57 protein-coding genes (1 of these 57 cut by a window edge) are annotated in these 57,671 nt (G+C 29.0%); 36 read left to right on the forward strand and 21 right to left on the reverse strand.

What is annotated here, in order from left to right; genetic code table 11:
* Window positions 1–565, reverse strand: the 5' portion of a protein-coding gene (locus KFW21_01205; protein MDK2818051.1) for a peptidoglycan DD-metalloendopeptidase family protein. 506 nt of this gene lie to the left of the window's left edge; the window shows 565 of its 1,071 coding nt (coding positions 1–565); its start codon is at window positions 563–565; its stop codon lies off the left edge, out of view.
* A 200-nt stretch (window positions 566–765) separates the two neighbouring features.
* On the opposite strand from KFW21_01205, the gene rpsF reads away from it, so the two are divergent.
* The 13 genes from rpsF to KFW21_01270 all read left to right on the forward strand — a co-directional run bounded on the left by rpsF (window position 766) and on the right by KFW21_01270 (window position 12,186).
* Complete coding sequence (rpsF, locus tag KFW21_01210; GenBank protein ID MDK2818052.1) at window positions 766–1,083, forward strand: 30S ribosomal protein S6; 318 nt, start codon at window positions 766–768, stop codon at window positions 1,081–1,083.
* Between the two features lies 1 nt (window position 1,084).
* On the forward strand, window positions 1,085–1,630 hold the full coding sequence (locus KFW21_01215; GenBank protein ID MDK2818053.1) for a single-stranded DNA-binding protein: 546 nt from the start codon (window positions 1,085–1,087) through the stop codon (window positions 1,628–1,630).
* Between the two features lie 198 nt (window positions 1,631–1,828).
* A complete protein-coding gene (gene rpsR, locus KFW21_01220; GenBank protein MDK2818054.1) occupies window positions 1,829–2,095 on the forward strand; it encodes a 30S ribosomal protein S18 in 267 nt (88 codons plus the stop codon).
* 210 nt (window positions 2,096–2,305) lie between these two features.
* Window positions 2,306–2,854 (forward strand): hypothetical protein, encoded by a 549-nt coding sequence (locus tag KFW21_01225; protein ID MDK2818055.1) that lies wholly within the window; start codon window positions 2,306–2,308, stop codon window positions 2,852–2,854.
* A gap of 22 nt (window positions 2,855–2,876) precedes the next feature.
* Window positions 2,877–3,323: a 50S ribosomal protein L9 gene (gene rplI / locus KFW21_01230; protein ID MDK2818056.1), complete on the forward strand. Its 447-nt coding sequence runs from the start codon at window positions 2,877–2,879 to the stop codon at window positions 3,321–3,323.
* A gap of 18 nt (window positions 3,324–3,341) precedes the next feature.
* The gene (gene dnaB, locus KFW21_01235; protein ID MDK2818057.1) at window positions 3,342–4,823 is read left to right on the forward strand and encodes a replicative DNA helicase; all 1,482 of its coding nucleotides are present in this window, start codon (window positions 3,342–3,344) and stop codon (window positions 4,821–4,823) included.
* A 37-nt stretch (window positions 4,824–4,860) separates the two neighbouring features.
* Window positions 4,861–5,640, forward strand: coding sequence for an ABC transporter permease (locus KFW21_01240; protein ID MDK2818058.1), 780 nt, complete (start codon window positions 4,861–4,863; stop codon window positions 5,638–5,640).
* Window positions 5,641–5,649: 9 nt separating this feature from the next.
* Window positions 5,650–6,408, forward strand: a complete 759-nt coding sequence (locus KFW21_01245; protein ID MDK2818059.1) for an ATP-binding cassette domain-containing protein — start codon at window positions 5,650–5,652, stop codon at window positions 6,406–6,408.
* A gap of 18 nt (window positions 6,409–6,426) precedes the next feature.
* Window positions 6,427–7,281, forward strand: coding sequence for an MCE family protein (locus tag KFW21_01250; protein MDK2818060.1), 855 nt, complete (start codon window positions 6,427–6,429; stop codon window positions 7,279–7,281).
* Between the two features lie 23 nt (window positions 7,282–7,304).
* Window positions 7,305–8,408 carry a DegT/DnrJ/EryC1/StrS family aminotransferase gene (locus tag KFW21_01255; GenBank protein MDK2818061.1) on the forward strand — a complete coding sequence of 368 codons (1,104 nt, stop codon included), beginning with the start codon at window positions 7,305–7,307 and terminating at the stop codon, window positions 8,406–8,408.
* A gap of 11 nt (window positions 8,409–8,419) precedes the next feature.
* Window positions 8,420–9,655 carry an HlyC/CorC family transporter gene (locus KFW21_01260; protein ID MDK2818062.1) on the forward strand — a complete coding sequence of 412 codons (1,236 nt, stop codon included), beginning with the start codon at window positions 8,420–8,422 and terminating at the stop codon, window positions 9,653–9,655.
* A complete protein-coding gene (locus KFW21_01265; GenBank protein MDK2818063.1) occupies window positions 9,655–10,947 on the forward strand; it encodes an HlyC/CorC family transporter in 1,293 nt (430 codons plus the stop codon). The genes KFW21_01260 and KFW21_01265 overlap by 1 nt, the downstream gene beginning before the upstream one ends.
* The gene (locus KFW21_01270) at window positions 10,948–12,186 is read left to right on the forward strand and encodes a class I SAM-dependent RNA methyltransferase (protein MDK2818064.1); all 1,239 of its coding nucleotides are present in this window, start codon (window positions 10,948–10,950) and stop codon (window positions 12,184–12,186) included.
* 109 nt (window positions 12,187–12,295) lie between these two features.
* On the opposite strand, the gene KFW21_01275 is transcribed toward KFW21_01270, so the two are convergent.
* The 6 genes from KFW21_01275 to KFW21_01300 all read right to left on the reverse strand — a co-directional run bounded on the left by KFW21_01275 (window position 12,296) and on the right by KFW21_01300 (window position 19,663).
* Complete coding sequence (locus tag KFW21_01275; GenBank protein ID MDK2818065.1) at window positions 12,296–13,465, reverse strand: aminotransferase class I/II-fold pyridoxal phosphate-dependent enzyme; 1,170 nt, start codon at window positions 13,463–13,465, stop codon at window positions 12,296–12,298.
* Window positions 13,466–13,483: 18 nt separating this feature from the next.
* Entirely contained in the window at window positions 13,484–14,794 is a 1,311-nt protein-coding gene (locus KFW21_01280; GenBank protein MDK2818066.1) for a PTS sugar transporter subunit IIC, read from the reverse strand.
* A 124-nt stretch (window positions 14,795–14,918) separates the two neighbouring features.
* Window positions 14,919–15,062: a hypothetical protein gene (locus KFW21_01285; GenBank protein ID MDK2818067.1), complete on the reverse strand. Its 144-nt coding sequence runs from the start codon at window positions 15,060–15,062 to the stop codon at window positions 14,919–14,921.
* 214 nt (window positions 15,063–15,276) lie between these two features.
* The gene (rho, locus tag KFW21_01290) at window positions 15,277–16,743 is read right to left on the reverse strand and encodes a transcription termination factor Rho (GenBank protein ID MDK2818068.1); all 1,467 of its coding nucleotides are present in this window, start codon (window positions 16,741–16,743) and stop codon (window positions 15,277–15,279) included.
* A gap of 274 nt (window positions 16,744–17,017) precedes the next feature.
* Window positions 17,018–18,232 (reverse strand): mechanosensitive ion channel, encoded by a 1,215-nt coding sequence (locus KFW21_01295; protein MDK2818069.1) that lies wholly within the window; start codon window positions 18,230–18,232, stop codon window positions 17,018–17,020.
* Window positions 18,233–18,271: 39 nt separating this feature from the next.
* Window positions 18,272–19,663 carry an HD domain-containing protein gene (locus KFW21_01300; protein ID MDK2818070.1) on the reverse strand — a complete coding sequence of 464 codons (1,392 nt, stop codon included), beginning with the start codon at window positions 19,661–19,663 and terminating at the stop codon, window positions 18,272–18,274.
* A 161-nt stretch (window positions 19,664–19,824) separates the two neighbouring features.
* On the opposite strand from KFW21_01300, the gene KFW21_01305 reads away from it, so the two are divergent.
* The 6 genes from KFW21_01305 (at window position 19,825) to KFW21_01330 (ending at window position 26,237) form a co-directional block, all read left to right on the forward strand.
* Complete coding sequence (locus tag KFW21_01305; protein ID MDK2818071.1) at window positions 19,825–22,185, forward strand: DUF3536 domain-containing protein; 2,361 nt, start codon at window positions 19,825–19,827, stop codon at window positions 22,183–22,185.
* A 104-nt stretch (window positions 22,186–22,289) separates the two neighbouring features.
* A complete protein-coding gene (locus KFW21_01310) occupies window positions 22,290–23,366 on the forward strand; it encodes a tetratricopeptide repeat protein (protein ID MDK2818072.1) in 1,077 nt (358 codons plus the stop codon).
* A gap of 181 nt (window positions 23,367–23,547) precedes the next feature.
* Window positions 23,548–24,243: a tetratricopeptide repeat protein gene (locus KFW21_01315; protein MDK2818073.1), complete on the forward strand. Its 696-nt coding sequence runs from the start codon at window positions 23,548–23,550 to the stop codon at window positions 24,241–24,243.
* Complete coding sequence (locus tag KFW21_01320) at window positions 24,240–24,914, forward strand: tetratricopeptide repeat protein (GenBank protein MDK2818074.1); 675 nt, start codon at window positions 24,240–24,242, stop codon at window positions 24,912–24,914. The genes KFW21_01315 and KFW21_01320 overlap by 4 nt, the downstream gene beginning before the upstream one ends.
* Window positions 24,915–24,937: 23 nt before the next feature.
* Window positions 24,938–25,903: a lysophospholipid acyltransferase family protein gene (locus tag KFW21_01325; protein ID MDK2818075.1), complete on the forward strand. Its 966-nt coding sequence runs from the start codon at window positions 24,938–24,940 to the stop codon at window positions 25,901–25,903.
* A gap of 73 nt (window positions 25,904–25,976) precedes the next feature.
* Window positions 25,977–26,237: a co-chaperone GroES gene (locus KFW21_01330; protein MDK2818076.1), complete on the forward strand. Its 261-nt coding sequence runs from the start codon at window positions 25,977–25,979 to the stop codon at window positions 26,235–26,237.
* A 57-nt stretch (window positions 26,238–26,294) separates the two neighbouring features.
* On the opposite strand, the gene ybeY is transcribed toward KFW21_01330, so the two are convergent.
* The 3 genes from ybeY to KFW21_01345 form a co-directional block, all read right to left on the reverse strand.
* The gene (gene ybeY / locus KFW21_01335) at window positions 26,295–26,777 is read right to left on the reverse strand and encodes an rRNA maturation RNase YbeY (protein ID MDK2818077.1); all 483 of its coding nucleotides are present in this window, start codon (window positions 26,775–26,777) and stop codon (window positions 26,295–26,297) included.
* An 8-nt stretch (window positions 26,778–26,785) separates the two neighbouring features.
* A complete protein-coding gene (locus tag KFW21_01340; GenBank protein MDK2818078.1) occupies window positions 26,786–27,283 on the reverse strand; it encodes a hypothetical protein in 498 nt (165 codons plus the stop codon).
* A gap of 156 nt (window positions 27,284–27,439) precedes the next feature.
* Window positions 27,440–27,940 (reverse strand): CarD family transcriptional regulator, encoded by a 501-nt coding sequence (locus KFW21_01345; protein ID MDK2818079.1) that lies wholly within the window; start codon window positions 27,938–27,940, stop codon window positions 27,440–27,442.
* A 336-nt stretch (window positions 27,941–28,276) separates the two neighbouring features.
* Here KFW21_01345 and KFW21_01350 point away from each other — a divergent pair, with 336 nt between their 5' ends.
* The 6 genes from KFW21_01350 to KFW21_01375 all read left to right on the forward strand — a co-directional run bounded on the left by KFW21_01350 (window position 28,277) and on the right by KFW21_01375 (window position 34,497).
* Window positions 28,277–29,620, forward strand: coding sequence for a hypothetical protein (locus tag KFW21_01350; GenBank protein MDK2818080.1), 1,344 nt, complete (start codon window positions 28,277–28,279; stop codon window positions 29,618–29,620).
* Between the two features lie 87 nt (window positions 29,621–29,707).
* The gene (locus tag KFW21_01355) at window positions 29,708–30,349 is read left to right on the forward strand and encodes a YdcF family protein (protein MDK2818081.1); all 642 of its coding nucleotides are present in this window, start codon (window positions 29,708–29,710) and stop codon (window positions 30,347–30,349) included.
* A gap of 119 nt (window positions 30,350–30,468) precedes the next feature.
* Window positions 30,469–31,410: an ABC transporter permease gene (locus tag KFW21_01360; GenBank protein ID MDK2818082.1), complete on the forward strand. Its 942-nt coding sequence runs from the start codon at window positions 30,469–30,471 to the stop codon at window positions 31,408–31,410.
* A gap of 265 nt (window positions 31,411–31,675) precedes the next feature.
* Window positions 31,676–32,524, forward strand: a complete 849-nt coding sequence (locus tag KFW21_01365; GenBank protein MDK2818083.1) for an ABC transporter permease — start codon at window positions 31,676–31,678, stop codon at window positions 32,522–32,524.
* Between the two features lie 10 nt (window positions 32,525–32,534).
* Window positions 32,535–33,533, forward strand: a complete 999-nt coding sequence (locus KFW21_01370; protein MDK2818084.1) for an ABC transporter ATP-binding protein — start codon at window positions 32,535–32,537, stop codon at window positions 33,531–33,533.
* Window positions 33,526–34,497: an ATP-binding cassette domain-containing protein gene (locus tag KFW21_01375; GenBank protein MDK2818085.1), complete on the forward strand. Its 972-nt coding sequence runs from the start codon at window positions 33,526–33,528 to the stop codon at window positions 34,495–34,497. Before KFW21_01370 ends, KFW21_01375 begins: the two co-directional genes overlap by 8 nt.
* Window positions 34,498–34,549: 52 nt before the next feature.
* On the opposite strand, the gene KFW21_01380 is transcribed toward KFW21_01375, so the two are convergent.
* The 8 genes from KFW21_01380 to fliP all read right to left on the reverse strand — a co-directional run bounded on the left by KFW21_01380 (window position 34,550) and on the right by fliP (window position 42,651).
* Window positions 34,550–35,107 (reverse strand): hypothetical protein, encoded by a 558-nt coding sequence (locus KFW21_01380; protein ID MDK2818086.1) that lies wholly within the window; start codon window positions 35,105–35,107, stop codon window positions 34,550–34,552.
* Entirely contained in the window at window positions 35,100–35,990 is an 891-nt protein-coding gene (locus tag KFW21_01385) for a MinD/ParA family protein (GenBank protein ID MDK2818087.1), read from the reverse strand. The genes KFW21_01380 and KFW21_01385 overlap by 8 nt, the downstream gene beginning before the upstream one ends.
* A gap of 9 nt (window positions 35,991–35,999) precedes the next feature.
* Window positions 36,000–37,385 carry a hypothetical protein gene (locus KFW21_01390; protein MDK2818088.1) on the reverse strand — a complete coding sequence of 462 codons (1,386 nt, stop codon included), beginning with the start codon at window positions 37,383–37,385 and terminating at the stop codon, window positions 36,000–36,002.
* A 61-nt stretch (window positions 37,386–37,446) separates the two neighbouring features.
* The gene (flhA, locus tag KFW21_01395; GenBank protein MDK2818089.1) at window positions 37,447–39,540 is read right to left on the reverse strand and encodes a flagellar biosynthesis protein FlhA; all 2,094 of its coding nucleotides are present in this window, start codon (window positions 39,538–39,540) and stop codon (window positions 37,447–37,449) included.
* 83 nt (window positions 39,541–39,623) lie between these two features.
* Window positions 39,624–40,811: a flagellar biosynthesis protein FlhB gene (gene flhB / locus KFW21_01400; protein ID MDK2818090.1), complete on the reverse strand. Its 1,188-nt coding sequence runs from the start codon at window positions 40,809–40,811 to the stop codon at window positions 39,624–39,626.
* A complete protein-coding gene (locus KFW21_01405) occupies window positions 40,812–41,597 on the reverse strand; it encodes a flagellar biosynthetic protein FliR (protein MDK2818091.1) in 786 nt (261 codons plus the stop codon).
* 8 nt (window positions 41,598–41,605) lie between these two features.
* On the reverse strand, window positions 41,606–41,875 hold the full coding sequence (locus tag KFW21_01410; GenBank protein ID MDK2818092.1) for a flagellar biosynthetic protein FliQ: 270 nt from the start codon (window positions 41,873–41,875) through the stop codon (window positions 41,606–41,608).
* A 20-nt stretch (window positions 41,876–41,895) separates the two neighbouring features.
* Entirely contained in the window at window positions 41,896–42,651 is a 756-nt protein-coding gene (fliP, locus tag KFW21_01415; protein ID MDK2818093.1) for a flagellar type III secretion system pore protein FliP, read from the reverse strand.
* Between the two features lie 178 nt (window positions 42,652–42,829).
* Between fliP and KFW21_01420 the strand changes: the two genes are divergently transcribed.
* Together KFW21_01420 and KFW21_01425 are read left to right on the forward strand one after the other, a co-directional pair.
* Window positions 42,830–43,780: a LacI family DNA-binding transcriptional regulator gene (locus KFW21_01420; GenBank protein ID MDK2818094.1), complete on the forward strand. Its 951-nt coding sequence runs from the start codon at window positions 42,830–42,832 to the stop codon at window positions 43,778–43,780.
* Between the two features lie 19 nt (window positions 43,781–43,799).
* On the forward strand, window positions 43,800–44,222 hold the full coding sequence (locus tag KFW21_01425) for a DUF302 domain-containing protein (protein MDK2818095.1): 423 nt from the start codon (window positions 43,800–43,802) through the stop codon (window positions 44,220–44,222).
* Between the two features lie 70 nt (window positions 44,223–44,292).
* On the opposite strand, the gene KFW21_01430 is transcribed toward KFW21_01425, so the two are convergent.
* Complete coding sequence (locus KFW21_01430) at window positions 44,293–46,113, reverse strand: ATP-binding cassette domain-containing protein (GenBank protein ID MDK2818096.1); 1,821 nt, start codon at window positions 46,111–46,113, stop codon at window positions 44,293–44,295.
* Window positions 46,114–46,360: 247 nt separating this feature from the next.
* Between KFW21_01430 and KFW21_01435 the strand changes: the two genes are divergently transcribed.
* Window positions 46,361–46,741 carry a RidA family protein gene (locus KFW21_01435; protein ID MDK2818097.1) on the forward strand — a complete coding sequence of 127 codons (381 nt, stop codon included), beginning with the start codon at window positions 46,361–46,363 and terminating at the stop codon, window positions 46,739–46,741.
* A gap of 72 nt (window positions 46,742–46,813) precedes the next feature.
* On the opposite strand, the gene pepT is transcribed toward KFW21_01435, so the two are convergent.
* Entirely contained in the window at window positions 46,814–48,055 is a 1,242-nt protein-coding gene (gene pepT / locus KFW21_01440) for a peptidase T (GenBank protein ID MDK2818098.1), read from the reverse strand.
* 110 nt (window positions 48,056–48,165) lie between these two features.
* Here pepT and KFW21_01445 point away from each other — a divergent pair, with 110 nt between their 5' ends.
* Together KFW21_01445 and KFW21_01450 are read left to right on the forward strand one after the other, a co-directional pair.
* Window positions 48,166–48,768, forward strand: a complete 603-nt coding sequence (locus tag KFW21_01445; GenBank protein ID MDK2818099.1) for a superoxide dismutase — start codon at window positions 48,166–48,168, stop codon at window positions 48,766–48,768.
* Window positions 48,769–48,895: 127 nt separating this feature from the next.
* Entirely contained in the window at window positions 48,896–52,039 is a 3,144-nt protein-coding gene (locus KFW21_01450) for an efflux RND transporter permease subunit (GenBank protein MDK2818100.1), read from the forward strand.
* An 81-nt stretch (window positions 52,040–52,120) separates the two neighbouring features.
* On the opposite strand, the gene KFW21_01455 is transcribed toward KFW21_01450, so the two are convergent.
* Window positions 52,121–52,690: a biotin transporter BioY gene (locus tag KFW21_01455; GenBank protein ID MDK2818101.1), complete on the reverse strand. Its 570-nt coding sequence runs from the start codon at window positions 52,688–52,690 to the stop codon at window positions 52,121–52,123.
* A 157-nt stretch (window positions 52,691–52,847) separates the two neighbouring features.
* Between KFW21_01455 and KFW21_01460 the strand changes: the two genes are divergently transcribed.
* From KFW21_01460 to KFW21_01485, 6 genes are all read left to right on the forward strand, one after another.
* Window positions 52,848–53,063 (forward strand): hypothetical protein, encoded by a 216-nt coding sequence (locus tag KFW21_01460; GenBank protein MDK2818102.1) that lies wholly within the window; start codon window positions 52,848–52,850, stop codon window positions 53,061–53,063.
* A gap of 123 nt (window positions 53,064–53,186) precedes the next feature.
* Entirely contained in the window at window positions 53,187–54,215 is a 1,029-nt protein-coding gene (locus KFW21_01465; protein MDK2818103.1) for an FAD:protein FMN transferase, read from the forward strand.
* A gap of 27 nt (window positions 54,216–54,242) precedes the next feature.
* Window positions 54,243–55,499: an RnfABCDGE type electron transport complex subunit D gene (locus KFW21_01470; GenBank protein MDK2818104.1), complete on the forward strand. Its 1,257-nt coding sequence runs from the start codon at window positions 54,243–54,245 to the stop codon at window positions 55,497–55,499.
* A 109-nt stretch (window positions 55,500–55,608) separates the two neighbouring features.
* Window positions 55,609–56,235 (forward strand): FMN-binding protein, encoded by a 627-nt coding sequence (locus KFW21_01475; GenBank protein ID MDK2818105.1) that lies wholly within the window; start codon window positions 55,609–55,611, stop codon window positions 56,233–56,235.
* The gene (rsxE, locus tag KFW21_01480) at window positions 56,235–57,059 is read left to right on the forward strand and encodes an electron transport complex subunit RsxE (GenBank protein ID MDK2818106.1); all 825 of its coding nucleotides are present in this window, start codon (window positions 56,235–56,237) and stop codon (window positions 57,057–57,059) included. The genes KFW21_01475 and rsxE overlap by 1 nt, the downstream gene beginning before the upstream one ends.
* Window positions 57,060–57,061: 2 nt before the next feature.
* Window positions 57,062–57,649: a hypothetical protein gene (locus tag KFW21_01485; protein ID MDK2818107.1), complete on the forward strand. Its 588-nt coding sequence runs from the start codon at window positions 57,062–57,064 to the stop codon at window positions 57,647–57,649.
* The last annotated feature ends 22 nt before the right edge of the window (window positions 57,650–57,671 follow it).

The following is a 57,671-nucleotide window of genomic DNA, read 5'->3' on the forward strand; positions in this document are numbered from 1 at the left end:
CTGCTGAAATACCATAACGCTCAGCAATTTCTGAGACAGATTCTTTGTTGGTAGTATTGAAAATAATTCCAGATCGAGTAGGTAATAGTATTTTTTGTCCAACACGCAAAGAATGTGCATTATCTAAACTATTCAAAGAGAGTACAGTTGCCATAGATAATCCAAATTTGATAGCAACAGAAGAAAGATTCTCCCCTGGTAAAATACGATAAAAAGCAAAAGAAAGCGGTGATTTATTGGATATTTTTTGCAGATCTTCTTGTGTTTCGATAGTTTTAGATGTAATATTTTGGACACTTTCTTTTTCAACAATTAAATCTGTTAATATAGAATCACCTAGAGATATTTTGTTTGAACCAAGTGTTACAGCAGTATTAAAGAAGATAATTCCAAATAAAATAATAAAAGGTACTAAAACATGTATAAAATAAGTATTTATTTTTTTTGTTTTTAATTTAAAAATTGGAAATTGCGGGGTGCTATTGGGAATAGATAAAGAATCAAATGGCAGTAGGGTTATAATTTTATTATATAGTATAATGAATATGTTTTTTTGATTATTCATAAAACAGTCCTTCTGATTATTTTAAATATTAAGTAAGAAGATTGTGAGTCAATATTATAGCATAATATCTTATATTTTTCAATAAATAACTATTCATAATAATTAATTTGAATTGAAAATAATATTGACAAAATTATATATCTTAGTTATAATGATTGGTCTTTAATTATTTTCGACCTTCTTCCCATATATTTTGATATATGGGCTACGGTCCGAAAGGAGGAAATATGTCTAGAAAATATGAAATAGCTTTTCTTTTGAGAGAAAGCGAATATGTTGTTGCTATCGAGCGTATCAAGACGGCGCTGGGTAAAGCAAACACTGAACTTGTGTCAGAAAATAATACAATGGGAGTCCGAGAGTTAGCGTATGTCATTGTACAAAATCGTGAAAAATTCACTCGTGGATATTATTATTTTGTTGATATTAATGCAATTCCCGAACAACTGGTGGTTTTTGAAGAGGCTATCAAATATGATCAAGGTATTATCAGGCACATGGTAGTCTTGGATTCATAAGATGGCTTGGGATATTAATAGAGTAGTCCTTGTTGGGCGTTTATCTAATGATGTAGAGTTACGCTATACACCAAGTGGTGCAGCAGTAGCTCGTTTTGGAATTGCAGTGGGTGGTCGTCCGTCTAAAGATGGGCAAGATTCAGTGTCATTCTTTACTATAGTTGTTTGGAATAAAGCTGCTGAAACAGCAAATCAATACCTTAGTAAAGGTAAACAAGTTGCTATTGATGGTAGATTAGAACAGCGTACATGGACAGCACAAGATGGAACTAGACGGTCTATTATTGAAATTATTGCGGATAGAGTAGAGTTTTTATCATCATCTAGTGGTGGACAAACTTCATCGTCTCAAGGTACTTATAATAATAAAGCACCTTCAGGTACACCAGCTACATCTTCTTCTCAACAGTATTCACAGGCTGTAGCTGCTCCTATAAGACAAGAGCAAGCTACACCAAAAAAAGAAGAAGATTACTATGATAATACAGATTTCAATGATGCCCCTCTTGATAAGTACGATCCCTTTGATGAAGATGTACCTTTCTAAAAATCTTGATAAATAATGGAGAAAAAAATGTCTGAAGAACAAAAAGTAAATACAAATTCTGATTTTGAAGATGCTGGAAAAGCATTAGATAATTTGAATAAAAATATAAATGATGGCTCAAAAGAATTTAAACCTAGAAAAGAAGGTGGATACCAACCTAGAGAAGGGTATCAACCTAGAGAAGGGGCTCGACCTCCTATGAACAGAGGTTTTCGTCCTGGTGGTGGAGCTGGTGGGAAGAAAAAATCATTCTTTGCTAAAAAAGTATGTAAATTTACAACTAACCAAATTGATCCTGCTACAATAGATTATAAAAATATTGAATTATTAAAAAGATTTATTATGCCTAGTGGTAAAATCGTACCTCGTCGTATTACAGGAACTAGTTCCAAGTATCAGCGTGTATTAGCTAGAGAAATTAAAAAAGCTCGTATTATGGCTTTCTTACCATTCTCAGCTCGTTAATTGTAAATAATTCAATATTAAGGGTGAAAGAGTAATATGGATTTTTCAATTTTTGTGTGGGGAGTTGCATGTATATGCTTTCTGTTTTCAGGAAGTTTGGTATGTATACTTCAGAATATAAAATTTTCAAATTCTATAAGGTATAATTATTTATATCTTATAGGTTTGTGTATTTTAGGAATAGTTATATGGTTTTATATTCCTAATTCCATGCAAAATTGGGTAGAAATTAATAATGTTATAATACCATATATTCAACAATATAAAGGTAATAACAGTAGCTTGTTTATAGAAGTTTGGTATACTATTGTCTTTTTTAGAAATATGTGGCCAGGATTTTTTGTAGCATTAATTATGATAGCTATAGAATCTTCTTTTCATCCTATTAGTGCTCGTTATAGAATGATGCATAAATTTAGTCATAATAAACTTCTTATAATAGTAGGATTTTTATTTGCTTATTTTAGTGTAAAACATATAAATCATGAGAGTAATTTTAGTAGTTTTTTCTTGAGTCTTACTGTATATACAGCTGTATATTACTGGCGATTTGGTTTTGCTACTATTCTTTATATCTTGAAAAAAAATAAAATCCCTTATGAAATCGGAATAATATTAGTAGTAGGTTCTGTTATTAGTGCAGGAGAATATTTCTTTCTTCCTTTAGTACTATGTATAGGAATAGGTATTTCTGATATATGGATGGATTACCACCACAGAAATGCTTCTGCTATGGTATTTAATCTCGATTTTCATTAAATTAAAAAAAAAGGAGATCCCTGTGAAAGTTATTCTTTTAGAAAACATTCCTGGACTTGGACGTGCTGGAGATATGAAAACAGTGCGTGATGGTTATGGTAGAAATTATTTAATTCCTCAAAAACTTGCGGAAATGGCAACATTAAGTCGTGAAAAATATCTTGAAAGAAAGAAAGCTTCGTTGGTTAAAAAAGCTCAACTTATGTTTGAATCTGCTCAAGAATTAAAACAAAAATTAGAAGAAATTACTTTAATTATTCAAAAAACTTCAAGTGTTGAAGGTAAAATTTTTGGATCTGTTACTAGTAATGATATTGTAAATCTAGTTGCAGAACATGGATTCAAAATTGACAAAAAAAGAGTTGTGATTCAACATGTGAAAACAATTGGTGAACATATTTTTCATGTTCGTCTTGACGAAAATGTAACAGCAGATATGAAAATTACTGTTGAAAAAATGGTTCAATAATCGTTTTCGAGAATTGATATGAATGAAAAAAATATACTTGTTTCGCCTCATTCTGCTGAGGCAGAACAAGCTATTTTAGGAGCAGCACTCTCTAATCAACGAGCATTATACACAATCACAGAATCTCTTAATGAAGCGGATTTTTATGATCCTAGTCATCAAGCTATTTTTCGGGCAATTATTGTTTTGGAAAGTAATAATAGACCTGTAGATATAATCTCTGTTACTGATAACTTAAATAAATCAAATACTATTCAAACAATAGGCGGACAGCATACACTAATCGATCTTGTAGATCGATTTGCTTCTGTTGCTAATATTGAATACCATATTAAGCTTATCAAAGATTATTCACTGCTTAGAGCTCTCATAAATGCTTCTCGTCAAATTATAGATCTTGCTATGAAAAGAGAAGAGGATGTAGAAACAATTCTCAACACTGCCGATAGTTTGATGTTTAATATTATTAATAAAAGAGAGACATCGGAGTATCATAGACTTTCAGAATACATTAATCGGGCTCTTGAATTGATACGACAACGAGAAGCTTCTGGTGATGCTTTGATGGGTATTCCTACAGGATATCCAGATATTGACAATCTCACTAATGGATTATCAAAAGGTGCTCTTATTATTTTAGCAGCTCGTGCTGGTATGGGAAAAACAGCTTTTGCTTTAAATATTGCTCGTAAATTTTTAAAGGAAGTTCCTCAAGATCAAGATAATAGGTTAGGAGTATTAATTTTCTCTCTTGAAATGACAGGAGAAGAAATAGCAATGCGTCTTCTTTCTGCAGAATCAAAAGTGCCATTAGAAAAAATTAATAAAGCTCAAATGAATGAAAATGAGGCAACTTATTTACTTAATGCTGCAAGAGATTTAGACCCACTGAATATTATTATTGATGATACAGGTAATATTCCTTTAAATACTCTGAGAGCAAGAGCTCGTAGTATTATGAGAAAATATCCTTATCAATTAATGGTCATTGATCATATACAAATTGTCTCAGCTTCTAGCGGAAACTCTTATAATACGAATAGAACGCACGAACTTTCTAAAATTACTGGCACTTTAAAAGCATTAGCAAAAGAATTGGGTATTCCTATTATTGCTTTATCACAGCTTTCTAGAGGAGTTGAATCTCGTGCTGATAAAACACCACAACTTTCAGATTTAAGAGAATCTGGATCAATTGAACAAGATGCTGATATCGTAGTAATGCTTTATCGTGAAGATTACTATGAAAAAGATAAAACAAATATTGCAGCACAAGGTATCGTAGAATTAAATTTTGCTAAACATAGAAATGGACGGACGGATATGATTCCTTTAAAATTTTTTGGAGAAACAATGCGTTTTGAACCTTTAGAATTACAAGCACAGCAAGCATATAAAGAGTATAAAGATAATAAAAAATCAGGAATGAATTCGGGATTTTCTTCAGGACAAAGAACTGATTATTATAATAGGAATGATAGAAATGATCCACCTTTCTAAATAATTTGAAATTTATAAAAAGGTCAAAGGTTTAATAATGGTAAAGAACAAAAAAAAATTTGGAGTATTAATTGGAGTATTAATTGAACTGGGTGAATTTGGTGCCTATTCTTTAAGAATCCTCAAAGGTTTTTCTACTATACTTAAATATAGAAAAGAATTTTTACTCCAAGTAGTCCATATTGGTATCTCAGCAATGCCTATTATTTGTATAGCTTCATTTTTTATGGGTGCAATAACAGGAATTCAAATGGGTGCTGCTATTAATTATGTTATTAGTGGTTCTGCTTCTCTAGTAAGTGGAGGAGTGGTGATAGCTCTTGTTCGTGAAATGATACCTGTACTTACAGCTTTAGTTGTTGTAAGTCGTATTTGCTCTTCTGTTACTGCTGAAATAGGGTCCATGGTTGTTACAGAGCAAGTTGACGCTTTACGGGTTATGTCTATAAATCCTGAAGAATATATAGGAGTGCCTCGTGTTCTTACAGGAATGATTACAGTACCTATAATAGGTACTATTGCTATTCTTATAGGTATTATAGGAGCTTGGATTTCAATGCTTCTTATTCATGATGTACCTACTTATTCATTTTTTCAAAGTGGATTATCTATTTTGATTTTACGATTTTATATTGAATCTTTTTTTAAATTAACAATATTTGGTTTGATCTTACTTTTAATAGCAACTTTTTACGGATTTCGTACTGTTGGTGGATCAGCAGGTGTTGGTAATGCTACAGTTAAAGCTGTTGTTGTTGGTACAGGCACTACTATTTTAGTAGATTATGTTGTTGGTACTTTTTTCTTAATGTTGTAGGAGAAAGTAATGAAAAATAATATTATTGAAATAAAAGATCTCAAAAAAAAATTAAGAGACAAACATATTCTTAACGGATTAAGTCTTAATGTTGAAGAAGGTGAAACTTTTGTTATTGTAGGAAAAAGTGGAACAGGAAAAAGTGTTTTATTAAAACATCTTACTGGATTAATGTATGCTGATTCTGGTTCTATTATTATCAAAGATAAAAATATGACTTATGCTACCGAAGAAGAGTGGTATAAAACTAGACTTCATATAGGAATGTTATTTCAAAATGGCGCTATTTTTGATTCACTAACAGTAGGACAAAATTTAATTTTTGCTTTAGATCATTTAACTCCTCATATGGCAGATAGAGAAAAAGATGAAAGAGTTGAGTATTGTTTAGATGTAGTTGGTTTAGAGGGTTTACAGAATATAATGCCTTCAGAATTGTCTGGTGGTATGCGTAAAAGAGCAGCTTTAGCAAGAGCAATAGTTGCAAAACCTGATATTCTACTATTTGACGAACCTACTACAGGCTTAGATCCTATTATGACAGCATTAGTTGACGAATTAATTGTTACTGTAAAGCAAAAACTTGGAACAACATCCATTGTAGTAACTCATGATATGGCTAGTGTAAAGCGTATTGCAGATAAAGTAGTTTTATTATATAAAGGTCAAATTATTTTTACAGGCACAGTGAATGATTTAGAAAATACAAGAGATCCTTATATGGTTCAATTTTTACAAGGGTTACCACATGGCCCTATGACTGATTAAGAGGGGAGGAGAACGTTTATGTCTCGTACAATTCGCAAACAGCCTAATTACATGCTTATAGGTGTTTTTATGGCTATAGGTTTATCTAGTATACTTATTAGTGTTATTTTTGCAGATAAACTTGTTAATCGATTGAAAGGTGGGTATACTATCTATTTGAAATTTAATAATTTAGATGGATTAGTTGTTGGATCAAAAGTTGTTGTTGGATCTGGGAAAAATATTGGACAAGTTGAATCAATAGAATTAGACGGTTCTATTTTAATTGTTAAAATATTAATTGAAAAAAAATATCAAATCAATCAAGATGCTATCTTTGAAATTTTTTCTACTAGTTTTGTTGGTGGAAAATACTTAGCTGTAGAAAATTATACAGGCTTAGCTCCATTTATAGAAAAAAACACTATTCTCCAAGGAATTACGCCAATATCTATAAATTCTATCCTTGGGATGTTTGGAGATGCTATGAATTCTGGTACAGATGAAGGATTAACTGTAGGTATTTCTGGAATTATAGGTTCTGTTAATAATGTACTTTCTAAAGTTGATACTATTATTAATGAAAATCAGACAAATATTAATGCAACATTAGTTAATGCTGCTTCTATATCGAAACATCTTAATTCTACTATGGCTAATATTGATAGAAAATTAGCCACAGTAAGTGATCGAGAATTTAAAGTAATGTTAAATGATACTCAACGTAGCTTAAGTAATTTAGATTTATTTCTTAAAGATATAAATTCTGCAAATGCCCCATTATCTATTCTTAAAGATCCAAATATAGCTCATAGTATCAGAACTATTGTGACTAACTTAGAAGAAACAACAAAACGAGTGAAAGCAAAACCGAGTTTATTATTACGTAGTTAAAATATACACTAAGAGAGAGAAATATGATACCATTTATTGACCTACAAGCTCAATATCAAGCTTATAAAACAGACATTGATGAAAGAATTTCAAATGTATTAAAGCGTAATGATTTTATAATGGGCAAAGATGTAAAAGAACTAGAAGAATGGATGAGTAGTTACACAAATACTCACGCTGTTGCTGTATCTTCGGGTACAGATGCATTGATGATTCCCTTATATACAATGAATCTTGAAGAAGGTGATGAAATTATTACAACGCCTTTTACTTTTTTTGCAACAGCTGAAGTGATTTCTTTCTTAAAATTAAAACCTGTTTTTATAGATATTGATCCAGATACTTGTAATATGGATATTTCTAAAATAGAACAAGCTATTACGCCACAAACTAAGGGAATAATATCAGTTTCTTTATTTGGTCAAACTTCTGATCTCGATAAAATTAACGAAATCGCAAAAAAACATAATATTTTTCATATGGAAGATGCTGCACAAAGTTTTGGTACTATCTATAATGGAAAAAAATCTGGAGGGGTGGCTGAAATTAGCACTACTTCATTTTTTCCAGCAAAACCTTTAGGTACTTTTGGGGACGGTGGTATGATGTTTTTTAAAGATGCTGATTTTGCTGCAAAATGTTCTAGTATATTAAATCAAGGTCAAGTAGAGCGTTATCAACATCAATATGTAGGTGTTAATGCTCGTTTTGATACAATTAAAGCTGCTGTATTAATGGCAAAATTACCGTATTATGATCAAGAATTACAAAGACGAGAAGAAATAGCACTTGAATATTCACAACATTTTATTAGTTCTAAAGCAATACCATTAAAAAGAGAAAAATTTACAGATAGACATGTATGGGCTCAATACACTTTGAAAATTGAACAAAGAGATAAGGTAAAATCTTTATTACAAGAAAGAGGTGTTCCTACTGCTATTCATTATCCAAAACCTTTACATTTACAATCAGCTTTAGCATATTTAGGACTCAAAAAAGGTTCATTTCCTGTTGCAGAGGATATGTCTGAAAAAGTTTTGAGTTTACCAATGCATCCATTTATGTCTAATGATACTCAAAATAGTATTATTGGGCATGTGATTGATGTTTTAGAATTAGTTTGATTAGGTTATAAATGGATATAAGTTTTATATTATTCATTCTTTCTATTTTTTTGATAGGAATATCTGCTTTTTTATCTGCTTCAGAAACCGCTTTTTTTTCTTTAGATGAATTAAAAATTAGAACATTTAAACAACAAGATGTTAGGGTGATTCGTAAATTGCTAAAAAAGGCTACTTTATTATTAGCAACAATCTTAATAGCTAATACAACTACTAATATTTTATTGATAACTATTCTTGAAACATTGTTTAACACTTTAGGTTTTGATTTTAATTTAATATGGTTAACTATTATTGTCTCAGGAATTGTTATTTTCTTTGGAGAAATTCTCCCAAAATCATTTGCTAGTGCACAAGTCATTAGTATTATTCCTATTATTTTAGCTCCTTTAGAATTTATTTCTGTATCTTTGTCAAAAATTGCAACACCTATTAATAATATTTCTATATGGCTTACTAATAAATTTGAACATTTATTACCAGAAGTTGAAAGTAAAGATGATAGGCGTAGAGCATTATATAATATAGTTTCTCGAGGTCAATTTCTTAAAACAGAAGAAAAAATATTAATTGGACGTATATTATCTCTTGCAGAGCGTAAAGTTACTGCAGTTATGACTCCAAGACCAAGAGTTTTTTCAATGGATGCAGAATCTACATTAATGGAATTAAGAGATGAATTAATAATAGAACAGCATAGTAAAATTCCTGTTTATAAAGAACAGGATAGTAATGTAATTGGAGTTATTTTCTTTGAAGATATAGCTGTTAAATTTCGAGATCGAGTGGAATTAGATCATTCTATTTTAGAATATATTAGACCTATTTATTTTGTACCAGAATCTAAAACCTTAGGATCTTTGTTAGACGATTTTAGAGAAAAAAATATTCATATGGCAGCTGTAGTAGATGAATATGGTGAATTTTTAGGTATAATTACACTTAGTGATATTATGGCTGAGTTAGTTGGAGAAGTAGTTGATGAAGACTTTGATGATCAAGAAATTGCACAACAATTACCAAATCGTTTTATTGTTAAGGGAGAGGTATCTCTTATTGATTTTAATGAAAAATTTATTACTATACTTGCTAGTGAAGAATATGAAACAATTGCAGGATTTTTAATTGAACATTCTGGTGGATTACCTCCATTATATTATACTTTTGAAAATGATCAAGTAATAATTACCGTAAGAGAAAGATCTTCGACAAGAATAGAAAGCCTTTCAGTGAGGTTGAAATCATAATGGAATTTATTACAAATATAGATATAGAATTAGCATTGATTTATTTTTTTTATGCTGCTATTAATTTTTTATTAAGTGGATTTTTTGGTAGTAGTGAAACTATTTTTTTATCCTTAAATAAAATATTATTATATGCTAGACAAAGTAAAGGTGAATTCACAGCAAAAATATTAATTTTTCTTGTAGAAAGATCATCACAATTTATTACAAGTATTGTTATTTTGAATAATGTAACTATTATTCTTAGCACTTTATTTGTTTCTAAAATATTTATAGAAGCTGTACATGTCCCTATGTTTTGGGTTCCCTTTTGGGCTACTTTATTTATGACACCATGCACTTTGGTTTTTGCAGAAGTACTACCCAAATCCTTAGGACATCCTTTTGCAGATGTATTGGCATACCATTTTGCGAGTATTTGGTTTGTTTTATATATTGTTATGTTTCCTATTGCTTGGATTTTTAGAAAAATTGCTCAAATTTTTTCCTATTTAATTGGATATCATGAAAAAATAGAATTAGGTATGGCTCAAAATGAATTTCAAGGATTGTTAGATATTTCTTTGAAAAGTGGAGCATTGAATACAGGTGAAAGAAAATTTATTAATAATATTCTTGGCTTTAGAGAAATTCAAGCAAGTGAAGCTATGACACCACTTGCACAATTAGTATGTATAGAACAAAATCAAACAGTATTCAATACATTAGATATTATGAAAAAACATAAAATTTCTATTTTACCAGTATATCAATCTAGGATTGATGAACCTATTGGTAGAGTACGAGCAAAAGATCTTATTAATGCAGATCCTCAAGATACAGTATTTCAATATGTACAAGAAGCATTTTTTGTGCCAGAAACAGCTTATCTTGAAAAAGTCCTTGTACAAATGCAACGACGAAATATGCCTTTAGCTTTTGTTGCAGATGAATATGGTGGAATAGTAGGTGTACTTCGTGTAGAAGATATTGTTTCAGAAATTGTAGGTGAAGTTGTTGATGAAGGTGAAATTGATTTCAAAATATTATCTGATGGAAGTATTTTAGCAAATGGACTTTGTGATATTGATGATCTTTTTGAAGAACTAAAATTAGATTTTTTAAATATAGATTCTAAAACCTTAAGTGGTTTTATGATGGAAGAATTAGGTAGAATGCCGAAAATTGGTGATATTGTCTTTAAAAAACCATGGTATTTTGAAACTATATCTCTTCAAGGACGAAGAATTGATGAAGTTATTATCAAAAAAACGATGAAAAAAAAACATGAAAATAATAATAAGGCTGAATAAATGGAATTTAGTGGTAAAGAATCTCGTAAATTAAAATCTGTAGAAAGAGAAGAAATTGTTCGTATTGAAAAATTTGCAGGAGAAGGACCATCTTTGGCTTATGATTCTACAGGGAAAGTATTGTTTGTTCGCTATGTGTTGCCTGGTGAATTAGTTAAAGTTAAAATATATAAAGAAGCAAGTGATTATGCTATGGCTGATCCACTTGAAATTATTGAAAAATCCCCTCTCCGAAAAGATCCTACTTGTGAATATTTTAGTATGTGTGGGGGATGTGATTATCAAATGTTAAATTATGATAATCAATTAGAAATCAAAAAACAATTAGTAGAAGAAACTTTTCAACGTATTGGAAATATTACTTTTCCTCTATCTGGTATTTTAAAATCTCCTAAAGATTTTGAATATCGTAATAATATGACTTACAAAGTAAATCCAAGACGTGAACTTATTGGTTTTTTTCGTAAAGATTCTAAATCAATTGTTGATATCAAAAAATGTGCTTTAGAAATGCCTATTATTTCAAAAGCATTAAATTCTATGAAAATACAACATTTAGAAAACTTAGAAGAATATCCATTTCCAAAACATAATTTTAAAGTACGAGCAACTACTACTGATGAAATTGGAGTTTACTGGGTTCCAACGAAGGATTATGAAGATAAAGCTGTATACGAAACAATCACTGCTGCTAATCAATCTATCAAATTTAAAATATCAAAAGACAGCTTTTTTCAAGTTAATCCTTATCTTGTACCATTCTGGATAGAAAAAATTGTTGATTTTTTAGATCAAGAAAAAAGTGAGAAAATTGTTGATCTTTATTGTGGGATAGGTTTGATTACTTTATTTGTCTCTTTCCATGCTAAAGAAACGATAGGAGTGGAGATCGCAAAATCTTCTGTATTAGATGCGAATCATAATAAAGAAATTAATAATATTATATCTAATGTTGAATTCATGTTAGGTGATGCCGGGGAATGTCTCAAGCAAATAGGTTCAGCCGATGTTATTATTGTAGATCCGCCTCGTGCCGGTATGGATGATGCAACAAGAGAACTATTATTAGAGTACGCTCCTAAGAAAATTATTTATTCTTCTTGCAAAGTTTCTACGATGGCAAGAGATATTGGAATTTTATCAGAAAAATATGAATTGAAAGAATTATATTTAGTAGATATGTTTCCTCAAACTCATCATGTAGAATTACTTTCTTTATTAGTTAGAAAAGAAAATTAAAATATTAAATAAAAAAACCTCTTAACTTAGAGGTTTTTTTTTATTTTTGATTGTTTTTTGTAAATTATAGTTAATAGTAATTTATTATTTAATAAAGTTTAGAGATATTTTATTTCAAACTTTCCACTAATCTTTTTAAGCCTTCTTCAACTTTAGATCTAGGACAGGCTATGACCATTCTTAAAAACGGAGTAGATTCTTGATATCTATCACCATCCATAATGGCTACTTTACCAATATTAATAAGTTTTTCTTGAATTTCTGTCATAGATATTCCTAGATTACTACAATCAATCCATGCAAAATAAGTACCTTGTGGTACAATTACCTTGAGAGCAGGTAATTGTTGCTGTAAGTATTCTTTAAGAAAAATAATATTTTGCTGACAATGTTCTGTTAATTGATCAACCCATTTTTCAGATTCATTATAGCCTGTAATTAAGGATGTTATATACAATGCTGATGTAGAACCTAAGCTATCACCATTGCCTAGTATATATATATATTCTGATAATTTATTAGTATTAGGGGAAATAATATAAGCTCCACCAATGCTAGATAGATTAAATGTTTTGGCACTAGAAGTTATAATTACTACATTATCTAAATAATCTATTTCTTGTGCAATTTTTATAATTGGAATAAATTGAGCAGGTTTGTATACAAAATCCATATGAATATCATCAGAAATAATCATCACTTGATATTTTTTACACAGTTCAATGATTTTAGTCAAATCTTCTCTGCTCCATAAATATCCATTAGGATTGTTGGGATTACAAAGAAGAAAAACTTTACTTTGACTAAGTGCTTTTTCTAAATCATTCCAATCAAGGTGATATTTTTCATTGATAAGTGATTGATGAATAGGCTTAATTGGATATTTATTTGCAGATAATATTTTCATAAATCCATCATAACAAGGTGTAATCAAACAGATAGGATCTTTGTGAGGATTGTACAGAGATAAAATCCTGACAATTCCATACATGACATTAGGAGAATAAGCGATCCACTCTTCTTTGATAGAACAATCAAATCGTTTTTGATACCAAGATATAATTGCATTTTTGTAATCAGCATGATTCCATCTTGTATATCCAAAAATACCATGGGCAACTCTTTTTTGTAGTGCTTCCAGTATTTCTGGAGAAGTTTGTATATCCATATCTGAAATAGTAAAAGGAAGTAAACCTTCTTTACCAAATCTATCTTTTACAAAATCCCATTGGGAGCAATAAGTATTCAGACGATTTATAGTTTTGTTGAAATTATACATAAAAACCTCTATTATATATTATTTTTCTATTATTTGCTCTTGTTCTTCACGAAGAGCTTGTTTGTCCATTATTTTGAAAAAGGGAAAATAAATTAAACCAGATATACCAATTATCACTATTTGACAAATAACTACAGAAATTTTCCCACCAGAAGAAAGGTAAGCGTTAATAATAGGAGGGGTAGTCCAAGGGATATCAATACCAGGCATTCTTGCGACAAGCCCTATAGAGGTTGCTGTATAGGCTATTAAAACACCTACCAAGGGGGATAATATAAAAGGAATAATCATAATAGGATTGAGAACAATTGGTAAACCAAAAATGATAGGTTCATTAATACCAAAAATTCCAGGAGCTAATGATAATTTTCCAATAGATTTTATTTTTTCGCTTTTTGCAAAAAAGGCACACATAACGACTAATGGTAATGTATTTCCACCGCCACCAATTTGAGTAAAAATTTCTCTCCACAATGGACCGCTAATAACATAAGGTAATTGTTCACCCATTTGAGCAGCAATTCTATTGGCATCTCTAAAAGTTGCTTCTAATGGTTGAAAAACAGGAGAGAGGGCGTTAGAACCATGAATACCTAAACTCCAAAATAAATCTTTTAAAAAAATTAAAATGGCATAACCAGGTAAAGTTGATCCCAAAGAAGTAATAGGTCTAGTAATGATAGTGTTAATTAAATTATGTAAGGTTTCAAAAGGAGTTGAAGCTAATAATAAACGAATTATCCACATAGTACAAAGCACAGTAAATGCGGGAACTACTGCTAAGAAAGATTTGGAGACATTAGGTGGTACCATATCGGGAAGCTTGATGACAAATCCTTTTTGAATAATAGTTCTATATATCTCTGTAGAAAAAATAGATGTAATTAATACAACAAATAAGCTTGCTGCTCCTGTATATTGAAATCTCCAAACATTGGTGATTTTTAACATTTCTGTTGTTCCTTCAATGTTTTGTAAAAAAAATGAAGGGACTATAGTAAAGTATCCACAAAGAGAAATAATAGATCCTAATAAAGGGTCTACTTTATAACTTTCTGATAAACGATAAGAAATACCGATACAAGCAATGACTCCTATAAGATCAAAAGTGGCTGCAATAGGATAACTCAATACTAAAGACCAGTTAGCTCCAAAAATCGTTTGCATAAAAGTATCCCAATTAGGAATAGGGAAAAAACGAATGATAAGGAATAAAGACCCGGCTAATGTTACGGGTAAAGATATAATAATACCATCTTTAATAGCAGACATATGTCTTTGTGCGGCAATACGACCACCTATTTCTTGAAATTTATAAATAATATTCATGAATTATCCTCCAATATCTCTTTATAGGTATTATAATAGGGGTATAGCTATTTGTCAATATATTTAAAATCATTATGGCAAAGAAAAAAACTCTGATAAGTCAGAGTTTTTATGTTTGAGAAATTTAGTATACTGAGTAAGTAGTGATTTTAAGCATCTTATTTTGTTGGGGGGCAATATCCACACGATTATAAATATAAGAAATTACATTAGCTATATCTTGAGGATCAAGACCTACTCTTATTATTTTTCCAGATATTATAAGCATCAACAATAGCTGTATCTGTAGGATGAAACATTTAAAAAATCAGCTTCTTTAATTGCAGATTGAAAAGAGCTTATATCTAGAATATCTACTTTACAATATAGTGTGTTAATGCTTCTATTTTGTCTATACGACGAGCTAAGAGTAGTAAAGGATACTTTTCTTAAGACATTTTTTTGGTAGCTGATTTAACAAGGATGTAATTAATAAGTATTTTTTATAATTTTCCAAGCATTTGGAGATTGTTAAGAAACTCTTCATTAGTGTGAAAGCGTTTCATAGATTGTCCGACCTTGTTAATAATTTCATCATTAGACATATTCGCAAATACTTTTCTCAACATTTGACTACGCTCTAATGTAATAGGATCTAACAATAATTCTTCTTTACGAGTACCAGACACTTTAATATCAAAAGCAGGAAAAGTACGCTGATTTGCAAGATTTCTATCAAGATTCATTTCCATATTTCCAGTACCTTTGAATTCTTCAAAGATAATATCATCCATTTTTGATCCTGTGTCAACAAGTGCTGTGGCAATAATTGTCAAACTACCACCCTCTTCAATATTACGAGCAGTACCAAAGAATTTTTTAGGTTTGTGTAATGCACCAGAATCAATACCTCCAGATAATACCTTCCCTGTAGAAGGTTCTACCTGGTTGTATGCTCGTGCAAGTCTTGTGATAGAATCTAATAAAATAACAACATCATAGCCACTTTCGACAAGACGACGAGATTTTTCTAGTACCATTTGAGCAACATTTACATGTTTTTGAGCAGGTTCATCAAAGGTAGATGATACTACTTCAGCTTTTACAGAGCGTTGCATATCAGTAACTTCCTCAGGTCTTTCATCAACTAGGAAAATAATTAATTTGATTTCAGGATGATTAGTTGTGATACTATTAGCAATTTCTTTTAATAAAGTAGTTTTACCAGCTTTCGGAGGAGATACAATCAAGGCACGCTGTCCTTTACCTATAGGAGTGAAAATATCCATCATACGCATACTTAGATTGGCTGGATTTCGTTCTAATTTTATTGGTTGATTAGGGAAAATAGGAGTAAGATTTGAGAATAGAGTTCTTTTACGAGCTACCTCTGCAGATTTTTCATTAATACTTTCTACACGGAGCATAGCAAAAAATTTTTCTTCTTCAGATTTTTGAGGAGGGCGTATTTGTCCTTGAAGTACATCTCCACTTCTTAAACGAAATAGTGATATTTGAGAAGGAGATACATAAATATCATCAGAACTTGGTAAATAACTATATCGAGGAGATCTGAGAAATCCAAATCCACCGTCTATTAATTGTAATGTTCCACCACCATAGATAATACCTTTGTTGTCTGTATGTTTTCTTAAAATAGTATAAACTAGTTCTTGTGTATGCATACTTTCACAGTTTTCTAATTTAAGATGATTTGCAATTATAAGTAATTCTGTTATACCTAATTGTTTTAATTGATTAATAAATAAAAATTTAAAATCTTCTGAAAACACTTGTTCTTTTATTTTTGTAGGATCACTAGAGCGTTCATAAATACTAAAAAGTTGTTTTCCATATTGTTCAAAATCTATTGTTACAGTTGGATATTCTTCTTCTACATTTTTATGAAATGAAGGTTTTTTTGAAGGATTAGAAGTATTTTTTTTAAGTTGAAATTCACTTCTTTTCATGTGAAGTTTTACTTTAGGAGATGGGGGAGATTTTTCAGTAGTTAGATTTGATTCAGTTATATCTGTTGATATTATTGGAGTTATAGGTTGCTCTGAAGAGTCTTCTATATTACTTTTTGTAGGGCGAGTCATGAAATACCTCTGATTGGATTTGGAAATTTTGAATTTTTATAAAAGTGATAGTAAAATCTATAGGATCAATATACTTTATACAAGTAATTAAGAGACACTTGTATAAAGATAGTATACTTTGACAGTAAAATAAAAGATATTCTTATTTATCTTTTATATGAATAATATTTTCATCAATACCAAAACGAATATGATGAACAGTACATAATCTAACAATTTCTTGTTGAACTAAATCTGTAGTAAACATTTTATTCAGAGGAGAGCTAATATAAAATGATAGTCTAAAAGAGTATAAATTACCTTTGGGTTCTAAAAAATAAATATAAGGTTCTGGATAAATAAGGATAGCAGATGTGTTTGTTACAGCCTGTATTAACAGTTCTTTAATTTGTTCTACACTTGCATCTTCAGCATATGTTTTGTAAAAAAGATTCACTCGAATTCTTTTTACAGGTTGTGATAAATTAGTAATGACCATTTTAGAAAGAAGACCATTAGGAATAGCGATGATTTCTTCATCAAAAGTGCGTAATTTTGTACTACGATACCCAATTTGAAAAATAATACCTTCATTCTTGTTATCTAAAATAATATAATCACCTTCAGTATATGTTTCGTCAAGCATTAAAGATACACCTCCAACAATATGGGATAATGAATCTTGTAAGGCAAGACCGACTACGATACCAGCAATACCCAAACCAGCTAAGATAGGACCTATTTCTACACCCCATAGCCCTAAGAGAATAGTTACAGAAAATAGAAACCAAGTAATATGACAAGCTCTAGCAATAACTATAAAAGCATTTTTGTTTTTAAAAAACTTTATTTTTGCTCCATGCGTATGTGATATAAGGATAGCTCTAGTATAAATAGATATTATTTTATTAGTAATAACATAAAAAATCCATAATAAAATAGAAAACATACACCCTTTGATTAGATTTGCTATAGGGCTTGGAATTCTAAGAAAATCTACTCCTATAATAATACCTAATAAAAATCCTATAAGAATAAATCGGGATGATAGTAATGTGTTAAAAATTCTTCGACCAAGATGTTTTTTCATATTTTTAGATTTTTGAGTAAAGATATAAAAAAGAAAGCGTAAAAACACTGTGAATATAAAAACAGATATAACAACAAATAAAAAAATAGCATAAGGATTGTCTTTGATAATATGGTAAATGATCTTAATAATAGAATTAGGTGATTTAGCCATCAAAGATATTGCTACTTCTAGTAGCATTGTGTTAGATAAACTCGTGTTAGAAAGGACATCTACAGACTCTGGGTCAATAATATTAGATTGTGCAATCATATTATTTTGTAATTTTTTCAAGATAGCTGGTAACATAGTGAGATCTCCTATATAACTAATGTTATTTTATACTGCTTATATAGATTTACTATTAATAAATGCAGTTGCTTCTGATATTAAGACATCGTAAGTATTTATTTTTGGATCATCTAATACTAATTCTAATAAATGATGAAGAATTTGTCCAATAATAGGCGAGGGTTTTAAATTTAATAACTCTATTAATTGAGTTCCATTAATATCCAAATCTGAAACTTTCAAAGCAGCATCATCTTTTAATATATTATCAATTCGTTTACGAAATTCTTGAAGAATATAAGGGCTATTTTTTTTAGTACCACTACCATTACGGTCAGCTTCTCTTAATTTGAATAATAAGTTTAAAAAATAAATATTACCATCAAAGCGTTTTAAAAAACGTCTTATAGCACCATCATGCCAATCACTGGTATAATAAAACATGTGTAATTCTACTAATAAAACACAGGTATTAATTTCTTCATTAGAAAACTTTAATCGTTTCATCAAATTTTTAGTCATTTTAGCACCAATAATTTCATGATTATAAAAAACATTTCCATTACCAATTTTTAATGCAAATTTTTTTGCACGAGGTTTTCCAATATCATGTAATAAAGCTGCTAACCTTCCAATTAGATTGTCTTTGTTCATATGATTGCATGTTTCTACATTGTGTCGGTAAACATCATATTTGTGAAATTCATTTTGTTCTACCCCATAACCTTCTTCCAATTCTGGTAGAATAATAGGTAATAATGCAAGATCGTGTAATAAATTAAATCCAATAGAAGGTTTATTACTGCTTAATATTTTCATTATTTCATCACGAATACGCTCTTGTGATACTTCATTGATATTGCAAGATAATTCTTTGATAGCGATTTGGGTAGATGTATTAATTTGATATTCTAACTTACTTGCAAAACGACAAGCTCTGAGCATGCGTAAAGCGTCTTCTTTAAAACGTTGTGTAGGATTGCCAACAGTTTTTATAATTTTTTTATTGATATCGTCTTGACCGTTAAAAGGATCAATGATTTCTCGTGTAATAGGATCTACAGCAATGGCATTAATAGTAAAATCTCTACGAGAAAGATCTTCTTCAAGAGAAGTTGTAAAAGATACTTGATCAGGATGTCTATTATCAGAATAAATGCCGTCTATTCTATAGCTAGTTATTTCATAGTTATTTTTATTAACAACTAAAGTCAGTGTGCCATGAGCTATTCCTGTAGGTATTAAAAGATAATTTTTATTATATTGAAATATTTTTTGTATTTGTTCTGGAGTAGCGGATGTTGCCAAATCAAAATCAGAAACTTGTTTACCTCGTAGAGAATCTCTAACAGCACCGCCAACTAATCTTAATTCATGATTATAAGATAATAAAATATTAGATATATGTACTATATCTTCAGGAATATAGTAATCAAATAATTTTTGCACACATCTCTCCAAGGTAAATTCATTGTTCAGTATATATTTTTTTTATAAAAAAATCAAGGTATTTTATGTATTATCTTTGTAAATTTTAGTATCTTAAAAATAGTAAAAAATATTAAAAATATAGTATTAAACAGAGTATTATAAAATATCAGGAGTATAAAATGTCTCAAAACAATTTTATCTTACATGGACACTTTTATCAACCACCACGAGAGAATCCTTGGACTGGATTTGTTGATAGACAGCAATCTGCGTACCCTTATAATGATTGGAATATTAGAATTAACACAGAATGCTATGCAGCATGTACTAGAACACCAGTTTTTGAAAATGATGAAATTATTAAAATTATAAATTGTTTTGAATATTTATCTTTTAATATAGGTCCAACATTATTATCTTGGATGGAAAAACAAGATGCTGATCCGAGAACTTTACATAAAATTATAGAAGGTGATAAGATTTCTGTATACAGAAATAACGGACATGGTAATGCTATTGCTCAAGTTTATAGTCATATGATTATGCCTTTAGCTACAAACAAAGATCAATACACTCAAATTTTGTGGGGTTTAAAAGATTTCAGAATGAGATTTGGGAGAGATTCAGAAGGGATATGGCTTAGTGAAACTGCTATCAATAATGAAACTGCTAGTATATTGGTAGATTGTGGAATAAAATTTGTGATACTATCACCTTATCAAGCTGAAAAAATTATATCAAAAGAACACACTATAAATGTTTTAGGTGGTAAGATCGATTCTACAAAACCATATTATCTGAATACTAAAAATGGTAAATTAGCAATATTTTTTTATGATCCTCTACTCGCATCAGAAATTAGCTTTGGCACTTTATTAGAAGATTCAAATCGTCTTTTGAATACTATTAAAGAGGAGTTTAACAAACAAAATAAACTAACAAAATTAGTCCATACAGCCACAGATGGAGAAGTTTATGGACATCACAAATCGTATGGTAATATGTCTTTGGCAAGAGTGATTTATGATATAACTAAAGATACTAATTCAGAGATTGTTTTTACTAATTATGGCAAATTTTTAGTAGAAAATCCTCCACAAGAAGAATGTGAATTATATCTTGGAGATCGTGGTGAGGGATCGTCATGGAGTTGTGTTCATGGAGTTGGTCGTTGGATTAGAGATTGTGGGTGTCATACAGGTGGTGGTGAAAATTGGAATCAAAAATGGAGAGAGCCATTAAGAGAAACTTTTGACTTACTAAGAAATGAATTGTATAAAAATGTAGAAAAACACTCCAGTGATCTTATTGTTGATATATGGGAGGCAAGAAATGACTATTTTATTCCTTTGACACAAAAAACACAAGAATCATATGAATATTTTTTCACTAAACATCAAAAAAAAATATTATCAGAATTAGAAAAAAGTAAGGTTCTTCAAATGATGGAATCATTACGCTATGCGATGTTGATGTATACTAGCTGTGGATGGTTTTTTTCTGATATATCAGGTATAGAAACAATACAAGATATTTTGTATGCTGTGAGATCTTATGAATTTGCAAAAGATATATTAGATCCTCAAACAAGTGTAAAATGTCGTAATATATTATCTCAATCTTATAGTAATATCAAATCTGAAGGTAATGGAGCCACTATATTAGATCTTAGTGTAAATAAATATAGAATTTACAAAGAAAATTTCATAACTTATATTTGTTGGCTAGTGATTCATGAAGGTATAGAGGTTACTGTACAAGGTACTAATGAATTTATATACACTATTATTTGGCAAGATGAAATATTAAAAAGATATATTTTGAATTTCACTAATTATATGGGTATTAGTGATACAATAGCTTTTCAATATTACAATGATGATAGTACAAATAAATTATTATGGCGAAAAATAGTGATTATTAATAATTTAGAATTTGAAGATCAAAATTTTTGGACTAATATTAATAATAATTGGTTAACATCTATGTTATCATCATTACCCCTATATTTGAGAATTCGATTTATAGCTCGTAGTATTCAATTTGAAATAGAAAGAAAAAAATATAAAAATTTTGATGAAAACGCATTGTTTTTGAATGCTGTTTGGGGTGCAGAATCTTTTTTATTACCATATGAAAAAAGAGTTCTTGTATTTTATTACGCATCTAATATATATGATTTTGCGCAAAACATGATACATCAAGATAATTTAAAAGATATAGAATTGTTTATCAAAGAAGCTGAGCTATTGAAAAAAAGTGCCTCATCTAAAGAAGAAGCAATTCTTTTTCTAGAGCCTATAGCTATAGCATTAGAAAAATATCTTCTTAAAACTTTTGAGATGAAAGATAGTAATATGTTAAAAAATGCACGTATAATCTTTTGGAGTATAAAAGATAATATTAATGCTGTTGAGTTAGATATATTAAGAGATATTATGTATTATTTTAATATTGTAAATCTAGAATATATCAAAGATGTTACATTTTTGATAGAATTTAATATATTAATGAAAGATATGCGTTTTTATAATGTATGAAAATAAAATAATATTTTACTAGAATAAGGTTGTAATTTTATTTTATTTAATGTATAATTTAATCTAAAAAATTAATATTTATACAAAATAAATAGGGGTTTAAAATGTCAGAAATTCAAATGAAAATTGAGCAGGCAAAAATTTTATCACTTCAAAAAAAATACGAGGAATCTCTTGAATTATATTTAGAGTTAGAAAATAGTAATACAGAAATAGATGATTATAATCGTGCAAAGATATATGCTGGTATAGGTAATATATATAGGGCTGAATTACAATTTAGTAAAGCTATTAAATATTTTCACAAAGCATTAGATTTTAGTTCTACTAACAAACTTGCTCTCAAAGGTATTGCTAATTCATATAGAGGTATCAAAGATAGACAACAAGAGCTATCTTGGTGGTTGAAATATATTGAAGTTGATAACAAAGATTTTCTTGCTTTAACTAGAATTGCAGATGTGTATAGAAATTTGGGTAATCTTGGAAAAGCAGAACAATATTATTTGATGACTTTGGATAATCAATCTACTAACAAATTTGCTCTTATGGGTCTAGGTGATTTATATTATAAGTGTAAAAATTATGATCAAGCATTAATTTATTGGGAACAATTGTTAGATCTTTATCCTGAATTTATAAATATTATAACTATGGTTGGTAATATTTATCGTTTACGCAAAGATTTTCCAAAAGCAATGGAATATTATCAAAAAGCATACAAATCATCATCTAATAATAATTTTGTGTTATATGGTATTGCAGATACACTAAGAGGATCTAAGCAATATGCAGAATCTATTTATTTTTGGAAAGAACTCTTAGAAAGAGATTCTGAAAATCCAAAGATCCTGACAAGAATTGCAGATATTTATTTTGCTTTAGAACAATATGATGAAGCAGAAGTACAATACAACTTGGCATGGACTAAATTTCAAGATAAATATGGTTTTGTTGGAAGAATTCGGATTGCAATATATAAAAAACAATTTGAAGAAGCATACTCTATGTTATTAGAGTTACTATCTATGTATGGTAAGGATACACGTATTGTTATGTTAAGTATAGATATGTTGGTTACTATAGGTAAATCCAAAGAGATTAGTTCAATTTTATCTAATTATATGGAAATATCTATGAATATGGATGTTTCTAATTATTTATCAAAAATTATTGTTTAATTTTTTTAAAAATTTATTATAAATAAAACCCTGTATAGCAGGGTTTTATTTATAATAATTATTATTTATAAATCTAAAATATCAAACTGTTACTCATATCTATAGAGCAATAATTTGATTTCTTTTATAAAGTTTGTTATTATATTTATACACTGTATATTTTTTGTGAAAGGATTAGAATATGTCTCAACTAAAATTAGTTAATAAACTAGAAGAATTATTATCTACAAGTGCAGAAACTGGCAATTATGCAGACACAGTGAAGTTATTAACAGATATGTTTGAAATGAATCCTACAGAATCTCTTTATAGTTTTTATTTAGGGCTATTATTAGTTCGTACAAAGAATTATCAAAGTGGTATCAAATATTTAGAACAGGCAAAAAATGCAAAACTAGATCCAGGACAGAGACTACGCTGTTTAATCTTTTTAGGCAAAGCTTATGCTGATGTAAAAGCTTATAGTAAGGCTGAGAGAGCGTTTAGAGAAGCCTTACAAACGGGAGTACCAGAACCTGGTGCATATTCTGCATTAGGTGCTATTTTCTATGAAAGAAACATGGTAAATCAAGCTATAGATGCTCTGAGAAAAGCATTGGAGATAGATCCTAACTATGTTGGTGCTATTAATAATTTAGGATATATTCTAGTTGAGACTAAAAAAGATATCGCTCAAGGAGTGAGTCTTTGTCGAAAAGCAGTAAAGCTGGATCCAGAAAATCCTGCATATAGGGATAGCTTAGGTAAGGCTCTTTTTGATAATAAACTTTACGATGAAGCAAAAGAAGAATTAGAAATAGCGATGAAATTATCACCAAATAATGAAACAATTATAAAACGATATAAAAATGTACTAGAAAAAATGGAGGGAAAATGAAAAAAGTAATTATTTTTTTCTTTGTATTAAATATTGTTGCACCAATTAATGCAATGATTGTTAAAGATCCTACAATCAAACCACCCAAAAAGGGGGAAGTAATTACTAAAGAAATCTTACCTCCTTATAATCCTTATTCTTTGTATGTACCCTCTAAAAATATACTTAAACAACTCCCAACAGATAGAGTTTTAGATATAGCAGCAACAGCATATGCTGTAAATTTTTTAACAAAATCAATTTATTTTTATACTAACGCTATAGAAATTTTTTCTAATGATGTAGGAACGGTTGCATGGGCAACATATGAGACAGGATTTATATATTTTCAAAAAAAACAACTGAAATTAGCTTTGGAATATTTTGATAAAGTGCTACAATTAAATAACGCTCCTTCAACAGTACAAAATTTAGCAAGAGTTATGGCATCTCGAATTAGAAATAAAAAAGAATTTGATGTATTAAAAAAACAAGAAGATGTAGTTTTTTTAGCAGATAAAAAAGCTAGATCTGTATTAGACAAGCAAATAGCAAAAGAAGAAAAAACAGCAGAAAAATTACAACGACAATTATCTAAAGAAAGAAAGAAAAGAGAAAAAGAAGAAAAAGAACTTTTGAAAAAAGCTAAAAAAGAGAATGATCTTAAAATAATGGACAAAGAAATATCATAATATGATTAAAAAGGTATAGCAATATGGCTAAAAGAAATTTTTCTAATCTTCAATATCTAATGATGTTTGTAGAAGCGATAGTAATAGTACCCCTAGTTAATATTATTTCTTTCTTTTGTCCTTATGATAAAATTTATAATTTATCAAAAAAAATAGGAGCTATTATACTAATAATAGCTCCTATTAAACAAAAAATAATAGGTGAAAATTTAGCTATTATTTTTCCTGAAAAAAAATATTCAGTACAAGAAATAAAAGAAATATCTCTTATTATAGTAAGTTATGAATTTCGTATATTACTTGAAATGATTTCTTTTTCTAAAATGAATTTTCAAGAAATCATTTCTTATATAAGAATAATACAAAGTGATCAAATAGCATCATTTTATCATGCTCAATCTACAGGGGTTGTTAGTTTTTCGTTACATTATGGTAATTGGGAATTATTAGGTTCTATAATGAATCAAGTTGGGATCCCTTTGGCTTGTTTAGTTGAACGGCAATTTAATCCATGGATAGATAAATATCTTCAATTTTTAAGAAAAAAATTAGGGATAAAAACTGTTTATAATGAAATTTCTCAAATGAGATCTTTATTAACATATATGAGAAATAAAGGAAGTGTAGCTTTGGTTGCCGATCAAACATATTGGTTTGATCCTCTTTTTATTCTTTTTTTTAATAAAGAAGCTGCTGTTCCTCAGGGTACGGCTAGTTTGGCTTTGAAAATGAATTCAATTTTGTGTTTTGGATATAGTCAATATATTTCAGAGGGTATTTATGCTATTAATTTAGATATGAATATTATTTCTAATGATCAAAAAAATAAGCTATCTGTAGAACAATTGATGAAAATAGTATATCATCGATATGAAGAAGTTATCAAACAAGATGTTACTAATTGGTATACATTGGGATCTGACAGATGGGCTTTAACTAAAGAATCACTAAAAGAATGGAATAAAAATCCAGATAGTAGTAGATTTTAGAGTTCTTGGCATGAAAATTGCTATATATAAAGAGTAAGAATGAAAATAATTATTATATTCGTGGAGGTATACAATGGCAGTAAAACCTATTGGTAGTCGTATTCTTATTGAAGTGAAAGCCGGAGAAGAAAAAACATCTAGTGGATTATATATCCCTAATGCAGCTCAAGAAAAAACTAATACAGGAAATGTTATTGCTATTGGTGATAAAGATGTCACTGTAACTGTAGGACAAATAGTAGTATTTGACAAGTATGCAGGAACACAAATTGAAGTAGAAGGAAAAGAAATGCTTCTTCTCGATATGGAAAATGTATTAGCTGTTGTTCAATAAATAAAATATCCAAAAATAAAAATCCTCCTAATTTTAGGAGGATTTTTTGGTATAATTTTAGATCAAAGCACTATCTGTTCCGTTATATTTTTGCATAAATGTTTGCATATAATAGTCTTGTAACTCAAACATTTCTATCTCTTCTTTCTTTCCCAACTCATGATCAAATCCAAGTAAATGGAGAACTCCATGTATTGTTAAACGAATAAACTCCTCTTCATAACTTACTTGAAATTCTTGAGATTGATTAAAAGCAGTTTCTGATGAAATAATTATATCACCTAATGAAGATTCAGCAAGGATAAATTCGTTTTCATCATCAAAAGCAAAAGATAGCACATCTGTACTGCAATTTTTTTGTCTATATTGTTGATTTAGTTTTTGAATAAATATATTATCACATATTAATAAAGAACAAGATCTATTACCACACTCAAATTCTTCTAATAATTCTTTAATAAAAGTATTTAATAATGATAAAAAATGTTCGTTTAATTCTATTATATTTTTAGATGAGGGTTCTATAGAAATATCTATCATATAATTCCTTACAATTTAAAATTATTACTTGAAGAAGATAAATTTGAAAAATGTTCTGTTAATAATTGATTTTTTTTATTTGTATCTAATTGATTAATATCATGGTATATAGAAATTTTATTATAATTATATTTTGTAAATAACACTTTGGTGTTATTTTGATAAATTTTATAAAGAGAAAAATCTAATTTTTCTAACATAGCTATATTAATAAATAAAGAACGAGAATAATTTGGTATTAAAATATTTAGACCGAGTTTATTACTTATTTGCCATGCTTTTAATTGTTCATCTTCTGTAGAATCAGCATTCCAAACAATTAAAATACTTTCATTTGATTGTGGAAGAACAGTAATAGTGTTATCAAAATTAATTTTTAAATCTTGTGTAGGAAGTTTGATTTTTTCAAATGATTGATTAGAGAGCATACATTCTGAAAACATTAATTCTGTTTTGTCAGCAAGATGTAGCAATGTGTGTTTTGTTAGGGATCTGAAATCTTTCATTTATATAACCTCTAAATAAAATACTAAGTAATTATATTAAATATAATATATAATACTGTAAAATTCAAGAATAATTGTGAAATAAAATTTTAATAAAAATAAATATGATAATAAAAATCTAAAAAACCTCTAAGAATTTTTCTTAGAGGTTTTATATTAGTCATCGATCTTGGGAGCATGTGTGTTTAGAATCGCTTCTATTTCTGTTCTAATTTCTTCAGAATCTTTTGTTAATACTACTGAGATTTCACCAGCAATCATATCTAATGCATCATTATACAATTTTTTTTCCGTAGAAGATAATTCTTTTACGATATTTCTTCGATGTAAATTACGAATAACTTCAGCAATATCAAGAATTCTTCCTGATTTGATCATCTCTGTATGTAATTTGTAACGCTGTTTCCAATCAAACGCATTAACATCTCCGTCAGATGCTAAAATATCAAAACTTTGTTTGATCATCTTTTTCGTTGCAAGAAGACGCAAGCCCGTAGATGGAAGATTGTTTACTGGTAACATAACCTTTGTATTGGTTAGAGGGAATTCAATAATCAGATACTCTCTTTTTTCACCAAGGACTTCCTTTTCCTCAATATCAACGATTTGACCAGATCCATGAAATGGATAAAAAACGGACAAACCTTTTTCAAACATTAATATCCTCTCTATATAGATTCTTGTAATACAATAAAAATATGATATTATCTAAAATTACATCCTTGTAAAATATAGATAAAATTCTTATTACATTGAGTATTGTTGTATATTTTAGCTTATAATAATGTATCGGCAAAAATGATTATTTATGTAGTTTAATTTTAAAATATTGACAAAATAAGTGAATAAATATATGCTATAAATAATAATATGTAATGTGGGAGTTAGAATATGATAGACTAAAAAGAATATCAACAAAGTAATAGAAACAGGCCTATAAAGATAGAAAAAATAATAAATAGCTTTCTTTTATTTGGTATTATAATTCTTAGTTTGTTATTATTTTTTAAAATCATTATACATCCAATATCTGGTGATGATTGGATATATGGATCTAGTTATCCTTTGAACAAATTATTTTTTTTAGAATATGGGTGGCATCCTGGTAGACATATTAGTGAAATTTTGTATATTATTCCTAGTCAAATTTTTGGTAAAATATTAGGAATTAGTATAGGTAATAATTTATTATCAGTGCGTATTATCAATAGTATTATGGGTATTATTATGAGTATTTGTTTTTATTGGGTTTCTTCCCAATATATCATTAATGATCTGACTGTTAATCAAAAAACAAATAATTTTACTAAATTATTTATAATAATATTATTATCTTTTTATATGCAGAGATTTACTTCTCATATGGTATATTCTAGTATAGTTGTAGGAGGATTTGTACTGGCTTTATTTGCATGGCTACCATTCTTATATTACTATTATAAATGTTGTTTACCATTAAAAATGATGAATAATAAATTCCAAACTTATGGAATAATGATAGTTATCTTTTATTTAGGGACTCAAATTATAGATACAGCATATTTTATTACAGTAAGTTTATCTATAATGTTAGTATTTTATATATTAGGACAAAAATTCTTTCCTGATCTTTTTGAAAAAACTAAAATATCTAAAAAAGATCAGAATTTTATATTAATTTTATTAGGAACTCATATAGTATATGTTTTTTTTGCTTTTTTTAGAAACACAATATTATCACCAAATCAAGCATCATCTAGAGCACCACATATAACATTTGATATTATAGAAATTATACATCGAATTAAACAAGGTCCATGGTTGCAAGATTTAAGTATGGTCATTGGTGGATTAATAATTTTGTATTATATCTATAAAATTATTAAAAATAAAATTCTTAAAAAAGAAGATTTTTTGTATCTATCTATGTGTATAGTATCATTATTATGGATAGTTATTTTATCTATAATAAATACTCCAATTGATCACCCTTTGTGGCTATTATGGTTATGTGAGATCAATCTTATTTTTAAATCATATAAGAATAATAATAGAATTATTCAATTATTATTACCAATTATATTATTAGGAATATTTATAAATGTTTTCGAAAGAGAAAGAAAAAATTTAAATAAATCTGGTCAATATTATCAAAGAGATCAAATATTAGTTGATTATTATATAGATGCTCAACAAAATAACAAAAAATTTATAATAATACCTGTAGATTTAGCTAACAAAATAAATTTGAATATAACAGAACATCAAAAATGGCCTTTAAAAGATATATCATTATGGATGCAATATCACGGGTATTCAGATAGATATATACCAATTACATTTATTTCTAATAAATAATAAAAAGATCCTTTTCTACATTAGAAAAGGATCTTTTTGATAGTTAAATAATTGCTAAAAATGATAAAAAATATTATAATAATCATTATGTATAAATCGATAGTATATATTTTTATCAAATTTTTAATAGCTAGTAGTCTTGTATTTTGTTTATTTTTTTTAGGAATCGCTTTTTATAAACCGTCTCCTAATTTTCATAATGATTCTCGTTTGATAGTCATTTTAGGGGCTGGTTTTTTAAAAAATGGTAGTCCTGTTTTAGCATTAGAAAAACGATTGAATAAAGGAATAGAAGTTTGGACTCAATTATCTGGTATAAATCACAATAAGACATTTATTTTATTGAGTGGTCATAAAGAAGAAGTTCAAGTAATGTTTGAATATTTGAAAAATCATGATATTTCAATAGAATATTTAATTAGAGATAAATTTAGTTATAATACTAGAGATACGATTAGGTATGCTTATCAAAAATCTCAACAATTAAATACCAGTCCTATTTTTGTATCGCAAGCATATCATATACCTAGAATATTATTATATGCAACAGTATATGGATACGATGATGTTATGTATGTTGCAACAGATAGAGTAAATATTCCTTTTCATAAATTATTATATGTATCAATTAGAGAAGCTTTTGCAATAGTATTATTTCCATATTTTTATTTTATTTTAAATTCATATCAAAAATATAATGAAAAAACGCCCGAAAATCAACCAAAATAGATTGATTTATATACATTTTTTGACAATCGTATATAAAACAATCTAATCTAGTTGATTTTTTTGATGTAATGGTGTACAATATGTTGTAAATACAGATCAAACTGTTTTAGAGGTAAATTATGGGTAAATATATTTTCAAGCGTCTCATGATGTTAATTCCTGTTGTATTGGGGATTTCATTTGTGGTTTTTTCAATAATATCACTAACCCCTGGAGATCCAGCTCAATTAATTTTAGGAGAAAGTGCCTCAGCCGAAGCGTTAGCTAATAAAAGAGAAGAATTAGGTCTTAATGATCCTTTTATTGTTAGATATTTAAAATATGTATCTCGTGTAGTTGTCGGTGATTTTGGACGATCATATACAACGAATGTACCTGTTGCTCAAGAGATCATGTCTCGTTTTCCTAATACTTTGGTACTTACTATTAGTGCCGTTTTACTGGCCATATTGATAGGAATTCCTATAGGTGTTTTCACAGCAGTTCGTCAATATTCTTTATGGGATAGTGGTATAATGCTTCTTACTTTATTAGGGGTTTCTATGCCTGTATTTTGGCTTGGCTTAATGTTAATTTTACAATTTTCGTTACATTGGAATTTGTTACCGGCTGTAGGGCAACCATCTTGGTCTATTAATGGAGTAAGAGCCTTGGTTTTACCGACACTTAGTTTAGGAATAAGCACTGCTGCAATTATTACTCGTATGACAAGATCTTCTATGTTAGATGTTGTTCGACAAGATTATATTAGAACTGCTAGAGCCAAAGGAGTTAGTGAATTTTATGTAATTACAAGACATGCATTAAAAAATGCACTGATTCCTGTAATAACAGTAATAGGTATTCAATTTGGTAGCTTGTTAGGTGGGGCTATTCTGACAGAAAGTGTTTTTTCATGGCCTGGTGTTGGTAGATTGTTAGTAGAAGCTATTCGTCAAAAAGATACGCCTAGAGTTATGGGTATTGTTATTTTTCTTGCTATTGCATTTAGTTTAGTTAATTTGATTGTTGATATTATTTATGTATATATTGATCCTCGAATTAGATCTAGATATAAATAAGGAGTAAATTATGAATCAAGTACAACAATCAAAAGATTTATTTTATTACCATATTGATCAAAAACATTATAAAAATATTTTTATAATGTTTTCAGTTTTTATGATTATTATTAATTTAATTAGTATCTCAAAATCTTATAATATTAGTGCTTTCATACCAAATGAAGCAGGAGAATTTAATAAAATAGCAAGAATTGTTCATTTTATAGCACTTACAACACGATTTATATTTGGTATATTACTATCATTAATACTTTTTTCACATATGTTTGGTTCTCAATTATCAAGTGTTATAAAAAGATTGCGTAAAAATCCTTTAGCTATTTTGGGACTATGTATTATTTTAACATTGACAGTACTTGCTATTTTTGCAGATTTTATTGCTAATTATGAATTAGTAGTTATTAAACAAAATTTATCTAATACATTTTCAAAACCAGGATATAGTACTTTATTAGGTACAGATGAATTTGGTAGAGATATATTTGCTCGTATTGTTCATGGAACAAGAATTTCTCTCAGTATTGGTTTTGTAGCTGTTTCTATATCAATTGTATTGGGTGGATTTCTTGGAGCTCTTGCAGGATATTTTGGTGGTTGGTTGGATAATGTTATAATGCGTATTATGGATGTATTCCTAGCTATTCCTTCTATCTTACTATCTATTGCTGTTGTATCAGCTTTAGGACCAAGTTTAGTCAATCTAGTAATTGCAATATCTATTTCTTCTGTACCTGTTTATGCAAGGATAGTGAGAGCTTCTGTATTATCTATTAGGGGACAAGAATTTATTGAAGCAGCTCATGCAATAGGCGCAAATCATATTTATATTATTATCAAACATATTATTCCTAATGTAATGTCACCTATTATTGTTCAAGGAACTCTTGGAGTAGCAGGAGCTATTTTAAGTATTGCAGGTTTAAGTTTTATAGGATTGGGAGTTCAACCTCCAACTCCAGAATGGGGATCTATGCTTGCTGGAGGACGGAGCTTTATAAGAAGAGCTTCTTGGGTAACAACATATCCAGGAGTTGCAATTATGATTACGATTCTTTCATTAAATTTACTAGGCGATGGATTGCGTGATGCTCTTGATCCAAAATTGAAGTAGGAAGTATATGATGAGTTCAAAAGAAATAATATTAGAAATAAAAGATTTATTTGTCAAATACACATCAGAAAGTGGTGCTGTTCACGCTGTAAATGGGTTTAATATGATTCTTCATGCGGGGGATACTTTTGGTCTTGTTGGTGAAACAGGAGCAGGTAAAACTACAACAGCTCTCAGTATTATGAGATTAATTGCAGAACCTCAAGGGCGTATTATTTCAGGAAGTATTCGATTTATGGGAGAAGAAATTCTTAACAAAACGGAAGCTGAAATGAGAAGTATTAGGGGAGGAAAAATCTCTATGATTTTTCAAGATCCTATGACATCATTAAATCCTGTTATGACTATTGGTGAGCAAATTTTAGAAGTTATAGAGATTCATCAAAAAGAATTATCAAAACAGGATGCTTTGAATAGAGCTGAAGAAATGCTAGAATTAGTAGGTATTCCAAAACAACGCTTTAATGAATATCCACATCAATTTTCTGGTGGTATGAAGCAGCGTGTTGTGATTGCTATAGCTTTATCTTGCAATCCCAAATTAATTATTGCCGACGAACCTACAACAGCTTTAGATGTAACAATTCAAGCACAAGTTTTAGAATTAATGCGAGAATTACAAAAAGAATTCAAAACAGCAATGATGTTAATTACTCATGATTTGGGAGTTGTTGCACAAGTATGTGATCATGTTGCTATTATGTACGCTGGAAAAGTTGTTGAAAATGGCACGGTAGAAAATATATTTAGAACAACAAAACATCCTTATACAGTAGGATTATTTGGTTCTATTCCTAATTTAATAAATAATGTAGAACGATTAAATCCTATTAAAGGGTTAACTCCTGATCCAACAGATTTACCTTCTGGATGTACTTTTCATCCACGCTGTCCTTATGCTACAGAAGTATGTGCTATAACAGTTCCAAAAAATATGACCCTTCAAGAAGGAAATACGGTTGAATGTTTGATTTATGAAGGACTTATTAAAGGAGTGGATCATGCCTAAAAATTTAATTGAAGTTAGAAATCTAAAAAAACATTTTCCTACTCCTAAAGGTGTTGTACATGCTGTTGATGATGTTTCTTTTAGTATTCCTGAAGGAAAAACTTTGGGTGTAGTGGGAGAATCAGGGTGTGGAAAATCTACTACAGGTCGTCTTTTACTTCGTTTGATAGAACCTGACGAAGGACAAATATTATTTGAAGGAAGAGATTTACTTTCTTATTCTTATGAAGAAATGCGTGATGCTCGCCGTCACATGCAATTAATTTTTCAAGATCCTTACGCTTCTTTAAATCCTCGAATGACTATTGGTGAAACAATTGGAGAACCTCTTTTAGTTCATAAATTAGCTAAAAAAGATAGTACTTTGACTAATAAAGTTTATAAAATAATGGATACTGTTGGATTAGCTCGAAACTTAATCAATTCTTATCCTCATGAATTAGATGGAGGTCGGCGTCAACGCGTCGGTATAGGTAGAGCTTTGGTGTTACAACCTAAATTTATGATATGTGATGAACCTGTTTCTTCACTTGATGTATCAATTCAAGCACAAGTACTAAATCTAATGCAAGATTTACAACAAGAATTTAAACTGACCTATTTATTTATTACTCATGATTTATCTATTGTAAAACATTTTGCTGATGAAATTATGGTTATGTATCTTGGTAAAGTAGTAGAACAAGCTTCTTCTGAGGATTTGTTTAAAAATCCTCAACATCCTTATACACAAGCTTTATTATCTGCAATAGCAATTCCATCTTTAGATCAAAAACATAATAGAATCAAATTAAGAGGAGAAATAACTTCTCCTATTGATCCAGCTCCATATTGTCGTTTTGCTTCTCGTTGTATGTATGCTCAAGAAAATTGTTTTAAAGATTATCCAAACTTAGAAATTACTGATAATCACACTTGTGCTTGTTTTCATAAAAATAATCTTATAGAAACTATTATTAATTAATCATATAAATATTTGTCTTAAAAAAAATCCTGAATATTCAGGATTTTTTTTGTTATAATTCATTAAGAATAAACTGACGCTCTTTATAATCTAATGATTCACTAGAACCTTTTTCAAGTATTTTATTTTGTTGTTGTAAAATTTTTTCTAAGATATACATATCTGTAAATTTCACAGTTGCGGGAAATTCTAAAGTAGCTCTTTTAATTTTTGATGTATCGTACCAAGTGACTTTATTAGGATTTCTACTTTGTGGAATCCCATAGTTATCAAGCATCTTTTCAGATAGCGTATAAAAAGAAAAATATTCAGGATTAAAAAAAATAGTGATTTGATAACTAAGTTTATTATTAAAATCAATAAAAACTTTATTAATTAGGTTATTGTTACTATAGCTAGATTTCAATACTAATGTATAAGGAGTAGGGAGAATTAATTGTTTTAAAAGAATATCTTCAGCAACAATTAAATATTTTGAATTTTCTATGGTGGTTATTATTTCTTCTTGTGTCATTTCAAAATTAATACCTAAAAACGAAAAATCTTGTGTATAAATTATATTTACAAAGAAGAATAGTAATAATATTTGATACTTCATTAGTTTATTCATTTCCAATAAGATAATCTAAAAATTTTTTCCAGCCTGGAGCATTTTGGAGCTCAGAAGGTGCTATATTTAATATTTTTCTAGTAATTTGTTCTATACTTTGAGAAGGAGCCGAGGTGGGTTGTAAAATACAAAAAGGAATTTGTTTTCTTACAGCTGTAGGTATTAATAAAGAATCAGGAATGTAGCCTAATGGTTCTAATTTGACATTCAAAAATTGATTAGAAATAGAAATTAATTTGCCAGCAACTTTTTCAGCTTCACTTTGAGAACGAGCTCTATTAACTACTAGTTTTAAGGCTGATGGTTGTGTACTATGATCTAAAGAAATAGATTTGATAATACCATAAGCATCTGTAATAGAAGTAGGTTCAGGTGTTGTAACAACAATAGTTTCATGAGCAATCGTAGCAAAATGAGTAACATTAGATGATACACCAGCTGCTGTATCTATAATAAGAAAATCAGCATAGTTTAATTCCAAAATACCAGTAATGATATTCATTCGTTCTTCTTCAGACATATTAGCTAGTTGACTTAATCCCGAAGCTCCTGCAATAAGATCAACACCATAATTAGTAGGTATTATAATCTCATGTAATTTTTTTTGACCTTTAAGTACATGATATAAATTTGATTTAGGAATTATTCCTAAAAGAATATTAATATTAGCAAGTCCTAAATCTGCATCCATAAGAACAACTCTTTTTGGTTGAGAGTAGTTATCTTTGAGATTGGCTAAAGTTATTGCAAAATTAAGAGCAAAATTACTTTTACCAACCCCACCTTTACCAGATGTTACAGTAATTATTCGTGTACGAGAATTATTATTTTCAACCATGCGTCTTAGTCCTTCAGCTTGATTTGGACCTAGTAATACAGACATAAAAACTCCTTATTGTAGAGATTCTTTAATGAGACGATGTGTATCTGCGATTTCAAAATCTTGAGGAATTTCTTGACCATCAGTTATAAAAGAAAATGGTTTTCTATATTTATATGATAAAGAAATAATAGATCCTAATGTTTTTGTTTCATCTAATTTAGTTACTAATATATGATTGTAATTAAGAATACTATAGGCATCACAAATGTAATCTAAATCAGAAACTTTAGTAGTAGCACTTACTACTAAATGAGTATCTATAGGTTTACCTATCATGGATATCCAATGTGCTAATTCTTGAATAGCAATTGTTTCTTTTGGTCCTTTTCCTGCTGTATCTATAAATGTAAAATCTAATTTTTTTTCATTCATTAGTATAAAAAAATCTTCTTGTTTGTTAATAGCATGAAATTGAGTATTCATGTAGCCTGCTAGTTTTTCTAATTGAGTTTCACCACCTACTTTATATCTATCAATAGAAATAAAGCGAAATGTTTTTTTCCTCATTAAAGAAAGATGTGCTGCTAATTTGACAATCGTACTTGTTTTACCAACTCCTGTTGGTCCAACAAAAATAATATCGTGTTCATATTTATAGTGATCTAAACTAATATTAGTAATAGGAATATTTTTTTGTAAAAATTTTTCTACAGCTACTAAAATATTACTTTTATCTGTTAGAATTTCAGGAGATTTTTCTAAATTACTGATAATATCTTCAATAATTTTATGTGAAAATTCTCTTTCACTCAAATATTTATCTATCCAACGAAGATGCTGTTGGTGAATTTCATATTCATTAGGTAATTCCCTACCTTCTTGTAAAATATTAATCAATTGAGAATTGTTAATATTTTTTTGTTGAGATGTTAGAATATTTGCTAATTCTTTGAAGTCACTTCTAATATTTGCTAATTCTTTTTTCAGCTCAGTTTCTTTGATGATTTTATTTTTAGTATTTGTTGGAGCAGAATACGCTCTTTTTGGTAATATTTGTTCCAATCGTGATATTTGTTCTGTAACTTTTGCTGTATTTTTTATTGTAAACAGATTATCATCTACTGCTTTTTTTGAAAAAATTGCAGTTTTTTGTTTAATAATATTTTTTTCTATAGAAGAAAATATATTATTAAATCCATTATCTTTATTTTTTGATGTTAAAGGTTTTGGAAAATTCCTTATTTTTTTATCATCTTCAATAAAAGATGTGTGTTCAGGAATACCTATAACTATTTTATAAATGGTTTGTTGTTTTAGTCCCATAAAGGAGGAAACTGTTTCTTCGGTATCTTTAATTAATCGAGCTTCTTTTAAGGCAGGATCATATTTTTTCTCAGTATTTAATAAAGCGTAGGCTTCTTGTTTGTTTTTACCTGTGAATGTTTGATAACGCATAACAGATCCTTTGAAATTTTTATTTATATATTATAATTGATTAACTGATTTTTAGCAATATTTAATTAGTAGCAGGAAAATTAATCATTCCTAATTGTTCTACACTAAAATTTTGAGGCACTTCAGAATAGGCAATAACTGTAGTATTGGGAAAAGAATGGAATAGAATTTCTCTTATTAATCTTCTAATACGTTTTGAACATAAAATTACAGGATGGATACCTTCTGTAAGTTTTTGTTCTATAGTTTGACCAACTAGATTTACAAATTGAGTCATACTAGCGTTGTCTAATGTTGAAATATAACCTTGCGGAGTATCTTCAATAGAGTTCATAAGAATTTGTTCCCATTGTGGATCTATTAGAAGAGCTTTAATAGAATTATTAGTACTTACAGAAGGATCTGATAAGATTTGTTTTCCTAAGACATCTCGAATTTGTTCGGTTACAGCATCTAAGTGTGGTAAACTAGCTCTATAATCTGAAATTACTTCTAAAATAGGTATCATATTGCGTATTTTCACGCGTTCTTTTAATAAAGCTTGTAAAATTTTATGAATTTCACCAATATTTGATTGTTTGAGTGTATCATCAACAAGTGTTGGGAATTCTTTGTGGAGAGCATCCATCATATACTGAACATCTTGTCTAGTAAGTAACTCAAAAGAATTTCTTCTTATTAGTTCTGTTAAATGTGTCGCAATTACAGAAGGTGGATCAAACACATCAAAACCACTAATTTCTGCTTTGGCTCTGTCATCTAAAGAAATCCATTTTGCAGGAAGGTTAAAGGCAGGTTCCATACTTTCAATACCTTCAATAAGCTTTAGATCTTTTTGAGGATTCATCGCAAGAAGTTTGTTGACAAAAACTTGCCCTCGGCCAATTTCCATTCCACGAACTTTAATAATATATTCTTGAGAATCTGCACTTATATTATCTGTAATACGAATAGGGGGTACTAAAATACCCAAATCTAATCCTATATGTCTACGCATCAGTTTGATACGCTCTAGTAGATCACCCCCTTGAGTTTTGTCTACTAGGGGAATAAGACTATATCCGATTTCCATACTCATAGGATCAACATGTAAAATATCTTGTATGGTAGGTTGGTCATCAGCTTGAGCTGCTTCTTGCTGTTGATTTTTTATTTTGGTATTTTCTTGTTCTATAGTAGATTGTCCCATGAGATAAGCTGATACTAACATAATTCCGCCAAGAAAGAGACACATGAAAAAAGGAAAACCAGGTAAAAACCCCATAAAAAGAATAGCACCACCTGTCATATATAGTGTTTTTGGTAACATAACAATTTGTGTAGCAATATCAGAAGCAAATTTCTCATTTGAGGAGTTTCTAGTAACAATAATACCTGTAGCGACAGAAACAAGTAATGCTGGAATTTGAGAAACGAGACCGTCCCCTATAGTTAAGGTAATATAGCGATCTGCTGCAGCACTAATATCCATACCATTCATCATACCAATAATAATACCACCAATGACATCAACAACTAAGACTACAGCAGCCATTTGAACATTACCTGATACAAATTTGGAAGCACCATCCATTGATCCATAAAAGCCTGTTTCCATGGTCAAATCACTACGACGTTTTCTTGCTTCTTCTTCGGTAATAGCCCCTGAATTGAGATCTTCATTGATTGCAAGTTGTTTTCCTGGCATAGCATCTAGAGCGAATCTAGCAGCAACTTCGGAAACACGAGTAGCACCTTTTGTGATTACTAAAAATTGAATAGCTAATAAGATAATAAAGATAACAAAACCAACAACAAGATTTCCAGCTACAACAAAATCACCAAAAGCTGTGATAATATGACCAGCATTACCTTTGGTAAGAATTAATCTCGTAGATGATATATTAAGAGCAAGTCCAAAAACTGTTGTAAATAGAATAAGAGTTGGAAAAGATGAAAAGTCAGAAGGTTTTTTTATGTATAAGGTTGATAAAATAATCAGAAAAGAGACAGACAAATTAATGAGAAGAAAAAAGTCTAACAGTATTGGAGGAACAGGGATAATTAGCATCAATACTCCACCAATTGCAGCAAATGCTATAAATAGGTCAGAGTTTTGTGATATTTTTTCGAGAGTTTTTATACCTTGTTGTAATCCAATATTAGGTTCAGCCATATCTACCTCATAAGATTTTATTTTATATTATAAGTGATATAGTGATATATGTAAAATTTTAAGATTGAATATTTGAGCTTATTTTATGGGGTAATTGGAATAGATCTTGATTTAGGAATGTTTTTGGAATATACAAGAGAGAGCACATCAGCTACAGTTTTATAAAATTCATAAGGAATCTCATCACCAATATTAGCATCTGCATACAATCCACGAGCTAGAGGTTTGTTTTCATAGATTGGAATATTATTTTCTATAGCGATTTCTCTTATTTTTAAGGCAACCCTATCTGTTCCTTTAGCAATAACCATAGGAGCATTCATAAAAGATCTATCGTATTTAATAGCTACAGCATAGTGAGTTGGGTTGGTAATAATAACATCAGCTGTTGGAATAGTTTGCATCATACGCCTATTACCCATTTGATGACCTAGTTGACGAATTTTTTGTTTGATTTCAGGATTTCCCTCTTGTTCTTTGAACTCTTCTTTAACTTCTTGTTTGGTCATTTTTAGGGATTCTATATATTCTTTGTATTGAAAAATATAATCAGAAATAGCAAGTAATAACAAAATCATCCCAGTGATAAATACAAATCTAACAATAATCCCAGCCATAGATCCTAAGGCAGTATTACTGTCCATATGAATATAAGAGATGATAGTACCCAATTCATTCATGGTAAAGATAAAGGCAATACCAAAAACTATAACTACTTTTGCTAGTGATTTACCAAGATTAAAGAATGTTTGTTTTGACCAGAACATTTTTTTTAAATTAGAAAAAATATTTCCAAATATTTTTGAAAAATTTGGAGTCAATTTTTTGGTAGTGAATAAAAATTTAGTTTGAGCTAAAGAAGCAATCAAAGTAGATAAGACAGCAGTAAAAAAGATAGGCCATAATAAAGTCATAAGAATACCTATAGTATTAAAACTCATCCCTTGAACATCATTTTTAGTAAATTTTATTGTATCGATTCCTTCCATATAAAAAACTACTAATTTGAACATATTATTATAAAAATGCCTCCAAAAAACAACAATACATAAAAATATTGCCAAAAAAGAAATAATACCTATTAATTCTTGGGATTGAGGAATATCGCCATCTTCTCTGGATTTCCTCTTTTTTGCTTCGGATGGCTCTTCGGTGCGTCCTTCATCTTCAGGATTAGCAAAGCGTTGTAAATCTAATGTTAGTAATATTGGATCGCAAAGAAGAGTTGTAAGATTAATAGAAAAAAGTAATTCTTGTGTGTTTGTTGACATTTAAGCACCTTGTTTGGAGAGACGAATTAATTGTAAAATAGAATTATGAAGATCTTTGAATAATATAGTTCCTACATCTAAAATACTAGGCGTGATAAGCCATAATACCACAAGTCCTATAAATATTTTGATATTCCACCCCATAACCATTACATTAAATTGAGGAGCAACACGACCAATAAGCCCCATAGCAATATCTAATAGTAAAGTAACACTAATAATAGGCAATGAAATACGAAAAGCTAGAGCTAGGATAACAGATGCTGCTGTTTTAATAGATAAAAATAAAGCTTGTATAGAAGAAGTTTGTATGATGGGTATTTCTTGAAATGATTTTACAATAATTTCTATAAAAACAAAATGAGATTCTGTTCGAATAAATAACAACATGATTATAATAGATAAAAAATTACCAAGTGTTGGTATATTATCTTGGGTCAGAGGGTTGACATTTTCACTAAAACTTAAGCCCATCGTGTTTGAAAAAATACTACTAGACAATTGTATAGAAGATACGGTTATTTGAACAATAAATCCTATGGCAAGGCCTATTATTAAACTACTTAATAAATGAATAATATACTCAGAAATATTTGGTACAGGAGCTAATAAATTCATTCCTACCACCAGTGGTGTACTTAGTAATGCTATGAAAAAACTCAATCCAGCTCGAACCATGGTAGGAATACCGGTAGAAAAAACAGGTAATAATAATAATAAGCCAAAAATACGAGCAAAAATATTAAGAAAAGTTTGGAAGTGTTGTTGAAAATAATCAAATAACATCGTGTATCCTAAAGTTGAGCGGTAGCTATTAATGAAAACATGGCATCAATAAAATTAAGCATTCTTGTAATATAAAAAGGAGCACTTATTGCTAATAGGATAGTTACAATAATAAATTTAGGGACAAAAGTGAGTGTTTGTTCTTGAAGAGAAGTAGTTGCTTGAAAAATAGAAATGATCAAACCTAATATCATTGTGATACCTAATATAGGAACACTTAGAAATAAAACTTCTATCATTGCTAAATTGATAATATTTAGAATAGCACCTTGTGACATATGAACCTCTTAATTACAATTTATCTCATAAAGCTGCGAACAAGATTATCTATTAATAAATCCCAACCATCAGCTAATACAAATAATAATATTTTGATAGGAAAAGAAATAGTAACAGGCGGTACCATCATCATTCCCATAGACATTAATGTTCCTGCAACGACTATTTCTATAATAGTAAATGGAATCATGATTAGCACCCCCATATAAAAAGCTATCGATATTTCATTAAGAACAAAGGCTGGTATCAATATATAAGTAGGAACATCATTTTGATTTCTAGGTCTTTCAATACCAGAAAGCTGGATAAAACGATAAATATATCGTTCAGATGTCTCTCTAAACATGAATTCTCTAATGGGGGCAACCCCTTTAACATAACCTTCGTCTAAAGTAATAGATCCTTCAAAATATGGTTGTAACCCTTCTGTATAGGATTTTTGTAAGGTAGGAAACATAATAAATAAAGTGAGAAACAACGACAGTCCTGCAATTGTTTGAGTAGGAGGTAAATTTTGTGTTCCTATACCTCTTCCTACAAAAGAAAGAACAATATAAATTCTAACAAAAGATGTCATTAATATTAGTAATGAAGGCGCTAAAGAAATAATAGTAAGTAAGAATAAAATTTGTAAAGCTAGAGAAACTTCCTGAGGTGTTTGAGCTTGACTAACATTAAAATTGACAGAAGGAATAGACAGTTGTTGAGCATAAAAAGAAATAGGTATAGCTAAAAATATTCCTAAGCTTAGCCATAAAATTTGTTTTTTATTCATAATAATCCTCATAATTTTAATATATACTATACATAATAATTGATTATAATATTAATCTCAAATTTCTGTAGTTTTGATTTTTCATATTTTTAATACAATAAACTTTATAACTTGTGTTAAATTATAAAGTGTGTTATACTATATAATAATTTATATAGTATATAAAAGGGTGTTAGTTATGAGTTCTATTCGTGATGTTGCAAAAAAAGCAGGAGTATCTGTTTCATCAGTTTCATTAGCTTATCACAAACCACATCAATTATCAGTTAAAACAAGAGAAAAAATACTAGCTATTGCAGAATTATTAGGATACCACCCTGATCCTAATAAAATCCCTATAAAGTTAGAAACAATAGCTATAATAGTACCTTTGTCTGGGATAAAAAAAACACAAATACCTCTAGTAGCAAAATTAATAGAGATGTTTTATACAAAAGGGTATCGTACAACTATTGTAGATTATACTTCTGTGAATGATTTAGATCATAAAATTAAATCTTTAGAATCAGATAAACATAGTAAAGCAATAATTATTATTTATGATGAAAAAGAAGAAATTATACTAAAAAAACATAATTTACCTATCCTTATTATTAGTGCTCATACTTTTTCTGCAAAATGTATTAATATTGGTTGTGATTATATTGTTGATTTGTTTAATGGTATTAAATCTTATTTTGATCAAGGTAAAAGAAAAGTAGCTGTATTAATTGAAAAAAAATATTTAGAACTTGATTATTTAATAAAATTAAAAGAACAAATGAAAGTTCAATATCAATTAATTTTAGAACAAGATTTTTCAGATGAATCACTTTGTTGTCTTAATGGAGATCAAGGAGATAGTGATAAATTACAAAATTTTCAAAATACTCAAAACCCAGATTTATGGGTAATTATAGGATCTTATTCTGTAAATATAGCTCAAAGTATACCAAATATTAAATTGGAAGGTTTTGTTTTTTTAGAAGAACACGAGCTTTGTATTATTAAGCCAAATCAACAATTAAAAATCATACAAAGACCGTTAACGGCTATTGCAGTAGCAACAGTGGATACTATTTTCGAACTCATTATAAACAAAAAATCTGTATTTCATAATAAAATTTTGATTGAATCAAATTTAATATAAACAAATAGGAGATATTGATATGAATAAATTTAGTTTATTATTATTATTATTAATTAACCCAATGTTTGCTCAAGAAGTTATAGAAGAAAAATTAACGATTTCTGTAGAAGTGGCTGTAAAAAAATTAGAAAAAACATTGTTATCAAAAGGCTTAGTTATTTTTGCTAAAATAGATCATCAAAAAGGTGCAAAAGAAGTAAAATTAGAAATGAAACCATCTGTCATTGTTATTTTTGGTAATCCATTAGTTGGAACAACTTTAATGAATAATAATATGGCGTGGAGCTATGAATTACCATTGAAAATTGCTATTTATGAAGATGTTTTGGGACAAGTTTGGGCTCGATCTCGAGAATTAACTAAAGATATTAATTCCCCAGAAGTTGCATTAAAAATAACTTCTATGAATAGTCTTCTTAAACAGCTTGTACAAATCAAATAATTTATCATTAATATATGAAATCATAAAAGCCCCTTAATTAATAAGGGGCTTTTTATATGGTAGTTTAAAATTAATAAGGAGCATTTTTTTGTAATTCTTCTAATTCATTATTTTTGGATGATAAGGAACTAAAAAGTGTATCAATTTGGATTTTAAGAGTATTGAGTTCTTTTCCTAAGAGTGCTAATGCTTCTCCATTATTTTTTTCAGATGCGATAACAAGTTCCGTTTGAGCATCTTTAGTTCTATCTTCTGCATTTTGTATTTGTTCTTCTATAGCACTAATTTCATTTTTAAGTGGTTTGAGAGAATTTTGAAAAGCTTGTTTCTTTTTTTGTAGTTCTTTTTTTTCTTCTTTAGAAAGATTACCTTTAGTTTTCTCTTTTTTAGGCTTTTTAGCAAGCTCTTCACCAGAGAATCCTTTGTCTTCTAAAAATTCTTGATAAGTACCAAGGAATACATAAGGAAAATCACCATCAAACACGATTAATTTAGTAGCTAATGCATGGAGCATCATTTCGTTATGCGTAACAAATACCATACCACCATTAAAATTCTCTAACGCTTCAGTTAGAGAGTCAACACTTTGCATATCTAAGTGGTTAGAAGGTTCATCTAAAAAGAGACAATGAGTAGGGGTTGCAATTAATTTTGCAAGAAGAACACGAGCTTTTTCACCCCCAGATAGTACATTACATCTTTTTAATGATAACTCACCTTCAAATAACATTGCTCCAGCGATACTACGAGCATAGCCTCTATTTCCACCAGGAAGTACACTAGCAATTTCTTCCTCAATAGTTAGCATAGGATTTAGCTCTTGTTCTGCTACCTGACCATAATAACCAGGTAGTAACTGAGGATGAGATCTTACATTACCTGAAGTAGGGCTTAATTTATCACATAATAAACGCAGTAGAGTAGATTTACCTTTACCATTTTTACCAACAATAGCAATTTTGTCGCCTTTAGAAACATCAAAATCTAAACCTTTTATAAGTAATTCTTTAGGATCATAACCAAAACATAGATTGTCAACGGTAAGCATTATTTTGGTATCAAATTTTTTGAGATTAAATTTGAAATCTAAGTCTGTAATAGCATCTAACTTTCCTTTAAAATCTTTTTTCTCTAAACTTTTGATACGAGATTGTACCATTCCAGCAAGACGAGCTTTGGCACGAAATTTACTGATGAAGAGTTCTACTTTTTCTTTTTCTTTGGCATCATTTAATCTAGTTTTTTCGTGTACTTCTTCTTCTGTTGCAATTTGTTCATATAATTTTACAGATGTTCCAGGAATTTTACGAACTTGTTTACGGTGAATAGCCATGATATGATTAATAATAGTATCCATAAACATTCTATCATGCGTAATTAAAATAAGTTCTTTACGCCAGTTTTTCAAAAAATTAGCTAACCAATGTATCGTAACAATATCCAAATGGTTTGTAGGCTCATCTAAAAGAAGCATGTCCGCATTACTAATCAAAACTTTAGCTAAATTGATCCTGTTCATCCAGCCACCAGATAAAGTGTTTGGATCTTTAGTAATCATTTCAGCATCGAAATCTAATCCAAATAGAATTTTTTCAGCAAACCATTCTTCTTTAGGTTCGCCTTCAGGAATGACAGATAAAACTTCTTCTAAGACATTAGGGTGATCAAAACTCATTTCTTGTTTGAGATAAGCAATTTTGTATCCTTTTGGAAATTGAATAGTACCAGAATCAGGATTTTCTAATCCAGCTAACATACGAAATAGAGTAGTTTTACCATGTCCATTTCTTCCTACTAGACCGAGTTTTTCACCTTCATTTATTGTAAAAGAAACATCACTTAAAATTTCTTGATTGGAATAACCTTTGTTAAGGCTTGATATTTGTATCATCTTTTGTCCTTATATAGAATTATATGCAGTTTTAAAGCACAAGGCTCTACTTAATTGATGAGTTATTAATTGTTTGAAGTGTAGTTATTGTATAATATTTTTCACTTTTTGTCAATAATACCTCTATCATAAAATTATACTATTATAAATGATAAAACATCTTAGCTTCTTTATTATAAAAAGATATTGTTTGAGTTGAACCGAAATGCTATAATAAATTAGAAAGAATACTATTAAGGAGTATATTATGGCTATACATTATCAAAATTCTAATCCGAATAAAAGGTGTTTTTCTAATTCTGTTTGTGTCGATGGTATTATTTATACGCACGGTCAATTAGGAATAAGTTCACCAGAATCAGTAGAGAGTTTTATAGAACAAGCAAATACTTCTGTAGATTTATTACTAGCTGAATTAAATGAATATGGTGCTGGTTTTGAAGATATATTTAAGGTGAATGTATATATTACTGATAAAGTAAATATTTTTGAAGAATATCTACCTTGGTATCAAGATCGCTTTGAATCCAATCCAAATCCAATCCGAACAACGGTTATTGTTACAGCATTGTCTCCTAATCCTCATTCTTATATAAAAATAGAATTTGTCGCAAAAAAACCAGTATAAAAAATTAACATGTTAAAAAGGACTCTTCATAATAAAGGAGTCCTTTTTTGATTGTTGAGCTTTCTTATCAATTTATTTGTATTTAGGTGCTAATTTTACTATCTCTATAGCGACTTCTAAAGATTTAGTAAAAGCAGAGATAGGGAGATATTCATAAATAGAATGGATATTGTGAGCACCTGTAAAAAGATTAGGGGTAGGAAGACCTTTGGAAGAGAATACAGCTCCATCTGTCCCGCCTCTAATAGGACAAACATGAATAGGTATTTCAAGATTGGACATAGCTTCTTCTACGATAGTAATACAAGTTTTATCGTCTGTGAGATTATTGGCAATATTTGCGTAAGAATCAGATATTTCTAATTCTATAGAAGCTTTTGGATATTTTTGTTGGATTTTAGAGATAGTTTTTTGTAAAAATATTTTACGAGCATTAAATCTTTCTTTATCAAAATCTCTAATAATCATTTCTATTTTGGCATCAGAAGCATTACCTGATATATCTGTAACCAAGATAAATCCTTCTTTACCTTCAGAATACTCAGGTGTGTCTAAAGGATCTAAAAGGCTAATAATATCATTAGCAACTAAAATAGGGTTAACAAGAATACCTTTTGCTGATCCAGGATGTATGGAAACACCTTTGATGTCTATAACTACAGACGCTCCATTAAAAGTCTCATAACCAAATTCACCTATAGGACCCCCATCAATAGTATAAGATAATATATTTTTAGGAAGTTTGTTAATATCAAAAGCATAAGCGCCTCTCAATCCCACTTCTTCATCAGGAACAAATAATAAATAAACATCACCATGAGGAATATTGTTAGAAGACAAATATTTGGCTAATCCCATCATAACAGTAACACCAGCTTTATCATCACCACCAAGAACACTAGTCCCATCAGTAACGATAATATTATCATTTTGGTAATTCATGATTTCTGGATGATCAGTGACACTGAATATAATGGTCTTATCTTTGTTTAGTGGGAAATCTTCGCCCTTAAAATTAACTATATGAGCATGTACATGGGGGCTTTCTCCAATATCTACAGTATCTATATGTGCCATAAACAAAATAGGAGGAGCAGTAGTTGTTCCAGATATTTTAGCTAATAAAATAGCATTATCTTGTAATTCTATATCAGTAATACCGAAATCTGTAAGATCATCTTTGAGCATTTTTGCCAAAAGCATTTGTCCAGAAGTAGTTGGTAATTCTAGGATATTAGATTTACTTTGACTAGTAATAGTAGTGTATTTAATAAAATAAGTAGTTAAAAACTCTGAAAATTGAGATAACTTCATTAAGAACCCCTTGACTAAAATATATATTGTATAGTATACTTGAATTAGATATATAAATCTAGTATACTATAAAAAATTATATAAAATATCTTAATATTTAGGAGAACAATATGTTTCAATTACCAGAATTAGGTTACAGTTATGAAACTTTAGAGCCAACTATTGATGCAAAAACAATGGAAATTCACTATACAAAACATCATCAAGCTTATGTAACAGGATTGAATGCAGTTGTTGAAAGTCATCCAGCTCTTGCAGGTAAAACTGTAGAAGAATTGTTGAAATCATGGAATACACTTCCAGAATCTGCAAAACTAGCTGTTCGTAATCATGGTGGTGGCCACCATAATCATTCTTTATTTTGGAAATTATTAACTAAAGATGTTGTCTCTATACCTAGTGATCTCAAAGAGATGCTAGAAACAACATTTGGATCTATTGAAAAATTTAAAGCAGAATTTGAAAATGCAGCGAAAACACGCTTTGGTTCAGGTTGGGCATGGTTAGTAGTCGATCAAAATAAGAAGCTCAAGATAATAAGTACAGCAAATCAAGATTCTCCATTAATGGAAGGCTATACACCAGTATTAGGATTGGATGTATGGGAACATGCTTACTATCTTAATTATCAAAATAGAAGACCTGATTATGTATCATTATTTTGGAATATAGTAAATTGGGATGTTGTAGCTAAAAATATCAAATCTATATAAAATATAAGATTTTGTTAATATATAAATAAAAAAATGTTACACTCTATCAAGTTTGTAGCATTTTTTATTTGTGTATTAGATTAAAAATAAATAATATATGTATTATTGTTATAGGGTATATGATTATATGAAACAACTATGGATTAAAACAATTGATTTTTTATCAGAGAATATGTTCATCACAAATATATTAATAATAATGATTTTATTAATAGGTATTTTTGTCAATGGGAGAATTAGAAAAGAAATAGCTCCTCAAGTAGAGGCAGATGCTATTCACATTAATATCTATTATCCTACAGCTTCTGCTCAAGAGATAGAACAGGATGTTATAGTACCACTTGAAAAAATTATTCAAAGTTTTGATGTCAGTGTTCAATACACATCTTTTGCAAATGATGCGTATGGTCGAATTAAAGCATTGTTACCCATCGATAAAAATTTAGCAAATAATAGACAAAGATTATTTACTGCTCTTCAAAATATTCCAAATATCACAAAAGATGCTCGTATTACTATTACAGAAGAAGGTGTACAATCAATTCCTATTTATTATTTTTCATTACAATTAAAAGATGCTTATACGAATCAATTTAATTTATTACAGCAAGAAGCTGATATTATTAATAAAAAAATCAAGCGTCATAAGGATGTATATACCGTAGAAACAAGTGGTTTACTAAGAAAAGAAATATTTGTAAATATCAATCCTAATAAATTATCTCAATATTATATATCTTTACAAGAAATTGTTAAATCATTGTTTCGGCGTAATATCAGTAGTTCAGAAGGTTTGTTAGATATTAATAATAGTGAAAAAATATTTATTACAGATGCTGGATTTAACTATCCTTTGGATATTACAAATACAATACTTAGATCTAACTTTGAAAAACAAACGGTATCTATAAATGATATAGCATCAACAGAAGAGGGTTTTGAAGTAGCAAATAATGATGTCTTTATTAATAATTCAAAAGCAGTTTTTTTTGGTGTGCGTATAAAACAAAATGTTAATTTTATTAAATTCACTAAAGAATTAGATGAAATGATCTCTCAAATTAAAACAACGCTACCAAAAGAGTTGAAGTTGATAGTTGTTGAAAAGCGAGCTGAATCTATTGATACTGTTTTAAAATTTACTCAATCAAGTGCTTTAATAGGAATTTTAATAGTATTTTTAGTATTACTAATATTTTTAGATTGGAGAACAGCTCTATGGACAACTGTAGGAATTCCTATTACGATCTCTTTGCTGGTAATCACTTTATTTTTTACTAATGTTTCTATGAATATGCTTACTTTATGTGGAATTATAACAGTATTGGGTATGCTTGTTGATCATGGTATTATCATTTCTGAAAATATTTATAGATATAGAAATATGGATTATTCACCTAGAGAAGCAACAAAATTAGGTGTCAGTGAAGTGTTTTCTCCCATCTTAGTGACTGTACTTACTACGATTGCAGCTTTCTTACCTTTATTATTAATTCAAGATACTATAGGAAATATAATAAAACCACTACCTATTGTTATTTGTATTGCTTTAATATTTAGTTTTTTTGAAGCTATATTTTTTCTTCCTATACATTTGTCGCATATACCTTTAGCAAATGTTCAACAAAAACAAGAAAAATGGTTTGAAAAATGGAAACAAGAATATGGTAAACTATTAAAGAAAGCTCTTGAAATGAGATATTTTATTATACTAATATTTTTAGGAATATTGTTTGCAACTCTTGTGTTGATCAGTCATATGTTTAAAGGTTTTGTTTTTATGGAACCTATAGGAATCAGTAGTTTATATGTAAATCTTGAAGCTAAAGCTGGAACTAGTAGATATGAAATGAAACAGTTTGTTAGTAAATTAACAGAAGTTGTAGAAAATACTATACCAGAACATGAAAGAACAATTATTAAAGAAGAAATCGGAAAATATCATATTATATCATTTTCAAGTCAAGGTTTCTCTCCAAATAGAGGGCAGATAGCGATTTATTTATCTAGTCTTGCAGAAAGGGATAGAGATGCAACTGAAATTCTAAATTCTATTCAAGAAGCGGTGGGTAATTCACCTCATGCCACTAATTTCACTCGTGTGTTTTATGATTCTTTTGGGTTGATTCCTAAAATAACCTCAGCATTAAATATGAGATTTTTACAAGGAATAGGATCAAGCTCTAAAAATTATATCGAAGCAATGCAGGAAGTTTTCACTTATGTTAATACTATTGATGGTGTAGTTAATCCCGAACACTCTTCATTATGTGGTAAAAGCCGAATTTTATTAGAATTTGATTATCAAAAAATGGCTCAATTAGGAATAGATGCACAAATAGTTTCTGAGACTTTAAAAATTGCTATTTCTGGTTTTGTTCCAACAATTTGGAGAAATCATCAAGAAAAAATTCCTTATATTATTCGTTTAGATCCTAAATATAAAAATTCTATAGAAGATATACAGAATTTATTAATTCCTAATATTTTTAATAAATTAATTCCTTTGAAATTATTTACCAAAACATCTGAAGTACAAGGACAAGAAGATATATTACGAAGTTCTGGGCAAAGAATGGTTGAAATATACTTAGATGTCGATCCTTTAATTACGACACCTACATCAATTAATAAAAAAATCAATAAATATTATGAAACAATAAAAGATAGATATCCAGATGTTGATATACAGACAAGTGGAGAAAGTGTTACTATCGCTAATGCTTTTGAAGATTTTAAATTAGCATTTTTAATAGCTGGAATTCTGATTTATATTATTTTATTAATGCTATTTAAAGAACCTTTGCAGCCTTTTATTGTACTGATTGCTATCCCTTTTGGGATTATAGGATCTGTATGGGCTTTTTATTTTCATAATCAAGTATTAAGTTTTATGTCTTTGGTAGGCATTGTTGGATTAAGTGGAATTGTAGTAAATGATGCCGTTGTAATGGTAGATTTTATTAATAAAGTTATTAATAAAGCAGACGATACAAGTAATGTGATATCACTAATTATAATGGGTGCTGAAAATAGATTGAAAGCTGTTTTATTAACGACATTAACTACTGTTGTAGGATTATTACCTTCTATATATGGTCTGCAGGGAGTAGCAGATTTAATTGTACCTATCACAACAGCAATTGCATACGGATTGTTGTTTGCAACAGTACTTACCTTGTTTTTTATTCCTGTATTATATATGGTTAGTTATGATTTAAAAAAAATAGTAATTAATAATTTTTTTATTAATAAAAGAACTACTCACTAATAAAAATTATCCTTAAAAGAAAAATAGCTCCTATATAATTTAGGAGCTATTTTGATGAATATTTGACAGAATAAATATTCTTTATTTTTGTGTAAAACGATAAATTATAGGTAATACAAGTACTGTAATAGCTACTTTAAGAATTTCACCAATCATAAAAGGATACAAACCTATAGTTAATAATGTGTTTGTTGGAACAAAAAAGGATAATTGGGCTAAACCAAAGCAAAAGACAATAAATATACCAAGAGTAGTTGCTATAGTAGATTTTACAAAAGAAGTCAGATATCCTTTATCAGCGAAATATCCCATAACAAAAGCTGCAGGGATAAAGCCCCAGAGATAACCGCCTGAAGGTCCTAAAAGAATAGCAATACTACTTGTCCCAGATGCAAAAATAGGCAATCCCAGAGCACCTTCTATAAGATATAAGAAGATAGAGCTTGTCGCTGCTTTAGATCCCATAGATAAACTTACGATGATAAGTCCTAATGTTTGACCTGTAATAAATACAAGTGGCGTAGGGATAATAAGTTGTGCAGAAATAGCCATAATTGTAGACCCAACAATTATTTTTATCATAAAAATAATTGTTGATTTATAAGTAGTGAAAAATTTATGAGCTGGATTTGATTTGATTTGTATTAACATATGATACTCCTTAATATTATTTATAGTTAATTGTGATAAATTTTTATATCTAAAATTCTTGTGAATTAAATTGATAATTTCTTTGTAACAAAGTATAGTATAGTTTAGGTAATATTGTCAACTTATTTTTTTTTAATTGACAAAAGATGATAAATCTATGAATTCAATACATAATAATACAGGTGTTGGTAACATTATGGTGTATAATTTAGATGAAAATCTACAAAAACATAATAAAAAAATAAAATATATTTATGGTAAGGAATTGTATATTTTAAGAATCTTTCATTTTGAAGTAAAAATAGAAAATCATTATAAATATTTAGAACAAGATTTAACGGTAATAGAGAGAGAAAAAAAAATAATCAATTGAAAAAATCAAATAGAGATTTGTTTTAGAAATATTTGTGATATATTAAATTTATGAACTTTACATTTTTTTAAATTTACTTTATACTATATATCATTTATAAATTATAAATTTAGGTGGTTTTGTTTGAAAAACAGGTGTAGTATATTTTTTGTTTTCTGTATTATATTTTTAATTAATTGTTCTTCAAAAACTTATCAAAGATATGTATATCAACAAAAATTAATGTACACTTCTTTTGATATAGTATTTTATTCTCAGACATCAAAATTCAAATTGAATTCAAAAATCAATCATATTTGGGATACTTTAGATAATCTTGAATATAATCTTTCTGCAATTGGAGATGGTTTCGTAGGTACACTTAATACAGATGGATTTATTAAAGAAGATAAGAATCCTGAAATTTTTCAAATAGTATCTAATTTTATTGTTCGTTCTAAAATAATAAATCAACAAAGTAATGGAGCATTTGATATCACGGTATATCCCCTTATTCGTTTATGGGGTTTTTATATTCAAGATATTCAAAAAAGAGTTCCAACAGATCAAGAAATCGAGGATACTTTAAAATGTACAGGGATGGACAATATTATTTTTACTAATGATGGTATTTTATTAAAAAATAATGTCAAATTAGATTTAGGTGCTATAGCAAAGGGATATGCTGTAGATGTTGCTTTAGGAATGCTTAAAGATATTACTAATATTAGTGCTGGTTTTGTAAATGCTGGTGGTAATGTGAAAATATATGGAGCAAAACCTGATGGAACACTATGGAAGGTTGGTATACGAAATCCTAGTGGTGGTGATGTGAAAGAGATAATAACTTTGTATGATGGGGAAGCAATAGCTACTTCTGGAGATTATGAACAATTTTTTGAAGTAGATGGTCAGTACTATCATCATATTTTTAATCCTAAAACAGGAAAACCTGTGACACATAATCTAGCATCTGTTAGTGTTATATTGAAAGGTAGTGCTGAAGAGACAGATATATTAGCAACAACATTTTTATCAATGGGTATAAAAAAATCGAAAGAATTATTAGATGTTTTTGATAAAGAACAGGAACATTCTATATTATATATAGAGCGTAATGGTAAAGAACTTGTGTCAGAAGCTAATAATGCTTGGATTCAAAGAACAAAATAATTAATTAAATATTTTATAGGAGGATATATGACTACTGCTACATATTCAGATAAAATCTTACAAGAATTTCCTTATGCAGATAAAGAAAAGCTAAGTAGAAAAATAATGATACATTTTCTTATTGCATTAATGTTTCCTATTGGAGCAGGTTTTTATTTTTTTGGTTTAGCTATGGTGAGAACAGCTGTAGCTTGTGTAGCTTTTTCAGTATTAACAGAATTTGTCTTGAATAAAATTATGCATAAAGAATCTACTTTGAGTGATTTGACAGCTATAGCAACAGGATTAGTAATTGCTATAAATATGAGACCTGGTTTGGGATTGTACCCTCTGTTACTAACAAATATTGTTGGAATAGCTATAGGTAAAATTATTTTTGGTGGTGTTGGATTTAATCCTATAAATCCTGCCGTAGTAGGAAGATTACTGCCTGTTGCTGGTTTTCCTGGATTGTGGGCAACTTCAATTCGACCAACTATTCCAAATCTAATGGAATATGCCGGATTAACATATTGGGAAGCAACTCAATATACATTTGTTAAAAATGTAAAGACACTTCCTTTCTACAACAAAGTTGTAGCAGCACAACCTGCTCACGCGCCATATTCATTTACAACAGAGCTAAACACATCATACGATGTTCTTTCTGGAACAACATATTTGGAAACAGTTAAAAATTGGTATAAAAGTGGAGTAATGCCAGAAGGTATGGAAAATCTTACTGAATTTTTTGATTATTGGACTTTATTTATTGGAAATATGCCGGGAACATTAGGTGAAACTTCAAAACTTGCTATTTTATTAGGATTTCTTTACTTAGTAATTACAAGAGTTATATCACCTTTAGTTCCTTCATTAATCGTTCTTTTTATGGGTATTTTTGGTTGGATTTTTGCATCAACTCGTATAGGACCGTCTACAATAGGCCCTATGGGACTTTTTGCAGGAGATCCATTGATATGGATTTTAGCAGGTGGAGCAATGTTAGGTTGTGTTTACATGGAAACTGATCCTGTTAGTTCTCCTCGTACTATACAGGCAAAAATTTTGTATTCTCTATTATTTGTAAGTATTGTAACATCTATTCGATTAGTTTTTTCTTATCCAGAAGGTGTGTCTTTTGCTTTGTTAAGTTCCAATTTGATAATTCCATTCATTGATCAATTGTGTAATCCGAAACACAAATATGCACAACAAATCAAACAAATTTTGATAACACTTGCTATTATCTCAGTTGTTTTTTTAACTGGAATCTTTGTTTATAAATTTTTTTTTAATACCTAATCTGTAAGTATAAAAGTTATATATGCGATCTAATATCCCTTATACTTAAAGGATATTTTCAGATAAATTTGTAAATAAATAATAAAAATAATAATAAAAAGGAAAAAAAATGTTAAAAGATGCTCCAATTGGTTCACCTATTTTTCATATATGGAATGTGCTATATCTAACTATATTTTCTAGTATAATGGCTTTTGGTGTTTTATTTGTATATTATATAACATATCAGCCACCAAATCCTTTAGCAGATGTTCAATTAATGTTAGGTGATAGTTTAAGGTTATATAACATTGAACAAAAGAATATGATCAAAGAAGAAACACTTGCACTTAATATTATGGATCAAACATCAATAAATATTTATTTTGAAACTCCAGAATTATTAAGATTTTATATAACAGACAAAGTTACAGGAGAGCCTGTAATGACAGTTTTTTCTGTTTCTTCTGGTGGTTTTGGAGGATCTGTCCGTGCTTTAGTTGGTACGGATGGTAATAAAGTGCTTGCTATGCGTGTATTAGATGTTACTACAGAAACAGCAGGTTTAGGGCAACGAGTAGCTGAATTTGGTTTCCAACGTCAATTTATTAACAAGACTTTAGATGAACTACCTATAGATAGAACAGAGTGGGATTCAAAGGGAATAGATATGATTTCAGGAGCTACTTTTAGTTCGTCAGCTATAGTTGATAATATTGACAAAGCTTTTAATCTTTATCAAATGGGAGAAAACTAATGAATAAACAAAATGACACCCCTTCTTCATGGTCAGAATTAGAAAAAGGTTTTTTAGCACAAAATCCAGTATTTGTATTATTAATAGGTTTGTGTTCTTCATTAGCAGTATCTACAAATGTTTCTAGTGCATTGGCTATGGGATTAGCAGCCTTATCAGTTCTTGTTTGTTCTAATATTATTATCTCACTATGTCGTAATATTATTCCTCCAGCTGTTCGTGTTCCTGCTTTTATTATTGGTATCGCTGGATTTACAACAATAATTGAAATATTAATGAAATATTATGCTCCAACTCTATATGGAGTACTAGGAGTTTACCTACCTTTAATTGTTGTAAATTGTATTATTTTAGGAAGAGCAGAATCTTTTGCGAGTAAAAATACAGTTTGGAAATCTACTCTTGATGGTTTAGGTATGGGTTTAGGTTATACTGCAGCTCTAGTATCCATTGCAATTCTTAGAGAATTATTAGGTAATGGAACTTTATCTTTTCAAATGGCAGAAGATATAGGTATTGTTTTGAATTTTACCCATCCTGTGGTGCAAGATATAACTAATCCAATAATAAATGTAGTGAACGTTTTTGGTACACCAACACCAATTAATCAAGCTCTAAAAGAACAATATTTAACAATATTTAATATAGTTCATATTATTCCTGAGCCTCTTCAATTAATGAAACTACCTCCTGGAGGATTTTTAGTAATGGGAATTTATCTTGCTATTTTACAACAGTTTACTATTGTGAAATCAAAGAAGAAAGTAGCAGCCTTGAAAGCTGCAGCAGTTGCAAAAAAAGTAGAAGCAAGTAAAGGAGTATAAAAATGGCTGAATCATCATATTTTATAATATTTATTACTGCTATTTTAAGTGGAAACATGGTTTTTGCTAAATTTTTAGGTCTTTGTCCTTTTTTTGGTATAACTAATAAAATGGAAGATGCTGTAGGAATGGGATTAGCTGTTATATGTGTTCAAATGGTAACAGTATTACTAACATGGCCTCTATATCATTTAGTGCTATTACCTTTAGGGTTGGAAGTGTTAAAAACAATGATGTTTATTCTTGTTATTGCTTCTTGTGTTCAAATGTTAGAGGCAATTATGAAAAAAATTACACCTAAACTTTATAAAAACTTAGGCGTATTTTTACCATTAATTACTACAAATTGTATTATTTTAGGAATAGCACTGATTATTATTTCTGAAAAATTAGATTTTGGAAGAGCTTTGTGGTACGCATTTTGTGCTTCTTTAGGATTTATGTTTGCTCTAGTGTTGATGACAGCCATCCGTGATAAAGTTAAAAATGCACCAATACCAAAAGCTATACAAGGAGCTCCTTTAGCATTTTTTATTGCTACAATTATATCTATAGCATTTATTGGATTTGGTGGATTTGCAATAAATTAAATATATTATAAATAACAGGAGT

It is taken from the genome of Spirochaetota bacterium, from assembly GCA_030154445.1.
GTDB lineage: Bacteria > Spirochaetota > Brevinematia > Brevinematales > Brevinemataceae > Brevinema_A.

Excerpts from the sequence above, each read along its gene's own strand:
- KFW21_01380 (MDK2818086.1), bottom strand. The coding sequence starts at position 35,107 with ATGAATAAACTAATGAAGTATCAAATATTATTACTATTCTTCTTTGTA.
- rpsR (MDK2818054.1), top strand. The coding sequence starts at position 1,829 with ATGAACAGAGGTTTTCGTCCTGGTGGTGGAGCTGGTGGGAAGAAAAAA.
- KFW21_01375 (MDK2818085.1), top strand. The coding sequence starts at position 33,526 with ATGCCTAAAAATTTAATTGAAGTTAGAAATCTAAAAAAACATTTTCCT.
- KFW21_01295 (MDK2818069.1), bottom strand. The coding sequence starts at position 18,232 with ATGTTACCAGCTATCTTGAAAAAATTACAAAATAATATGATTGCACAA.
- KFW21_01435 (MDK2818097.1), top strand. The coding sequence starts at position 46,361 with ATGGCTATACATTATCAAAATTCTAATCCGAATAAAAGGTGTTTTTCT.
- KFW21_01255 (MDK2818061.1), top strand. The coding sequence starts at position 7,305 with ATGATACCATTTATTGACCTACAAGCTCAATATCAAGCTTATAAAACA.
- KFW21_01425 (MDK2818095.1), top strand. The coding sequence starts at position 43,800 with ATGAATAAATTTAGTTTATTATTATTATTATTAATTAACCCAATGTTT.
- KFW21_01265 (MDK2818063.1), top strand. The coding sequence starts at position 9,655 with ATGGAATTTATTACAAATATAGATATAGAATTAGCATTGATTTATTTT.
- flhB (MDK2818090.1), bottom strand. The coding sequence starts at position 40,811 with ATGTCAACAAACACACAAGAATTACTTTTTTCTATTAATCTTACAACT.
- KFW21_01215 (MDK2818053.1), top strand. The coding sequence starts at position 1,085 with ATGGCTTGGGATATTAATAGAGTAGTCCTTGTTGGGCGTTTATCTAAT.
- KFW21_01455 (MDK2818101.1), bottom strand. The coding sequence starts at position 52,690 with ATGTTAATACAAATCAAATCAAATCCAGCTCATAAATTTTTCACTACT.
- KFW21_01330 (MDK2818076.1), top strand. The coding sequence starts at position 25,977 with ATGGCAGTAAAACCTATTGGTAGTCGTATTCTTATTGAAGTGAAAGCC.
- KFW21_01370 (MDK2818084.1), top strand. The coding sequence starts at position 32,535 with ATGAGTTCAAAAGAAATAATATTAGAAATAAAAGATTTATTTGTCAAA.
- KFW21_01420 (MDK2818094.1), top strand. The coding sequence starts at position 42,830 with ATGAGTTCTATTCGTGATGTTGCAAAAAAAGCAGGAGTATCTGTTTCA.
- KFW21_01385 (MDK2818087.1), bottom strand. The coding sequence starts at position 35,990 with ATGTCTGTATTACTAGGTCCAAATCAAGCTGAAGGACTAAGACGCATG.
- KFW21_01405 (MDK2818091.1), bottom strand. The coding sequence starts at position 41,597 with ATGTTATTTGATTATTTTCAACAACACTTCCAAACTTTTCTTAATATT.
- KFW21_01325 (MDK2818075.1), top strand. The coding sequence starts at position 24,938 with ATGGCTAAAAGAAATTTTTCTAATCTTCAATATCTAATGATGTTTGTA.
- KFW21_01320 (MDK2818074.1), top strand. The coding sequence starts at position 24,240 with ATGAAAAAAGTAATTATTTTTTTCTTTGTATTAAATATTGTTGCACCA.
- pepT (MDK2818098.1), bottom strand. The coding sequence starts at position 48,055 with ATGAAGTTATCTCAATTTTCAGAGTTTTTAACTACTTATTTTATTAAA.
- KFW21_01245 (MDK2818059.1), top strand. The coding sequence starts at position 5,650 with ATGAAAAATAATATTATTGAAATAAAAGATCTCAAAAAAAAATTAAGA.
- KFW21_01310 (MDK2818072.1), top strand. The coding sequence starts at position 22,290 with ATGTCAGAAATTCAAATGAAAATTGAGCAGGCAAAAATTTTATCACTT.
- KFW21_01365 (MDK2818083.1), top strand. The coding sequence starts at position 31,676 with ATGTTTGGTTCTCAATTATCAAGTGTTATAAAAAGATTGCGTAAAAAT.
- flhA (MDK2818089.1), bottom strand. The coding sequence starts at position 39,540 with ATGGCTGAACCTAATATTGGATTACAACAAGGTATAAAAACTCTCGAA.
- KFW21_01315 (MDK2818073.1), top strand. The coding sequence starts at position 23,548 with ATGTCTCAACTAAAATTAGTTAATAAACTAGAAGAATTATTATCTACA.
- KFW21_01460 (MDK2818102.1), top strand. The coding sequence starts at position 52,848 with ATGAATTCAATACATAATAATACAGGTGTTGGTAACATTATGGTGTAT.
- KFW21_01410 (MDK2818092.1), bottom strand. The coding sequence starts at position 41,875 with ATGTCACAAGGTGCTATTCTAAATATTATCAATTTAGCAATGATAGAA.
- KFW21_01250 (MDK2818060.1), top strand. The coding sequence starts at position 6,427 with ATGTCTCGTACAATTCGCAAACAGCCTAATTACATGCTTATAGGTGTT.
- KFW21_01360 (MDK2818082.1), top strand. The coding sequence starts at position 30,469 with ATGGGTAAATATATTTTCAAGCGTCTCATGATGTTAATTCCTGTTGTA.
- ybeY (MDK2818077.1), bottom strand. The coding sequence starts at position 26,777 with ATGATAGATATTTCTATAGAACCCTCATCTAAAAATATAATAGAATTA.
- KFW21_01225 (MDK2818055.1), top strand. The coding sequence starts at position 2,306 with ATGCAAAATTGGGTAGAAATTAATAATGTTATAATACCATATATTCAA.
- KFW21_01390 (MDK2818088.1), bottom strand. The coding sequence starts at position 37,385 with ATGCGTTATCAAACATTCACAGGTAAAAACAAACAAGAAGCCTACGCT.
- KFW21_01280 (MDK2818066.1), bottom strand. The coding sequence starts at position 14,794 with ATGAATATTATTTATAAATTTCAAGAAATAGGTGGTCGTATTGCCGCA.
- KFW21_01445 (MDK2818099.1), top strand. The coding sequence starts at position 48,166 with ATGTTTCAATTACCAGAATTAGGTTACAGTTATGAAACTTTAGAGCCA.
- KFW21_01275 (MDK2818065.1), bottom strand. The coding sequence starts at position 13,465 with ATGTATAATTTCAACAAAACTATAAATCGTCTGAATACTTATTGCTCC.
- KFW21_01260 (MDK2818062.1), top strand. The coding sequence starts at position 8,420 with ATGGATATAAGTTTTATATTATTCATTCTTTCTATTTTTTTGATAGGA.
- KFW21_01485 (MDK2818107.1), top strand. The coding sequence starts at position 57,062 with ATGGCTGAATCATCATATTTTATAATATTTATTACTGCTATTTTAAGT.
- KFW21_01450 (MDK2818100.1), top strand. The coding sequence starts at position 48,896 with ATGAAACAACTATGGATTAAAACAATTGATTTTTTATCAGAGAATATG.
- fliP (MDK2818093.1), bottom strand. The coding sequence starts at position 42,651 with ATGAATAAAAAACAAATTTTATGGCTAAGCTTAGGAATATTTTTAGCT.
- dnaB (MDK2818057.1), top strand. The coding sequence starts at position 3,342 with ATGAATGAAAAAAATATACTTGTTTCGCCTCATTCTGCTGAGGCAGAA.
- rho (MDK2818068.1), bottom strand. The coding sequence starts at position 16,743 with ATGAAAAGAAGTGAATTTCAACTTAAAAAAAATACTTCTAATCCTTCA.
- KFW21_01475 (MDK2818105.1), top strand. The coding sequence starts at position 55,609 with ATGTTAAAAGATGCTCCAATTGGTTCACCTATTTTTCATATATGGAAT.
- rsxE (MDK2818106.1), top strand. The coding sequence starts at position 56,235 with ATGAATAAACAAAATGACACCCCTTCTTCATGGTCAGAATTAGAAAAA.
- KFW21_01270 (MDK2818064.1), top strand. The coding sequence starts at position 10,948 with ATGGAATTTAGTGGTAAAGAATCTCGTAAATTAAAATCTGTAGAAAGA.
- KFW21_01345 (MDK2818079.1), bottom strand. The coding sequence starts at position 27,940 with ATGTTTGAAAAAGGTTTGTCCGTTTTTTATCCATTTCATGGATCTGGT.
- KFW21_01355 (MDK2818081.1), top strand. The coding sequence starts at position 29,708 with ATGTATAAATCGATAGTATATATTTTTATCAAATTTTTAATAGCTAGT.
- KFW21_01305 (MDK2818071.1), top strand. The coding sequence starts at position 19,825 with ATGTCTCAAAACAATTTTATCTTACATGGACACTTTTATCAACCACCA.
- rpsF (MDK2818052.1), top strand. The coding sequence starts at position 766 with ATGGGCTACGGTCCGAAAGGAGGAAATATGTCTAGAAAATATGAAATA.
- KFW21_01470 (MDK2818104.1), top strand. The coding sequence starts at position 54,243 with ATGACTACTGCTACATATTCAGATAAAATCTTACAAGAATTTCCTTAT.
- KFW21_01240 (MDK2818058.1), top strand. The coding sequence starts at position 4,861 with ATGGTAAAGAACAAAAAAAAATTTGGAGTATTAATTGGAGTATTAATT.
- KFW21_01430 (MDK2818096.1), bottom strand. The coding sequence starts at position 46,113 with ATGATACAAATATCAAGCCTTAACAAAGGTTATTCCAATCAAGAAATT.
- KFW21_01285 (MDK2818067.1), bottom strand. The coding sequence starts at position 15,062 with ATGCTTATAATATCTGGAAAAATAATAAGAGTAGGTCTTGATCCTCAA.
- KFW21_01340 (MDK2818078.1), bottom strand. The coding sequence starts at position 27,283 with ATGAAAGATTTCAGATCCCTAACAAAACACACATTGCTACATCTTGCT.